The 57,671-nt window shown below is 31.8% G+C and carries 57 protein-coding genes, 1 tRNA gene and 2 pseudogenes (2 of these 60 cut by a window edge); 22 read left to right on the top strand and 38 right to left on the bottom strand.

The features are described 5' to 3' along the window. Window positions 1-116, bottom strand: partial view of a hypothetical protein gene (locus tag O9267_RS03410; RefSeq protein ID WP_298175982.1) — the beginning only. 493 nt of this gene lie to the left of the window's left edge; the window shows 116 of its 609 coding nt (coding positions 1-116); the start codon lies at window positions 114-116; its stop codon lies off the left edge, out of view. An 89-nt stretch (window positions 117-205) separates the two neighbouring features. Here O9267_RS03410 and O9267_RS03415 point away from each other — a divergent pair, with 89 nt between their 5' ends. Both O9267_RS03415 and O9267_RS03420 read left to right on the top strand, forming a co-directional pair. Further along, window positions 206-1,573: a M28 family peptidase gene (locus O9267_RS03415; protein ID WP_298175984.1), complete on the top strand. Its 1,368-nt coding sequence runs from the start codon at window positions 206-208 to the stop codon at window positions 1,571-1,573. Further along, a complete protein-coding gene (locus O9267_RS03420) occupies window positions 1,573-1,920 on the top strand; it encodes a DUF1801 domain-containing protein (protein ID WP_298175986.1) in 348 nt (115 codons plus the stop codon). The genes O9267_RS03415 and O9267_RS03420 overlap by 1 nt, the downstream gene beginning before the upstream one ends. Window positions 1,921-1,935: 15 nt before the next feature. Here O9267_RS03420 and O9267_RS03425 read toward each other — a convergent pair whose 3' ends face one another. The 4 genes from O9267_RS03425 to O9267_RS03440 all read right to left on the bottom strand — a co-directional run bounded on the left by O9267_RS03425 (window position 1,936) and on the right by O9267_RS03440 (window position 4,835). Next, window positions 1,936-2,772 carry a hypothetical protein gene (locus O9267_RS03425; RefSeq protein ID WP_298175989.1) on the bottom strand — a complete coding sequence of 279 codons (837 nt, stop codon included), beginning with the start codon at window positions 2,770-2,772 and terminating at the stop codon, window positions 1,936-1,938. A 95-nt stretch (window positions 2,773-2,867) separates the two neighbouring features. Beyond that, entirely contained in the window at window positions 2,868-3,686 is an 819-nt protein-coding gene (gene kdsA / locus O9267_RS03430) for a 3-deoxy-8-phosphooctulonate synthase (RefSeq protein ID WP_298175990.1), read from the bottom strand. A 212-nt stretch (window positions 3,687-3,898) separates the two neighbouring features. Beyond that, the gene (locus O9267_RS03435) at window positions 3,899-4,351 is read right to left on the bottom strand and encodes a 2-dehydro-3-deoxyphosphooctonate aldolase (RefSeq protein WP_298175992.1); all 453 of its coding nucleotides are present in this window, start codon (window positions 4,349-4,351) and stop codon (window positions 3,899-3,901) included. After that, the gene (locus tag O9267_RS03440) at window positions 4,341-4,835 is read right to left on the bottom strand and encodes a DUF4199 domain-containing protein (protein ID WP_298175995.1); all 495 of its coding nucleotides are present in this window, start codon (window positions 4,833-4,835) and stop codon (window positions 4,341-4,343) included. The genes O9267_RS03435 and O9267_RS03440 overlap by 11 nt, the downstream gene beginning before the upstream one ends. Window positions 4,836-4,940: 105 nt before the next feature. Between O9267_RS03440 and O9267_RS03445 the strand changes: the two genes are divergently transcribed. From O9267_RS03445 to kdsB, 9 genes are all read left to right on the top strand, one after another. Next, a complete protein-coding gene (locus O9267_RS03445; RefSeq protein ID WP_298175997.1) occupies window positions 4,941-5,498 on the top strand; it encodes a YeeE/YedE thiosulfate transporter family protein in 558 nt (185 codons plus the stop codon). Between the two features lie 3 nt (window positions 5,499-5,501). Further along, entirely contained in the window at window positions 5,502-5,915 is a 414-nt protein-coding gene (locus tag O9267_RS03450; RefSeq protein WP_298176000.1) for a DUF6691 family protein, read from the top strand. Between the two features lie 157 nt (window positions 5,916-6,072). Next, window positions 6,073-6,618 carry a bifunctional pyr operon transcriptional regulator/uracil phosphoribosyltransferase PyrR gene (gene pyrR / locus O9267_RS03455; RefSeq protein ID WP_298176002.1) on the top strand — a complete coding sequence of 182 codons (546 nt, stop codon included), beginning with the start codon at window positions 6,073-6,075 and terminating at the stop codon, window positions 6,616-6,618. Window position 6,619: 1 nt separating this feature from the next. Beyond that, a complete protein-coding gene (locus O9267_RS03460) occupies window positions 6,620-7,543 on the top strand; it encodes an aspartate carbamoyltransferase catalytic subunit (RefSeq protein WP_298176004.1) in 924 nt (307 codons plus the stop codon). A gap of 22 nt (window positions 7,544-7,565) precedes the next feature. Then, the gene (locus O9267_RS03465; RefSeq protein ID WP_298176006.1) at window positions 7,566-7,898 is read left to right on the top strand and encodes a ribonuclease Z; all 333 of its coding nucleotides are present in this window, start codon (window positions 7,566-7,568) and stop codon (window positions 7,896-7,898) included. 57 nt (window positions 7,899-7,955) lie between these two features. Next, window positions 7,956-8,192 carry a hypothetical protein gene (locus O9267_RS03470; protein WP_298176008.1) on the top strand — a complete coding sequence of 79 codons (237 nt, stop codon included), beginning with the start codon at window positions 7,956-7,958 and terminating at the stop codon, window positions 8,190-8,192. After that, the gene (locus O9267_RS03475; protein WP_298176011.1) at window positions 8,174-8,473 is read left to right on the top strand and encodes a type II toxin-antitoxin system RelE/ParE family toxin; all 300 of its coding nucleotides are present in this window, start codon (window positions 8,174-8,176) and stop codon (window positions 8,471-8,473) included. Before O9267_RS03470 ends, O9267_RS03475 begins: the two co-directional genes overlap by 19 nt. 44 nt (window positions 8,474-8,517) lie before the next feature. Then, on the top strand, window positions 8,518-9,078 hold the full coding sequence (locus O9267_RS03480) for a DUF4126 domain-containing protein (protein ID WP_298176266.1): 561 nt from the start codon (window positions 8,518-8,520) through the stop codon (window positions 9,076-9,078). 56 nt (window positions 9,079-9,134) lie between these two features. Then, window positions 9,135-9,872: a 3-deoxy-manno-octulosonate cytidylyltransferase gene (gene kdsB / locus O9267_RS03485; protein WP_298176013.1), complete on the top strand. Its 738-nt coding sequence runs from the start codon at window positions 9,135-9,137 to the stop codon at window positions 9,870-9,872. 73 nt (window positions 9,873-9,945) lie between these two features. Here kdsB and O9267_RS03490 read toward each other — a convergent pair whose 3' ends face one another. Further along, window positions 9,946-10,386, bottom strand: a complete 441-nt coding sequence (locus tag O9267_RS03490; RefSeq protein ID WP_298176015.1) for a KTSC domain-containing protein — start codon at window positions 10,384-10,386, stop codon at window positions 9,946-9,948. Between the two features lie 167 nt (window positions 10,387-10,553). Here O9267_RS03490 and O9267_RS03495 point away from each other — a divergent pair, with 167 nt between their 5' ends. Continuing rightward, complete coding sequence (locus tag O9267_RS03495; RefSeq protein WP_298176017.1) at window positions 10,554-12,527, top strand: endonuclease; 1,974 nt, start codon at window positions 10,554-10,556, stop codon at window positions 12,525-12,527. A 166-nt stretch (window positions 12,528-12,693) separates the two neighbouring features. Here the strand turns inward: O9267_RS03495 and hisB are convergent. The 14 genes and pseudogenes from hisB to O9267_RS03565 all read right to left on the bottom strand — a co-directional run. Next, window positions 12,694-13,251, bottom strand: a pseudogene (hisB, locus tag O9267_RS03500) (histidinol-phosphatase); the annotation flags it as partial. 279 nt (window positions 13,252-13,530) lie between these two features. Next, window positions 13,531-13,719, bottom strand: coding sequence for a hypothetical protein (locus O9267_RS03505; protein WP_298176020.1), 189 nt, complete (start codon window positions 13,717-13,719; stop codon window positions 13,531-13,533). 136 nt (window positions 13,720-13,855) lie between these two features. Further along, window positions 13,856-14,743 carry a hypothetical protein gene (locus O9267_RS03510; RefSeq protein WP_298176022.1) on the bottom strand — a complete coding sequence of 296 codons (888 nt, stop codon included), beginning with the start codon at window positions 14,741-14,743 and terminating at the stop codon, window positions 13,856-13,858. Window positions 14,744-15,213: 470 nt separating this feature from the next. Continuing rightward, window positions 15,214-15,870 (bottom strand): annotated as a pseudogene (locus O9267_RS03515) (superoxide dismutase); the annotation flags it as partial. A 103-nt stretch (window positions 15,871-15,973) separates the two neighbouring features. Further along, window positions 15,974-16,474 carry a DUF2231 domain-containing protein gene (locus O9267_RS03520; RefSeq protein ID WP_298176025.1) on the bottom strand — a complete coding sequence of 167 codons (501 nt, stop codon included), beginning with the start codon at window positions 16,472-16,474 and terminating at the stop codon, window positions 15,974-15,976. A gap of 74 nt (window positions 16,475-16,548) precedes the next feature. Next, window positions 16,549-17,277 (bottom strand): VIT family protein, encoded by a 729-nt coding sequence (locus tag O9267_RS03525; RefSeq protein ID WP_298176028.1) that lies wholly within the window; start codon window positions 17,275-17,277, stop codon window positions 16,549-16,551. A 35-nt stretch (window positions 17,278-17,312) separates the two neighbouring features. Continuing rightward, entirely contained in the window at window positions 17,313-18,431 is a 1,119-nt protein-coding gene (locus O9267_RS03530; protein ID WP_298176029.1) for an efflux RND transporter periplasmic adaptor subunit, read from the bottom strand. Window position 18,432: 1 nt separating this feature from the next. After that, window positions 18,433-22,767, bottom strand: coding sequence for a CusA/CzcA family heavy metal efflux RND transporter (locus O9267_RS03535; protein WP_298176030.1), 4,335 nt, complete (start codon window positions 22,765-22,767; stop codon window positions 18,433-18,435). Window positions 22,768-22,839: 72 nt separating this feature from the next. Beyond that, complete coding sequence (locus O9267_RS03540) at window positions 22,840-24,219, bottom strand: HAMP domain-containing sensor histidine kinase (RefSeq protein ID WP_298176032.1); 1,380 nt, start codon at window positions 24,217-24,219, stop codon at window positions 22,840-22,842. Between the two features lie 2 nt (window positions 24,220-24,221). Then, window positions 24,222-24,890, bottom strand: a complete 669-nt coding sequence (locus tag O9267_RS03545; protein WP_298176034.1) for a response regulator transcription factor — start codon at window positions 24,888-24,890, stop codon at window positions 24,222-24,224. Window positions 24,891-24,892: 2 nt separating this feature from the next. After that, complete coding sequence (locus tag O9267_RS03550) at window positions 24,893-26,215, bottom strand: DUF3570 domain-containing protein (protein ID WP_298176037.1); 1,323 nt, start codon at window positions 26,213-26,215, stop codon at window positions 24,893-24,895. A 147-nt stretch (window positions 26,216-26,362) separates the two neighbouring features. Continuing rightward, on the bottom strand, window positions 26,363-26,575 hold the full coding sequence (locus tag O9267_RS03555; protein WP_298176039.1) for a DUF4266 domain-containing protein: 213 nt from the start codon (window positions 26,573-26,575) through the stop codon (window positions 26,363-26,365). Window positions 26,576-26,580: 5 nt separating this feature from the next. Continuing rightward, window positions 26,581-27,567: an FAD:protein FMN transferase gene (locus O9267_RS03560; protein ID WP_298176041.1), complete on the bottom strand. Its 987-nt coding sequence runs from the start codon at window positions 27,565-27,567 to the stop codon at window positions 26,581-26,583. Beyond that, on the bottom strand, window positions 27,567-27,998 hold the full coding sequence (locus tag O9267_RS03565) for a thioredoxin family protein (RefSeq protein ID WP_298176043.1): 432 nt from the start codon (window positions 27,996-27,998) through the stop codon (window positions 27,567-27,569). The genes O9267_RS03560 and O9267_RS03565 overlap by 1 nt, the downstream gene beginning before the upstream one ends. A 206-nt stretch (window positions 27,999-28,204) precedes the next feature. Between O9267_RS03565 and O9267_RS03570 the strand changes: the two genes are divergently transcribed. The 4 genes from O9267_RS03570 to O9267_RS03585 all read left to right on the top strand — a co-directional run bounded on the left by O9267_RS03570 (window position 28,205) and on the right by O9267_RS03585 (window position 33,464). After that, window positions 28,205-30,298, top strand: coding sequence for an LTA synthase family protein (locus O9267_RS03570; protein WP_298176046.1), 2,094 nt, complete (start codon window positions 28,205-28,207; stop codon window positions 30,296-30,298). A 309-nt stretch (window positions 30,299-30,607) separates the two neighbouring features. Next, window positions 30,608-30,979, top strand: coding sequence for a DoxX family protein (locus O9267_RS03575; RefSeq protein WP_298176048.1), 372 nt, complete (start codon window positions 30,608-30,610; stop codon window positions 30,977-30,979). A gap of 51 nt (window positions 30,980-31,030) precedes the next feature. Beyond that, window positions 31,031-31,492, top strand: coding sequence for a hypothetical protein (locus tag O9267_RS03580; RefSeq protein ID WP_298176051.1), 462 nt, complete (start codon window positions 31,031-31,033; stop codon window positions 31,490-31,492). A gap of 220 nt (window positions 31,493-31,712) precedes the next feature. Further along, window positions 31,713-33,464: a DUF4209 domain-containing protein gene (locus O9267_RS03585; protein ID WP_298176053.1), complete on the top strand. Its 1,752-nt coding sequence runs from the start codon at window positions 31,713-31,715 to the stop codon at window positions 33,462-33,464. 136 nt (window positions 33,465-33,600) lie between these two features. On the opposite strand, the gene mnmE is transcribed toward O9267_RS03585, so the two are convergent. After that, window positions 33,601-34,995 carry a tRNA uridine-5-carboxymethylaminomethyl(34) synthesis GTPase MnmE gene (gene mnmE, locus O9267_RS03590; RefSeq protein WP_298176056.1) on the bottom strand — a complete coding sequence of 465 codons (1,395 nt, stop codon included), beginning with the start codon at window positions 34,993-34,995 and terminating at the stop codon, window positions 33,601-33,603. Window positions 34,996-35,363: 368 nt separating this feature from the next. Between mnmE and O9267_RS03595 the strand changes: the two genes are divergently transcribed. Beyond that, window positions 35,364-36,194: a universal stress protein gene (locus O9267_RS03595; RefSeq protein WP_298176059.1), complete on the top strand. Its 831-nt coding sequence runs from the start codon at window positions 35,364-35,366 to the stop codon at window positions 36,192-36,194. A gap of 84 nt (window positions 36,195-36,278) precedes the next feature. Here the strand turns inward: O9267_RS03595 and dnaN are convergent, their stop codons facing one another. The 5 genes from dnaN to O9267_RS03620 form a co-directional block, all read right to left on the bottom strand. Beyond that, window positions 36,279-37,397 (bottom strand): DNA polymerase III subunit beta, encoded by a 1,119-nt coding sequence (gene dnaN / locus O9267_RS03600; protein WP_298176061.1) that lies wholly within the window; start codon window positions 37,395-37,397, stop codon window positions 36,279-36,281. A 105-nt stretch (window positions 37,398-37,502) separates the two neighbouring features. Beyond that, window positions 37,503-39,188 carry a gliding motility-associated ABC transporter substrate-binding protein GldG gene (gene gldG, locus O9267_RS03605; protein ID WP_298176064.1) on the bottom strand — a complete coding sequence of 562 codons (1,686 nt, stop codon included), beginning with the start codon at window positions 39,186-39,188 and terminating at the stop codon, window positions 37,503-37,505. After that, complete coding sequence (gene gldF, locus O9267_RS03610; RefSeq protein WP_298176066.1) at window positions 39,188-39,913, bottom strand: gliding motility-associated ABC transporter permease subunit GldF; 726 nt, start codon at window positions 39,911-39,913, stop codon at window positions 39,188-39,190. Before gldF ends, gldG begins: the two co-directional genes overlap by 1 nt. A gap of 84 nt (window positions 39,914-39,997) precedes the next feature. Continuing rightward, a complete protein-coding gene (locus O9267_RS03615; RefSeq protein WP_298176069.1) occupies window positions 39,998-40,294 on the bottom strand; it encodes an antibiotic biosynthesis monooxygenase family protein in 297 nt (98 codons plus the stop codon). 10 nt (window positions 40,295-40,304) lie between these two features. Beyond that, window positions 40,305-41,153 carry an SAM-dependent chlorinase/fluorinase gene (locus O9267_RS03620; RefSeq protein ID WP_298176072.1) on the bottom strand — a complete coding sequence of 283 codons (849 nt, stop codon included), beginning with the start codon at window positions 41,151-41,153 and terminating at the stop codon, window positions 40,305-40,307. A 118-nt stretch (window positions 41,154-41,271) separates the two neighbouring features. Here O9267_RS03620 and O9267_RS03625 point away from each other — a divergent pair, with 118 nt between their 5' ends. Next, a complete protein-coding gene (locus O9267_RS03625) occupies window positions 41,272-42,222 on the top strand; it encodes a PhoH family protein (protein ID WP_298176075.1) in 951 nt (316 codons plus the stop codon). A gap of 60 nt (window positions 42,223-42,282) precedes the next feature. Here O9267_RS03625 and O9267_RS03630 read toward each other — a convergent pair whose 3' ends face one another. From O9267_RS03630 to O9267_RS03655, 6 genes are all read right to left on the bottom strand, one after another. Beyond that, entirely contained in the window at window positions 42,283-42,996 is a 714-nt protein-coding gene (locus tag O9267_RS03630; protein ID WP_298176078.1) for a YebC/PmpR family DNA-binding transcriptional regulator, read from the bottom strand. An 85-nt stretch (window positions 42,997-43,081) separates the two neighbouring features. Further along, window positions 43,082-45,094, bottom strand: a complete 2,013-nt coding sequence (locus O9267_RS03635) for a S41 family peptidase (RefSeq protein WP_298176081.1) — start codon at window positions 45,092-45,094, stop codon at window positions 43,082-43,084. A gap of 13 nt (window positions 45,095-45,107) precedes the next feature. Next, the gene (locus tag O9267_RS03640) at window positions 45,108-47,054 is read right to left on the bottom strand and encodes a S41 family peptidase (protein WP_298176084.1); all 1,947 of its coding nucleotides are present in this window, start codon (window positions 47,052-47,054) and stop codon (window positions 45,108-45,110) included. A gap of 97 nt (window positions 47,055-47,151) precedes the next feature. Beyond that, the gene (locus tag O9267_RS03645; RefSeq protein WP_298176088.1) at window positions 47,152-47,694 is read right to left on the bottom strand and encodes a DUF3575 domain-containing protein; all 543 of its coding nucleotides are present in this window, start codon (window positions 47,692-47,694) and stop codon (window positions 47,152-47,154) included. 4 nt (window positions 47,695-47,698) lie between these two features. Continuing rightward, window positions 47,699-48,781: a glycine cleavage system aminomethyltransferase GcvT gene (gene gcvT, locus O9267_RS03650; protein ID WP_298176090.1), complete on the bottom strand. Its 1,083-nt coding sequence runs from the start codon at window positions 48,779-48,781 to the stop codon at window positions 47,699-47,701. Between the two features lie 386 nt (window positions 48,782-49,167). Further along, window positions 49,168-49,241: transfer RNA gene (locus O9267_RS03655), tRNA-Arg, on the bottom strand. 69 nt (window positions 49,242-49,310) lie between these two features. Here O9267_RS03655 and O9267_RS03660 point away from each other — a divergent pair. Further along, complete coding sequence (locus O9267_RS03660) at window positions 49,311-49,823, top strand: adenine phosphoribosyltransferase (RefSeq protein WP_298176092.1); 513 nt, start codon at window positions 49,311-49,313, stop codon at window positions 49,821-49,823. On the opposite strand, the gene O9267_RS03665 is transcribed toward O9267_RS03660, so the two are convergent. The 4 genes from O9267_RS03665 to O9267_RS03680 form a co-directional block, all read right to left on the bottom strand. Then, the gene (locus tag O9267_RS03665) at window positions 49,820-49,960 is read right to left on the bottom strand and encodes an SsrA-binding protein (RefSeq protein ID WP_298176095.1); all 141 of its coding nucleotides are present in this window, start codon (window positions 49,958-49,960) and stop codon (window positions 49,820-49,822) included. The genes O9267_RS03660 and O9267_RS03665 overlap by 4 nt on opposite strands. A gap of 282 nt (window positions 49,961-50,242) precedes the next feature. Further along, on the bottom strand, window positions 50,243-51,871 hold the full coding sequence (locus O9267_RS03670) for a M56 family metallopeptidase (RefSeq protein ID WP_298176097.1): 1,629 nt from the start codon (window positions 51,869-51,871) through the stop codon (window positions 50,243-50,245). Window positions 51,872-51,874: 3 nt separating this feature from the next. Then, window positions 51,875-52,231, bottom strand: coding sequence for a BlaI/MecI/CopY family transcriptional regulator (locus tag O9267_RS03675; protein WP_298176100.1), 357 nt, complete (start codon window positions 52,229-52,231; stop codon window positions 51,875-51,877). A 143-nt stretch (window positions 52,232-52,374) separates the two neighbouring features. Beyond that, window positions 52,375-53,307: a hypothetical protein gene (locus O9267_RS03680; RefSeq protein ID WP_298176102.1), complete on the bottom strand. Its 933-nt coding sequence runs from the start codon at window positions 53,305-53,307 to the stop codon at window positions 52,375-52,377. A 140-nt stretch (window positions 53,308-53,447) separates the two neighbouring features. Here O9267_RS03680 and O9267_RS03685 point away from each other — a divergent pair, with 140 nt between their 5' ends. Beyond that, window positions 53,448-54,017 carry a hypothetical protein gene (locus tag O9267_RS03685; protein WP_298176104.1) on the top strand — a complete coding sequence of 190 codons (570 nt, stop codon included), beginning with the start codon at window positions 53,448-53,450 and terminating at the stop codon, window positions 54,015-54,017. Here O9267_RS03685 and O9267_RS03690 read toward each other — a convergent pair. Then, a complete protein-coding gene (locus O9267_RS03690) occupies window positions 54,012-55,247 on the bottom strand; it encodes an MFS transporter (RefSeq protein WP_298176107.1) in 1,236 nt (411 codons plus the stop codon). The two genes, O9267_RS03685 and O9267_RS03690, sit on opposite strands and share 6 nt — an antisense overlap. A gap of 84 nt (window positions 55,248-55,331) precedes the next feature. On the opposite strand from O9267_RS03690, the gene O9267_RS14600 reads away from it, so the two are divergent. After that, on the top strand, window positions 55,332-55,469 hold the full coding sequence (locus O9267_RS14600; protein WP_366521977.1) for a hypothetical protein: 138 nt from the start codon (window positions 55,332-55,334) through the stop codon (window positions 55,467-55,469). Between the two features lie 30 nt (window positions 55,470-55,499). Then, window positions 55,500-55,934 carry a DUF1684 domain-containing protein gene (locus tag O9267_RS03695; protein ID WP_366521979.1) on the top strand — a complete coding sequence of 145 codons (435 nt, stop codon included), beginning with the start codon at window positions 55,500-55,502 and terminating at the stop codon, window positions 55,932-55,934. A 27-nt stretch (window positions 55,935-55,961) separates the two neighbouring features. Here O9267_RS03695 and O9267_RS03700 read toward each other — a convergent pair whose 3' ends face one another. Continuing rightward, window positions 55,962-57,671, bottom strand: the 3' portion of a protein-coding gene (locus O9267_RS03700; protein ID WP_298176109.1) for an SBBP repeat-containing protein. Its footprint extends 1,380 nt past the window's final position; only the last 1,710 of its 3,090 coding nucleotides appear in the window; its start codon lies off the right edge, out of view; the stop codon is at window positions 55,962-55,964.

Below are 57,671 nucleotides of genomic sequence, written 5' to 3' on the forward strand. Positions count from 1 at the left end.
AAGGCATAAACACCTGCAATAATTCCAGAAAAACCGCTCAATGATATGAATTGAGAGGATTGTGCCATCATCGATTTGATGTCCTGAATATCTTTTAAATAATCTTTTGTTTCCATTTTTAAAAGTTCTTTGAATTGCAAAGTTAAAAATATATTTTTGTTCAACCTACTGTTTTTTGAATTATTTTTGAGAAAAATTCATAACAATGAAAAACCTTTTCTTTTTTCTATTACTTTCTTCAACTATTTCTTTCTCCCAAACCGATGAAGAAATGCTAAAGCAAATTCACAAAGTGGCTCTAACAGATAGTAATTGCTATTCATGGCTAGATGATTTGTCTAATGTTATTGGCTCAAGATTATCGGGTTCAGAAGGTGCTGATAAAGCGGTGATTTATACCAAGCATCAAATGGAAAAGTTAGGTTTAGATAAAGTCTATCTTCAAGAAGTAATGGTGCCAAAGTGGGTTAGAGGCGAAAAAGAAATTGCTTATTTAAAAATAGCGGATCAAATTTATAATTTCCCAATTTGTGCCTTAGGATTGTCTGTTGCAACTCCCAAAAAAGGAATTACAGCCAATGTTATTGAAGTAAAATCACTTGAAGAATTAACTTCTCTTGGTACCGAAAAAGTAAAAGGCAAAATCATTTTTTTCAACCGACCTATGAATCCTGAATTTATAGAAACCTTTCACGCTTACGGAAGTTGTGTTGATCAACGTTCATCTGGTGCAAGAGAAGCTGGGAAATTGGGAGCAGTTGGCGTAATTGTGCGTTCAATGAATTTATTACTCGACGATTTACCTCATACAGGAATGACAAATTATGGTGATGTTCCGATAGAAAATAGAATTCCAGCTGCAGCGATTTCTACCAATGGTGCAGAAAAATTGAGTCAATTGTTGAAGTCAAATCCAAATTCGCAACTCTTTTTTAAACAATCTTGTGAAACGCATGACGATGTACTTTCTTATAACGTTATTGGTGAAATTACGGGTTCTGAAAATCCTGATAAAATTTTAGTAGTTGGTGGTCATCTTGATTCATGGGATTTGGGTGACGGTTCACACGATGACGGCGCAGGTTGTGTACAAAGTATGGAAGTTTTAGAAATATTCAAAAAACTGAATTATAAACCCAAAAACACTATCAGAGCAGTACTTTTTATGAACGAAGAAAATGGTGTTCGTGGCGGCAATAAATATGAAGAGATTTCAAATAAAAATAACGAAAATCACATTTTTGCTCTCGAAAGCGATTCTGGTGGATTTTCGCCAAGAGGATTTTCAATTGATGCAAACGATGAAAATTTCACCAAAATTAGTAGTTGGAAAACCTTGTTTGAACCTTATTTAATTCATCTTTTCAGAAAAGGACATTCGGGTGTAGATATTGGACCATTAAAATCGCAAAAAATTGTAAAAGCTGGTTTAACACCCGATTCGCAACGCTATTTTGATTACCATCATGCAGCAAATGATACTTTTGATGCAGTAAACAAAAGAGAATTAGAACTTGGAGCCGCTGCTATGACTTCTCTAGTATATTTAATCGACAAATACGGAATCGACTAATGAAACCTGCTGAAGAATACATCTTAAATCAACCAGAAATCTATCGAGATATTATTCTGAATTTACAAATTGTAATAGAAAATGAATTGCCAGGCGTTGAGTTATTTTTCAAATGGAAAATTCCTTACTATTACCATAACGGAAAACCATTTTGTTTTATAAACGCCAGTCACAAGGGAAAATACGTTGACTTAGCATTCAACAAAGGCTATCAATTGCAAAAGAATCAGGAATTACTAATTGGTGATAAACGCAATACATTCAAGTCGTTACGCTATTTTTCTTTAGAAGAAATAAACACTGAAATTTTGATAGATGTAATCAGAGAAGCAATTAGTTTGTGTTAATCTCAAATCTCTAACTTACAATCTAAAAATTCCACCAAAAGCAATCACCGTTTCCGAAAAGTTAAAATCTTGACTTGCTTTGTCTTCGGTTTCTCTGTACGTTGTTTGTATGCTATTCATATTGATATAACCACCTTTTATTTCTGTTTGAATAAAAAAGTATTTATAAAAAGTAAAATTTAAACCAGCTTTTGCCGAAATTCCATAACCAGCCACATGAAAATCATCATGCCTTTCTTGTTGCATTAGTTTAGCATTTGTTTTCGGATATAACAATCCAGCGCCTAAACCTTCTGTTAAGTTAATTTGAAATTTATCGGTATTTCTTATTCCAAATAATTTTGAAATATCATCAAATCTACAAAATTCTGAGTTTATATAATTCAAACCATCCGTGTGTTCAAACGTTAAGAAATCTTCGGTTAACAATAGTTGATTATTTGGTAGTATTTCACCGTAGGAACCTGCATTTTGGTAATTCCCGGTATAATTAACCACTTGATTTTGAGTCATTACATACTTCATGTGGTCTAATCCAAGCGAAATGTTATAATGGTCATTAATAAAATAACCCATTCTAAAATTCGTTTGCGGAATCGTCATTCTCGCCGGATTTACATAATCGACATGGTAACCTTTTGGTTTATCTTGTGCTTCAACATTTTCTAATGTAAACTTGTAATCTTTTCCAGTAAAAGTAATGTCGGAGTTGGTGTAAAAATCTCTATTTCCACCCCAAAATATATAAAATTTTCCTTTGTTGTGAGCAGTGTATTTTTCAGATGAAACTTCTTGAGCATTCATAAATGTTGTAAAAACAACAAGGCAAGTAATAATAAATTTTGTTTTCATTTTTTTAGAAGCTAATCCAGCTATCCGCTCTATCTTTTCCTTTTTAAAGAAAAAAGAAAAAGGATGCCGCTACTATCTGGGCTAGGGCATTGATTTTAAAATTGATTTATTGTTTTTCTAATAGCGACTAACTTGGTCATTAAATCTTCAAAATAATCCAAGTGCAACATATTAGCACCATCACTTTTTGCATTTGCAGGATCAAAATGAGTTTCAATAAAAATTCCGTCAACACCAACAGCAATTCCAGCTTTTGCAACTGTTTCTATCATGTCTGGTCGCCCGCCAGTTACACCAGCCGTTTGGTTGGGTTGTTGTAGAGAATGGGTAACATCAAGCACTGTTGTAGCATATTGTTGCATGGTTGGAATGCCACGATAATCTACAATCATATCTTGGTAACCAAACATCGTTCCTCTATCTGTAACCATCACTTTTGAATTATTACAATCCAAAACTTTTTGAACGGCGTGTTTCATACTTTCCGGACTCATAAATTGTCCTTTTTTCAAGTTAACAACTTTACCAGTATTGGCAGCAGCTACAACCAAATCGGTTTGACGAACCAAAAACGCTGGAATTTGCAACACATCAACATATTCGGCAGCCATCGCAGCATCTTCATTAGTATGAATATCGGTTACAGTCGGAACATCAAATGTTTCAGAAACTTTTCTTAATATTTTCAAAGCTTTTTCGTCGCCAATCCCAGAAAAACTGTCTATTCTCGAACGATTTGCTTTTTTAAAAGAACCTTTAAAAACGTAAGGTATTTGAAGTTTATCGGTTACATTAATCAACTTTTCAGCAATTCTCATTGCCATTTCTTCGCCTTCAATAGCGCAAGGACCAGCTAGTAAGAAAAAGTTGTTGCTATCTAAATGTTTTATTTTTGGAATGTCTTGTAAATTCATAAGTGTTGTTTTGAAGGTGCAAAGATACAAATTTTATTAGTTTCTGTTTGGTAGCCAATGTTACAGAGTTGTTAAATAAAAATAGACACAAATTACACAATTTGCACAAATTGCCCTAGTGATAATTTGATTTCACAAATAAATCATCATAGTTTTTAGTGAAATGAAACACAAAGTAGTTCGTGAAAATTCGTGTAATTCGTGTCGATAACTTACTTTTTCAAAGTCAATCCAACTGGAACAAGCAAAGCACCTTTTTCATAAATATTGAAATAGAGCAAAATTGGTTTTTCTTGACCTTGCCATGTAATTTCATATAAATCTAAAAATGCTGCTCCAACGGTATTATTTTTAGTTGGAAACGGACAACAAGATTCTAATTTTTTATAGTTCAATTTTTCACCATTTGGACCCACTAATGCATTCAAAAAACGCTCTTGGTTTATTGTTTCATTAGACGCATTTCTATAAAAAACATTTATTGGATAATCCTTGTCATAACCATATTTTTTGTCTTTGCTAAACTCGGTAATAACAAATGTATTTTCTTTAGTCAATTTTGGAATAGGAGCATTGTTATCAATATTCTGAATAGTTGATTTTGTACTAACACATCCAGTAAATATAATGCTTAACAGTAATAATAAGATGAAATTATTTTTCATTTGTAATTGTTTTAGTTTTAATAAAATAGGCAACAATTGCGCCAAATGTTACACCCATTGACATACTATTTGAAATTCCTTGAAAAATAAAACTTTTCATATTGTAAAGTGCTGTCACTTGTTCAATTGTTTGCTTTTTTTCGGATACAATTAGGTTAATCATTTTGTCAAAATAACCAGGTGTTATATAAGTGTAAGTTATATAATTTACTAGCGGACTAAAAACAGCAATTATAAACGAAAGTATCATTCCCGAAATGAAACCTTGTTTCCAAGTTATAACACCATTGTAATCTTTTTTCTTTTTTTCTAAAAGAGCAAAAACAAAAATTGCAATCGCTACAAATGCGAAAAGATTGGTATATAGCATTTGTTTTGCTAAATATTGGTCATGCCAACCCAACGTTTTTTCAAGAATCATCCAAAGTAGTGAAGCAATGCTAAAATTTATAGCCCATTTTAGCTCTAATGCGTAGTTTTTCATGTCAATTTTTAAATTTTATTCAAAATTAAAGTAATATTTGAAAGTATAAACGGATTTCCTTGAAAAAATAATTCTTATGCTTATTTTTGTAAAAAAATAATCGGAATGGATATTTTATTTCATACTTGGCATTGGGCAATTTCAGGTTTTATTATCGGGTTGATTATGCTTACATTAACTTATTTTGGCAAAACATTCGGAATGTCATCTAATTTAAGAACAATGTGCTCGATGGCTGGTGCTGGCAAAATGAGTAATTATTTCGATTTTGATTGGCGTGAACAAAAATGGAATTTAGCCGTTGTATTAGGTGCCATTGCAGGTGGTTTTTTTGCGTATTATTTTATGAGTAGTAGCGATATTGTTAACCTAAATCCTAAAACAATTGCTAGTCTAAACGCAATGGGAATTGATGCACCCAATGGTAAAATCGCTCCTGATTTGATTTTTAGTTTAGATGCTGTAAAAACCGTAAAAGGATTTTGCATCTTACTTTTCGGCGGATTCTTAATAGGTTTCGGAACACCGTATGCTGGTGGTTGTACTTCTGGACATGCAATTTCAGGTTTGAGCAACTTTCAATTACCATCATTAATTGCAGTAATCGGATTTTTTCTTGGCGGATTGATAATGGCTCATTTTATTTTACCTTTAATCTTCTAAGAAATGAAATTACTACGATTTTTTATAGTTGGATTTGTTTTTGGGGTGGTTTTAACCAAATCAGAAGCCATTTCTTGGTACAGAATATACGAAATGTTCCACTTTCAATCTTTCCACATGTACGGAATTATTGGAGTTGCAGTTTTGACAGGTTGTATCGGAATTAGAATTATCAAAAAAAGAGAAATCAAAGATTATAAAGGTTTACCAATCGAGATTTTGCCAAAAGATAAATCCATTTCAAGATATTTAATTGGTGGAATTTTATTCGGATTAGGCTGGGCATTAGTAGGTTGTTGTCCTGGTCCAATCTTCATTTTACTCGGAACCGGAATGTTTTCAATCGTAGTAATTTTGGCAGGAGCACTATTAGGAACTTATGTTTATGGAATGGTAAAAGACAAGTTGCCACATTAATTTTAGAAACAAACCACTACAAATTAATTAGTGAAATCAAATAAAAGTTAATTAATTTGTGCTAATTCGTGCAATTTGTGTCAAATCTCTATTGTGTTTATTAGATTATTAGTATTCCAAGAATTTTATTTATATTTACATCCCAAACAACAGCACTATGAGTCAAAAAATATTGCTCACTTCCCAAGAAGTCAATATCATACTTCATCGTTTGGCTTGTCAATTGATAGAGAATCATTTAGATTTTTCTACTACCGTTTTGATAGGAATTCAACCGCGTGGTACTTTTTTAGCAGAACGACTTAAAAAACTTTTGCAAGACGAGTACGGTATTACAAACATTGCGTTAGGCTATCTCGATATTACTTTTTTCAGAGATGATTTTAGACGAAATGACAAACCACTCGACGCCAATAAAACCCAAATAGATTTTCTAGTTGAAGACAAAAAAGTAGTTTTTATTGACGATGTTTTATTTACCGGAAGAAGTATTCGTGCGGCATTGACTGCCATTCAATCATTTGGTCGCCCATCAGAAATAGAATTATTGGTGCTTATTGACAGACGTTTTAGCAGGCATTTGCCAATTCAACCCGATTATCGTGGCAGACAAGTAGATGCTATCAATAACGAAAAAGTAAAAGTGTGTTGGAATGAAAAGGATGGTGAAGACGGCGTTTTTTTAATCAAAACTGAAAATTAAAATGAAGGAATTAAGCGTAAATCATTTATTAGGAATCAAATATCTACAACCTGAAGATATCAACCTCATTTTTGAAACAGCCGACCATTTTAAAGAAGTCATCAATCGTCCCATTAAAAAAGTTCCTTCACTCCGAGATATTACCATTGCCAACATTTTTTTTGAAAATAGCACCCGAACCAAACTTTCTTTTGAATTAGCACAAAAACGATTATCAGCCGATGTTATTAGTTTTTCAGCTGCGCAATCTTCTGTTAAAAAAGGAGAAACGCTTATTGATACGGTCAACAATATCCTTTCAATGAAAGTGGATATGGTGGTGATGCGACATTCAAATCCTGGAGCGGCATATTTTCTGTCACAAAATGTAAAAGCAAGTATCGTAAACGCTGGTGATGGCGCACATGAACATCCAACACAGGCTTTGCTGGATAGTTTTTCAATCAGAGAAAAATTAGGAGAAGTAGGCGGGAAAAAAGTGGTGATCGTTGGAGATATTTTGCATTCACGAGTAGCGTTATCTAATATTTATGCGCTACAAATGCAAGGTGCCGAAGTTAAAGTTTGCGGACCCAAAACATTGATTCCAAAGTATATTGAATCACTTGGCGTAAGTGTCGAACCCAATTTGAGAAAAGCACTAGAGTGGTGCGATGTGGCCAATATGTTACGTGTGCAAAACGAACGAATGGATGTTAATTATTTTCCTTCAACAAGAGAATATGCACAACAATATGGTGTTGACAAAGCCTTATTAGATTCATTGAATAAAGAAATCGTAATCATGCATCCAGGACCAATTAATAGAGGAGTAGAGATTACTTCAGATGTGGCAGATTCTAAACAATCGGTTATTTTGAATCAAGTTGAAAACGGGGTTGCGATAAGAATGGCGGTTATTTATTTATTGGCATCGAAATTGTAGATGTAATCAAAATTTAAACTAAATGAAAGTAGAAACTAAAGGACATATCACAACGATAAGAGAAACACAAAACAATCTTGAAGCTTTTGTACAAAAGTTAGAGTGCGAATACAAAACGTTTGAAAATCAAAATTTAATTCTTGATTTGCTAAAACACGATGATGTAACCGTTGCAAACATTAAATCGTTTATGCCTTTAGCCAAACTTCATAAAAAAAACAAAAAATCATTTGTCTTGGTAGTAAATGATTTTGATTTTAATAAAGTGCCAACAAGTTTGACTATTGTGCCAACCAAATTGGAAGCCCACGACATCATTGAAATGGAAGAAATTGAACGTGATTTAGGATTTTAATTAGTATCAAAAGTCCATAATTAAAATTAAATATTTAATTTTGAAAAAAAGAAAATAATGAGTACAGCTTCACAATTAAAAAAGAATTTAATTTCAAGAATAAAAGATTCTAAAGATTTGAATTTTTTGAACGCGCTTCAAACAATTTTAGATTATTCTGAGCAAGCTTTATTTCAGTTAAGTGAAGAGCAAGAAACCGCAATTGAAAAAGGAAGAAATGAAATTAAAGACGGAAATTTTTTTAAAAATGATGAAGTAATTTCAGAAATGAAGCAATGGTTAAAAAAGAAATAGTTTGGTCTGAGTTTGCTAGACTTCAATTAACCCAAGTACTAGAATATTATGTTCTGAGAAATGGAAACTCAGATTATAGTTTGAAAATTTTAGAAGAAGTTGAGGATTTACTAAAAACTTTATCTACTGCTGAAAATATTGGAAGACTTACTGAGAATAAATTTACTCGAGTAATTTCAATGAAAGTTTATTTACTATTTTATGAAATTAACTTTAATCGAATAGAAATAGTATCTTTTTGCGACAACCGACAAGATTTAAAATACAGAAAAATTAAGTAAAATAGAGTTGCTTAATTAGATTAATATTTCACTACATACTAATGATAACAACCGAAACCATTCTAAGCATATTTCTCGGAATCGGATTGGCTTCGGCTTCTGGTTTTAGAGTTTTTTTACCCTTATTTGCCTTGAGTTTGGCTTCTTATTTTAATATTTGGGAACTAAATGAAAATTGGCTTTGGATTGGAAGCATTCCAGCTTTGATAACCCTCGGAATTGCAACTGTTTCTGAGGTTTTTGGTTATTACATTCCGTTTATTGATAATTTATTAGATACTATTGCAACGCCTTTAGCCGCTATCGCAGGAACCGTTGTTATGGCTTCAACTTTGGTTGATATTAGTCCGATGATGACTTGGGTTTTGGCCTTAATTGCTGGTGGTGGAACAGCTTCTGCCATGCAAGGAATGACAACCGTAACACGATTAGCTTCCTCAGTAAAAACAGCCGGAATCGGTAATCCAGTAGTCTCAACTGCCGAAACAGGAACCGCTATCGGAATGAGTGCGCTATCCATTTTTCTACCAGTTGTAGCAATTGTAGTTGTCGTTTTTTTATTTCTACTAATTTATTGGGTTTATAGAAGATTCAAAAGAAAATAATAATTAAAATTCGTTGTGTGCCTAGTAATTTCTTTGTGCACTTCGTGGTTAAGAATATGAAGATAATCGCCGTAATTCCAGCTCGATATGCCTCTACCAGATTTCCTGCCAAATTAATGCAGGATTTAGGTGGAAAAACTGTTATTTTAAGAACCTATGAAGCTGCAATTGCCACGCAACTTTTTGATGATGTGTTTGTTGTAACAGATTCGTCCATCATTTTTGATGAAATTGTTTCTAATAACGGAAAGGCAATTATGAGTATAAAAGAGCACGAATCGGGTAGTGATAGAATTGCCGAAGCTGTTCAAGATATGAATATTGATATTGTGGTAAATGTTCAAGGTGACGAACCTTTTATCAATAAAAAACCTTTAGAAGAATTAATTACTGTTTTCAAAAACGATACCGAAAACAAAGTGGATTTGGCATCCTTGATGTTTCAAATTACCGATAAAGAAGAAATCAACAATCCTAATAATGTAAAAGTGATTACTGACCAACAAGGTTTTGCGTTGTATTTTTCACGTTCAGTGATTCCGTTTCCAAGAGAAGAAAATGTTGGTGTTCGCTATATGAAACACATCGGAATTTATGCTTTCAGAAAACAAGCTCTGTTAGATTTTTACCGTTTGCCAATGCTGTCTTTAGAAGCTTCTGAAAAACTAGAACAACTTCGCTATTTAGAATACGGAAAAAGAATAAGAATGGTAGAAACCGAACACGGCAGCATCGGAATAGACACGCCAGAAGATTTAGAAAAGGCTAGAAAATTAATTGGAAGTTTAAAGTAAAAAACAAAAAAAAACCAAATTCGTAAAAATAATTTTTTGGAATTTGGTTTTTGTTATTTGGAATTTATAACCTTTATTCTTGATTGCTCACTTTTCTGTATGGGAAAGCATTGAAAATATGTCTTTTAGCAAAACGCGCTGGCGATTCAGCATTTACCATTTTGATATAAGTTGCTTTTGGAACACTAATATATTCATAAACACTTCCGTTAGAAAAGTTTACAATTAACCTAATATTTTCGTATTTATAATCGGTAATTGTACAAGTGGCGATGGTTTCATCATATTCAGGTTTACCATTTTTGATGGTTTCTGGATTGATACTTACCAAAAAGTGATAGGCTTCAATAACTTGTTGACTTTTTAATTCGGCAGCTTTTAGTCCTTCAGGATCATTACCAAACTTGTCAGGATGGCATTCTTTCATGAAGTTTCTATAAATGGTCTTCAATTCTTTCAATTCTACGTTTCTTTCTACTTCAAATAAAGAACGATATTCGTTAATTTTTTTCATACCTAAAGGGAACTATTGTCTTTTTTAATTTTTTTGCAAAAGTACATATTATTTTTAATTATTACTAAAATGATTTTCAACCTTTAATATAACCAAATTGTGATGGTAATTTAAAGTATGAAATGAATAAAAAAGTTATATTTGTATCTTAATAACCTACATTTATAATGAAAAAACTACTCTTTGCCCTTATAATTTCGTTTTTTTCAATCAACTCTTTCTCTCAAGTGGTGATTAATGAAATTGATGCTGATACCTTTTCATCAGACTTATTAGAGTTTATTGAACTTAAATCGAATACACCAACTTTCTCTTTGAACGGTTATGTTTTGGTTTTTTATAATGGAACATCAACAGGTTTGTCATCGGTAAGTTATTTTGCTATCGATTTAGATGGTTTGACAACTGATGTAAACGGAATAATTCACCTTGGTAATACGCAAGTTTCTCCAACACCAGCATACGATTTTCCTGAAGCAACGCTGCAAAATGGGCCAGACGCAGTTGCTTTATATATTGGAAACGCTATAGATTTCCCATTAAACACATTAGCACATTCAACGGGTTTGATAGATGCTGTTGCTTATACAAGTTCAACAACATTGCCAACAGCTCTAATGACAGCACTTGGTGAAACCGATGTTCCAAATGAAAATTTAGGAGGAACAGGTCCTTCCAAATCTATTCAGCGTAAAACGGATGGTACTTATGAAATAAAAGCGCCAACTCCTGGAATGAATAACGACGGTTCTGGAATTATTTTTAACTACATCAACTGTATTCCAACAGTTTTAGAAGTTTCGGAAGGACAATCGTTTTCTTTAAATTTTTCGACTTCGCAAACCGTTGCAACTTCTCCGCTGGTTATTAATTTTAGTTTAAATAACTTTGGGTTTACTACTTCCGATTTTACAGGAAACCTCTCTGTTACTATTCCAGTTGGTTCTACAACAGGTTCAACTACTATTACTTTGTTGAATGACGGAAATATTGAAGGCGATGAAGAATTAAATATTTCTGTAATTTCTCCTGCAATTCCTTATTATCTTCAAACTAATAATATAATTGTTAGGGTTTTAGATGCTAATTTCAATGTTTCTACTTATGGAACGCCAGCAACACCAACCTATTCTTTGGCTAGTACACAACCAATGGGTTACTATAATTCTATTGAAAATTTATCAGGTGCAACTTTAAAACAAGCTATTCAAAATATTATTGCAAATCCTGCTGAAGTGCGAGTGCATACCTATTCAGAAGTGTACGATATTATTACAGTTGCCGATCAAAATCCGGCGAATAATAATCAAGTTTGGTTGATTTATACAGAAGCGTCTCGTTCTAAATTAGATAGACAAGTAGGAAGTAGTATTGTTGGAAAATGGAATAGAGAGCATATTTATCCGCAATCACGTGGTAATTATGGTTCTGGAATTGATTATGATTTGCCACCTGATGGTTTTAATAATTGGTTTACAACAAGTGCTGACGATATTGGAGCAGGATTAAGCGATGCTCACCATATTAGAGTTGCTGATGGACAAGAAAACTCTTCTCGAAATAACAAAGATTATGGACCATTAGATTACAACGGTCCAAGCGGTTCGACAGCCAATTCATGGAAAGGTGATGTGGCTCGTGCCTTGTTTTATATGGCGGTTCGCTATAACGGATTGAGTTTGGTAAACGGAAATCCAGCCGATTCTACTATTGGACAATTGGGTGATTTGGCAACGCTTTTGGCATGGAATCAGTTAGATCCTGCCGATGATTTTGAAATGAATCGCAACAATTACATTTATACTTGGCAGCACAACCGAAATCCGTTTATTGATTATCCTAATTTGGCTGATTATATTTGGGGAGCAAACGCTGGCCAAGTGTGGAATTCTTCTCTAAAAAAGAATGATTTGGACAAATTACAGGTAGTAATGTATCCAAATCCTGCTAACGATTTTGTTGATTTCTTTGGAATTGATGGAGTAGGAGTTGTTGAAATTTACAACACGCTTGGCGAAAAAGTTTTGACTAAAGAATTTGCAAACGAAACAAGAATTCAATTGAATTTAGCTTCGGGTGTTTATTTGACCAAAATTACTTCGGGTTCAAAATCGGTTACTAAAAAGTTGGTTATTCAGTAATTATTTTTGGCTATAGTCTATATAATATATTTGTTTTCAATTTATTTCGCCACAGATTTCAGGGATTTAAAAGATTTTCTTCATTATATTGATAAAAATCTGTGCTAATCTGTATAATCAGTGGCTTAAAAATGCATACGGTTATTAGATTAAAGCCTTATTTTTTCTTTAGAAATTGGTAGATTTCTTTCCAACTTGTGGTTTGTAACGCTATATGTTTATCTAATTCTTCTCTTTTTGAATTGATTTCGGTGGCACCTAATGCTTCATCGTTATTGATGAAAATGCCTTTTGCGCCTAGGTTTTTGGCAAATTCTATGTCGGTTAGTCTATCGCCAATCATGAAGGAGTTTTTTAAATCATAATTTGGGTTGTCGATGTATTCGGTGACCATTCCGATTCCGGGTTTGCGGGTTGGTTTTTTATCTTCAGGATAGGAATCATCTATAAAGACTTTGCTAAAAACGATGCCTTCGTTTTCAAACGCTTTCATTATTTTGTTGTGAATTGTCCAGAATGTTGCTGTTGGCAATGCTTTGGTTCCTAATCCATCTTGGTTGGTCACCATTACTAGTTCATAATCCATCTTACGAGCGATTTTACCTAAATAGCGAAATACTTCGGGATAAAACTCAAGTTCTTCAAAAGTGTCTAAAACGTAGTCGGGTGCTTTGGCTTCTTGCACAATGGTTCCGTCACGGTCGATGAAAAGGATTTTCTTCATGGGGTTATAATTTTAGTCAAAGCTAGGGAAAATAGGTTTAGGAATTTGTATTGTTTCAAATAAATATCAAGCTTTGCTATTAGCTGAAAAAACTGTTGGTGTTAATTTTTATTGAGTTGTAAATCCCAAAATATCAAACTTCTTTTTGGTTGAATTATATTTTAATCTCACATTTATTTTTTGGATTCCATTGCTCAATAGTAGAATATTTTCTGCTTTGGAATTTCCAAATGGATAATTTAAGTCATTATTTTGAACTTTTAATTTGAAATAAGAGTTTTACTTTTTTAATTCTATTATTTTTCCCTTTAAGCCTTGTCCAATAAATGTAATATTTTCAGTTGAATTTGTTTTTGATAAATCTTTTGTTGTTAGTTCTTTTCCAACATTCAAAATTTCATTTATGTCAGTTTCATTTCCACAAGAAACAAAAAAGAGTAAAAGAATAAAGCTAAAATATTTTTTCACGGTTAGAGGTAAAATCACTAATACTATAACATTTGGAGGGGTTATTTCACTTTTATACTTTTTAAGTATATAATTAAATAAATATACGAAAAGTATTTATATAAAATAATATTTGTTTGCATTTGAAATAGTTAAGCTAATCTCTTTTGCTTTTGATAACTTCTTCTAATCCAGGTTTGCAAGTAAGGAGATGCCAACCGCCAAAGACAACAAAAACTTTGTTGTTACTATCGAGTAATTGGTCTATGGTTTTGAGTAGAAATTGGTCTCTTATGTTTTTAGATTTTCTACCAATTTCTTGAAACTTGCCATTGTCATCGAATGGGTTTGTGGGCTTTAAGTCTTTTAGGCTAAACTCTCGTTTTACTAATTGGCGGTAATTGGTTTTGTAAAAAGCAAAGGTTTTTTCTTGTGGCGACAAGGTTATTTTTCCTTTTTGGATTATATATTTTTCGATGAATGTGGTATATCTTTTTTCAATTTCTTTTTCTGGCAAATTTTGTTCTCCAACTAATCCCCACATCAATCTTTCGGTTACAATGTAGGCTAAGAATTCTCCTTTGGTATAGTTTTTCAGTAATTGGCTAAATTCATAATCGACAGAAGGATCGCCGTTTATTGTTTTAATTTTTAAACTATCAGCCATAATTTTTGCTAAACCTATTTCGCCATCTTTTTGCAAAGCATCTTTTTTAGACAGGTATTTGTTTTTGCTAATATCTCCGCCTTCATTCACAATTATAGTAGGTTGAAATGCATAAAACTTGTTTTCGATAGTAGTAAACATTTTATTTTCGACGTCTGAATTATCTGTTAGGTGTTCGACTCCACAAAAAACAATTTCTTTTTTCCCTTTTTTAAATTCAAGAATATAAGGATTTGATGGTAAATGACCGTTTGGGTCGAGTTTTATATCTAAATAGCTAACGGTAGTATATTCTTTTTCAGTTTTATGTTGTTTTACTTTTTGGTGACAGCTTGTAATTATAAGAATTGTAAAAAGTAGAGCGGCTATATTTTTCATATTTTATTTTAATATTTGTTCCCAAATGTAAGAAAGAAATTTTATAGAATAAAAAAAGCGAACCTTATTAGTGTTCGCTTTTATAGAATTAATAAAATAAAAAAGCCCTAAATAAATCTTCAGGGCTTCTTATTCTAATGCTCTTCGGTTGTACAAAGACCAATTATTTCGTGAAATACATCGTGTAGTTTTGTCAAAGCATTGGTTAGTTCTTTATCCGATTTTTTGCTTTTTACTAATTTATCTAACTTTTTGCTGTCGGCAGCCAATTTTTGTACCGCAGTTACCACTTCTTTTTTGTTAAACTCAGCAGGAATAGTTGATTTGGCTAACAAAGCGGCTTTTTCAACCATTTCGCCAGAACGTTTTTTGATAGGTTCTAAATTGCCTTCTTCACTTGGGTGAAACGTTTGCGACATTACTTTGTGAAAATCTTTCAAAGCTGGCCAATCGTCAAATGTACCTTTGGTTGCTGCTTTGTAATTGTTACTAACTTCATTCCAATTGATTACATTCCAAATAGCGCTTAAATAATCGGCGCGTTTGTTTTGGTATTTCAAATAGTATGCGTGTTCCCAAACGTCGATTCCTAAAATTGGCGTTCCTTTATTTTCGGCAATATCCATCAAAGGATTGTCTTGGTTAGGCGTTGAAGAAATAGCTAACTTTTTAGCACTATCCACATACAACCAAGCCCAACCAGAACCAAATCGAGTTGCGGCTGCAGCATTTAGCTTTTCTTTTAAAACATCCATACTGCCAAATGTTTCATTGATAGCTTTCTCTAATTCAGGAGATGGTTTGGTGTTTTTTTCGGGTGTTAAGATTGACCAAAACAATTCGTGGTTGTAATGTCCGCCTGCATTATTTCTGATAGCTGGTGAAAACTTTGAAACATTGGTAAAAATCTCTTTAATAGACATTTTTTCAGCATCAGTGCCAATAACAGCGGCATTTAGATTTTTTACATAAGCAGCGTGATGCTTGCTATAATGTATTTCCATAGTTTGCGCATCTATAAACGGCTCCAAAGCAGTATAAGAATAAGGCAATGGTTTTTGAGAAAACTGCGCTGTAACAGAAACGCCCACAAATAGGAGTAGCGATAGAATTTGATATTTTTTCATATGTAGAAATTATTTATTTGTAAACAAGAATGATAAACAAAGTTAAACCTTTTAGCGTTTTCATCTTACTACATTTTACTTTTTAATATGTTTTTAACAAATGCTATTCTTCGTGTTCCTCGTTTTCTTCAGCAGTTGGTAACGCATCAGAAGTAGCTCCAGTATTTTCTCTAATTTCGGTATGACGAACCTCGCCACCAGTTGTACCTGTTTGTTTTCCTAAAAAGATTCCAACAGCTGCAATTGTTAATGCTAAAAACGAAACTAATTTTGCTTGAGCATGTTTCTTAATGTTGGTATATAATCCAGCAATAGAAACCAACCCTAAAACATAAAGTACAATAGCTAACTTTTCAGCCATTTCTTCGTGTTCGTGAATAATTTGTTTTCCAACTGTTGGCATATCCTCAACCATTTCTTCAGCGCCTTCTCCAGTTGCCATACTAGCAAAAGCAAAAATGGCTCCCACAATAAATAAACAATAAGCTGTATTTTTAACCGAATTATTTTTTAATAGCATTCCTGCAATTAAAACTCCAAATCCAAGAATTATCCCAATAATTGGAAAGTGGTTTACTACCATGTGCAAATGTGCGTCGTTCATAATTTTAAGTTTAAAAGTTTAAATGTTTAAGAGTTTAAAAGTTAATTGTTTATAGTTAATATTTTTTTTGTCATTTACACTCTAACACCAAAGATGTAGCCTACTATTGCAGATAATACCATTGCAATTGTTCCCCAAATGGTTATTCTTAAAATTGCTTTTTTAACACTAGAACCACCAGTTTTTGCAGCCATATTTCCTAGAATGATAAGAAATAGTAAGGTAAAAGCATACAGCCAATATTCCATGTTTTTTATTGGAGCAAAAAGAACAACTAATAAGGGTAGCAAACCACCAACTGTAAAGGCAGCACCTGAAGAAAAAGCGGCTTGTATTGGGTTTGCTTGACTTATTTCGTTTATTCCTAATTCGTCTCTAACATGAGCGGCTAGGGCATCTTTTTCGGTTAATTCGAGAGCAACTTGCATCGCAGTTTCGCTTTTCAGTCCTCTTTTTTCATATATTTGAGCTAATATTTTTAACTCTTCTTCGGGCATTTCTGCCAATTCTTTTATTTCTCTTTCTATATCTGCTTTTTCAGTATCTGTTTGTGAGCTTACCGATACATATTCACCAGCCGCCATAGATAATGCACCTGCTACAAGTCCAGCAACGGTTGCTAAAACAATTGGTTCTCTTGTTGAACTTGCCGCAGCAACTCCAATAGCAAGACTGGAAATAGATATGATTCCGTCGTTTGCTCCCAAAACGGCAGCTCGCAACCAATTGCTTCTATGTATATAATGGCTGTCTAAATAATTGTCTATTGTTATCTGAGCATCTTCTTTGTTCGATTTATCCATCTTTTTAAAAATTTATGTAATTGAATAATTGTCTTTTAATTAATGATATCAAAAACGCCTTTGATTAATATTTTTGATGTTGAATTAACTTCTTTATTTGGTATAATTTCAACAAATTCATCTGTACTTGTTCCTGTTTCAACTTGCACTTTTTGAAAATGATAACTTTTGATATCTTCAGATTTCAATAAAAGTACGAAATTTTTATCATTTTCAACGCCTAAAGCATCTTTTGGTACTGCAAATCCTTTTTTTCTGTTAGTCACAATTCCTGCTTCAATAAACATTCCTGTTAGTAATTTTTGTTTGACATTATCATCTAAGTGTCCGTGAACATTAGCGGTTCGGTCATTTCCTTCAATTGATTTTCCTATCAAATGTACTTTTCCTTGAAAGACTTCTTTTGAAGCTTCAGGAACTGTAAACTTGATAATTTGATTTTCCTTTATATTCAAAATATCTTTTTCAAAAACACTTAATTCGATGTGCAAATCAGCATTGTTTACAATTTCCAAAATTACATCTGATCGAGAAACAGCCATTCCAACTGATGCATTCATTACAGTAATATCTCCCGAAATTGGAGCAAAAAGAGTAATGGTTGAAGCAATTTTGCCACGTTCAACTTGACTTAGATTAATATTAAACATCACCAATTTTTGACGTAACGAATTGTATCTTCCTTTGGCACTTTTATAATCACTTTCGGCTTTTAAATAATTTTTTTGTGAAGTAATTTTTTCGTCAAATAGGGTTTTTTGTCTTTCAAATTCTGATTTCAAGTAACTAATTTGCTCGGCAACTTCTATGTATTCTTTTTGAATATCAACTACTTCAGTGCTTTCAATAGTAACCAACGCTTGCCTTTTGGAAATTTTGTCACCAATTAGAAGTTTAGAAGTTTTGATAAATCCACCAACAAAAGTGGTAATTTTTGCTCTATTTTGTGGCGGAACATCAATTTTTCCTGAAGCTTTTACTGTCACATCAAAATCTTGCTCAATTGGCGTTGCAATTTGCATTTCCATGTTAGTAAACAGAGATTTTGTTACTGTAATTAGTCCGTTGTCGGTAGTTTCAGCCACTTCTTTTTTTTCTTCTTTGCAAGAAAAAAGGACTAGTGATAAAGTTAAAGTATAAAGTATCTTTTTCATATTAATTTAGTGTAAGGTATTGTAAATCAAATTGAGTTCTGTTGTAATTGTAAACGTTTTCAAGATAATCAACCTGAATAGTTGTGGCATTTTCTAAAGAGGTTATGTATTGAAAAAAGTCAATTTCGCCATGTTTGTAACTCATGTTTGCAACTTTAATGATTTCATTGGCTAACTTTTCGCCATATTCGTTGTAATATTTTATGGCTTCGTTGTATTTCAATAGTTCTTCATTTTTTTGAGCGATGTATTTGTCGATTTTAGTCAACTCATTTTGCTTTTGTTGCTCCCAACTTTGCGATTCAATTTTGGCAACTTGTGTTTTTGTTTTAGTACCGCCAAATAAAATAGGAACCGATAAGCCAACCTGAAAACCATTCAAGCTATTGGATAATCCGCTATTATTTCCTTGAAAATATTCTAAATTAATATCAGGTAAATACTGTTGTTTTTGGAGTTTTTCATTTGATTTATTTGATTTTGTAATTGCTTCAAAATAGGAATTATAAATTGCTTTATTTGAATTTTTTTCCAAAGAAAGAATTGGAACAAGTTTATTTGTTTTTATCTCAGTTTTCTCTTCTGATTGAAGTAAAGCTTGCAACTGTTCGTAATTGGATGCCTTTTCTTTTTCTATTTGAGAAAGCTTGGTTCTTATTTGTCTAAATTTACTTTGAGCCGTAATTTTTTCTAAATAATTAGTTTCTCCTAATTCAAATCGTCTGTCGCTTGCTTTAGAGAAATTTTGGTACAAACTATCTAAATAACCAAATAATTTTTCTTGATGTTGCAGGTAAACAATTTGATTATAAACTTGGGCAACACTATTTGAGAGTTGATTTTTAGTAATTTCAAAACCTGCTTTTTCCTTTTCGTATTCAGCAGAATAGAAGTTTTTCTGTGAACCATAAACCGTTGGAAAATTGAATCGTTGCTGAACTCCAAAAACTTTTAAAGGTTCATTATTTAAAGCCAAATTGTTTTGATCGTAACTGTAATAGACATTGGTTTTATCAAATGAATAAGCACTTTTTATATTGGTTTTATATTTATCAACTTGCAATTGTGCTGCTTTTATTCCTTTATTGTTAGCATGTGCTTTTGTAAGTAAGCTATCCAATTCTGCATTTTTATTTTGTGAAAACGCTAACGATGAAAATAGGAAAAGAGCAATGATAGTAACATTTTGATGAATTTTGAACTTGGCTTTTTTGCCTTCTTTTTTATCTAAAAGTTTGAATAAAACAGGAAGAACTATCATCGTTAAAATTGTTGCCGTAAATAATCCGCCAATTACTACTGTTGCCAATGGTCGTTGCACTTCGGCACCTGCTGATGAAGAAATTGCCATTGGTAAAAATCCTAAAGCTGCAGCAGCTGCTGTTAGCAAAACAGGTCGTAATCTATCGGTTGTTCCTTTTAAAATTAGCTCGTTTATGTCTTTCATTCCTTGATGTTTGAGTTCTTTAAAATGTTCGATTAATACAATTCCGTTTAGTACTGCAATTCCGAATAGCGCAATGAATCCAACGCCTGCCGAAATACTAAATGGTAAATCACGAATCCAAAGAAACAATATACCACCAACTGCCGAAAGTGGAATTGCTGAATACACCATCAAAGCTTCTTTTACCGAACCAAAAGCAAAATACAATAAAATAAAAATCAAGAATAAAGCAATTGGAACAGCTATCATCAAACGAGCTTTTGCACTTTGAAGGTTTTCAAATTGACCGCCATAAGTAACATAATAACCCGATGGTAGTTTGATTTTGGTTTCAATTATGTTTCTAACATCGTCAACAACACTTTGTAAATCGCGATTTCTTACGTTGATTCCAACAACAATTCGGCGTCGTGTATTGTCTCTAGAAATTTTCGCTGGACCTTCGGTATATTCTATTTCAGCCAATTCTTGCAACGGAATTTGTTCACCATTTGGAGTTGGAACATATAGATTTCTCAAATTATCAATATCCTGGCGATTGCTTTTGTCTAAACGAATCACTAAATCAAAACGTTTTTCGCCTTCAAATACGGTTCCAACTGTTTTTCCTGCAAAACCTAACGCTATAGTTTCATTCAAGTCGGCTATATTCAAACCATAACGAGCAATTTTGGAACGATTATAAACCACGCTCATTTGAGGCAATCCTTCCGTCTTTTCAATAATTATGTCAGAAGCTCCTTCAACTCCTTCGATAGCGTATTTAATTTGTTCGGCTCTTTTGGCTAAAACATTCAAATCCTCACCAAATATTTTCACGGCTACGTCACTTCTTGTTCCTGAAATTAATTCGTTAAAACGCATTTCTATAGGTTGTGTAAACTCAATTTCCATGTTTGGAATTTGTTCCACAATTGCAGCTTTAATTTTATCGGCCAACTCATCTTTAGAATCGGCTGAAACCCATTCTGATTTTGGTTTTAGTTTTACAATAATATCACTTTCTTCCATGCTCATTGGATCGGTTGGTACTTCGGCAGCACCAATTCTACTTACAACTTGCTCCACTTCGGGAAAGTTTTTTAGGATTATTTTTTCGATTTTGGTCGTAACTCCTATCGTTTTGGTTAAAGATGTTCCAGTTTTTAAAACAGGTTGAATCACAAAATCGCCTTCATCAAGTGTTGGAATAAATTCGCCACCCATAGTTGAAAATAAAAAGATAGCACCAACTAAAAGTCCGAGTGCGCCATAAATAACTTTTTTAGAGTTTCCAATTGCCCAAGTAATTACTGGTAAATACCACGAATTCATTTTGTTAATTAATTTAGCCGAAAATGAATTTGGGTTTTCTTCTTTTGGTTTTAAAAACAAGGAAGAAACTACAGGAACATAAGTAAAACAGAATAACATCGCTCCAACTAATGCAAAGCTAAAAGTCATCGCCATTGGTTTAAACATTTTACCTTCAACGCCTGAAAGTGTGAGAATTGGAATAAAAACAATCAAAATAATTAACTGTCCAAAAACGGCAGAATTCATCATTTTGGAAGCACTTTTATAGGTGATTTCGTCAATTTGAATTTGTTGATCTTCTTTAGAAAGATGAACTAAATGTCTTGACTTATGCGCTATTTGAAAAGCAATAAATTCTACTATAATAACGGCTCCATCGATGATTATTCCAAAATCTATTGCGCCTAAACTCATTAGGTTAGCATCAATTCCGAAAATATTCATAAATGAAATGGCAAATAGTAAACATAACGGAATTACTGATGCGACAACCAATCCTGAACGCCAATTTCCTAGTAAAAGGACAACGACAAAAATTACGATTAGACAACCAAGAATTAAGTTTTCTGCAACTGTAAAAGTCGTTTTGCCAACCAATTCACTTCTTTCTAAAAACGCATTGATGTAAACGCCTTTTGGTAATGTTTTTTGAATTTCGGCAACTCTATCTTTTACGTCACTTATAACTTGTTTTGAATTTCCGCCTTTTAGCATCATTACTTGACCTAGCACTTTTTCGCCTTCACCATTTCCAGTGATTGCACCAAAACGATTGGCACTACCAAATTGTACTTGAGCAACATCTTTTATGTAAATAGGTAAACCATTGGAATTGGTGACAACTATATTTTCAATGTCTTGCAATGATTTTACTTTTCCTTCACCACGAATAAAATAACTTTGATTTACTTTTTCAATATAAGCACCACCAGCAATACTATTGTTATTTTCTAAAGCAGAAAAAACATCAGAAGTATTTATATTCATTGCCTTAAGCTTGGTTGAATTAATAGCAACTTCGTATTGTTTTAGATAGCCACCCCAAGTATTGATTTCTACAACACCTTTTATTCCTGATAGTTGGCGTTTTACAACCCAATCTTGAATGGTTCTTAAATCGGTAACAGTATATTGGTCTTTATAAGCTGGTTTTACGTCTAAAACATATTGATAAATTTCACCTAAGCCAGTTGTAATTGGTCCCATTTCTGGAGTTCCAAAACCTAGTGGAATTTTTTCGGAAGCCGTTTTAATTTTTTCTGCAATAAGTTGTCTTGGCAAGTAAGTTCCAATTTCATCATCAAAAACGATGGTTACAACTGAAAGTCCAAATTTAGAAATAGAACGTATTTCTTTGACATTCGGCAAGTTAGCCATTTCAATTTCAACAGGATAGGTTATGTATTGTTCAATATCTTGAGTGGAAAGATTGCGAGAAGTTGTAATAACTTGTACTTGATTATTGGTAACATCAGGAACGGCACCAATTGAGATTTGAAATACAGAAAAAATTCCAAATGCAAAAATGGTTAAGGTAAATAGTAAAACAATTAGTTTGTTTTTTAAACTAAAGGCAATTATTTTCTCAAGCATAGTGTTGAATTTTCTTTTGACAAAGATATTTCAACCACTTTCTTTTTGTCTTAAGAACGGCTTAAGCTATCCTTAATGGAAACTTAAAAATACCGAAGTTCCACTATTTTCTTTACTTTCAATTGCGACATCAATAGTCAACAATTCGCATAGTCTTTTTACAATTGATAAACCAAGTCCAGTGCCTTTGATTTCAGGATGATTAATCGCTTCGGAACGATAAAAAGAATTGAAAATTTTATTCAAATCTTCAGGAATTATCCCGATGCCAGTATCAGAAATGCAACAATTTATGGTTTCATTTTCTTTAGAAAGCGAGATGTTAATCGTTCCATTTTCTTTAGAATATTTTATGGCATTCGAAATAATATTACTCAAAATTATGGAAACCAAATAACTGTCTGATTTGATATAAAAATCTTCATTTAATTTGGCTTCCACTTGAACATTTTTGGATTTAATTTTAGTAGAAAAACGAGCAATGTTATCTAAAAGTAAAGAATTCAAATGCACAGATTCATTCTGAATGTTTTTCTTTTGATTTTCAAATCTTGCTAGTAATAGTAATTGATCAACCAAATTATTCACGCGATTAACTTCTGAAATACAGAAATTTATTTTTTCTTCATATTCTTGTTTTTCGCGTGGCTTGCGAATTAATACTTCAAGTGTTCCTTTGATAACTGCTAATGGTGTTCGTAACTCATGAGAAGCATCAGAAGTGAATTGTTTTTCCCTTTCTATAGTATTTTCAATTCGGTCTAAAAGATGATTGATAGTTTCAGAAAGTTTATGAAGTTCGTCTTTATTTTGGGGAAGTTCAATACGTGATTTTAGATTGTCTTTGGTAATTCTACTAGCCGTATCTATTATTGAAGTTACGGGTTTTATACTTCTACCAGCAATTAATCGTGCAATTAAAAAAAGAACAACTAAAATTAGCGGATAGGTAATAAGCAAGGTTTTAGATAAATTATGAAGCACCATTTGCGAATCTTCAAGCGACATGGCCACTACTAAATAGCCTTTTTTTACCGCTTGATGGTAAATTGGAACTTGAATTTGACGAATCGTTTTGTTGACAAATCTGGTGTCAAATAATTCGTGATCATGTCGATTTTTATAAAAGTGAAGACTGTGAATTTTTAAATTGGGTGACTTCTCGTTGATGTTTCCTTCTGAATCATAAAATTGAACAAAAACTGGATTTACAGCAACCGTATTATGTTCTCTTTCTTTCCATTCGTCATCATGATTTAGCCCGATACGGTCGCCTTTTACTTCTATTTCTGTTAGATGTTTATCGACTTCACTTTTTATATCGCTGTTAATATGGCTATAAACACTGTATTTTACAATAGTAAATATGGCAAAAAACACAACAAAAATAAGTAATGCTGTGCTAATGATATAATTGAAAGCAATTCTATTTCTGAATGAAAAATTTAGCATTTTTAGTTTAAATCATTGGCAATATAGCCAACACCACGAATGGTTTTTATAAGTTCTTCGTCTTTATTTATATTTAGTTTTTTTCTGATGGCGTTCATAAAAACGTCAATTACGCCTGTATCGTATTCAAAATGAATATCCCAAACGTCTTCTATAATTTGTGTTCTAGAGCAAACTTTGCCCTTGTTTTTGATTAAATAAAGTAATAATTCATATTCTCTTTGAGTAAAAGAAATTTCCTTATCATCTACATAAATCTGAAAAGTTAGGGTATTAATTTTGATATTTCCCAGCGTATAAACATCGGATTTATTTTCTTCTTTTAGATGAATTCTAATTCTTAAAAGTAATTCTTCAAATGAAAAAGGTTTTTTGATGTAGTCATTCGCGCCAGCTTTCAAACCTTCAATAGTTTCTTGAATGGTATCTTTGGCAGTAAGAAATAGGATAGGCGTTTTGGTATCGGTTTGTCTAATAGCTTTGCAAACTTCTAAACCAAACATTTTGGGTAACATCCAATCTAGCAAAATCAAATCTGGTTTTACCGAATTGGCTAAATCCAAACCCATTTTGCCATCTTCGGCAAGATATATTTCATAACCTTCTTCTTCCAAACCTTGTTTTAGAAAATTTGAAATTCCTTTTTCGTCTTCTACTAGTAAAATTTTCATTTTTATTGCATTACAAACTTAAATCCGATAGTGGCAATATTTGCTTTTAGACCATCCGTTCTTTCATAACGATTAAATCGGAAATCAATATTTTTTATACCAAATTTCCAAATTTTTGCACTTGTAAAAATATCGGTATAGGTCAACCCAAATCCGTATTGATTGGCATCAAAAGTGGATAAATCATAGTCAGAAGTATAAAACTCTTCGGTTGAAACATGCTTTTCAAATGGAGCAAAATATTTAGATTGAGTTTGTGTATAATAACGATACATAGGTGACAACGTAAATTTATCAGACAATTTTATTGGTAATTCAATTGAAGCTGTGTGTGCTTTCAAATCCCAATCATCCGAATAATAACGATAATAAGTTCTAACAACTACTTTTTCACTTATAAAATAGTTCCAACGTAAGCCAATTGGTAATTTGAAACGTGTTTTTGGTAAACGTTCAATATCATCTGCTAACCTGTAAACACTTAGGTTATTTGGACTTTCATAATTAGGAATAGCATTTGCATCTCCAAAATAATAATTGGCTTTATCTGCAAAATAAATTCGGTGATACGGAGTTGACAACATTCCTTCTTGTCTTAAAACATCAAAGAAAACCGAAACTTGTGATTTTTTTGTCAATACCTGAGAAAAACCAACAGAAGCAGAGTAGGAGTTACGCGCTGTTGAATCCCATTTTTTAAACATAGGAGTGTAAGAAGCACCACCATAACTACTATAATTTCCATCAGTCAATTCTTTTGGATAAATAGGTCTCCATTGATCTAAATAAGCATTTACTTTAAAAGAAATTTCAGAATTTTTATTGTTTAATAATTTTGTAACACCGCCTCCAAATCCGAATGAAGTATAATCATATTCATTAGAAAAGGAAACGTCGGCATTCCATAAAAAGTTTCTGTCATCACTGCTATGGCTGTAATTTAAGACCAAAGAAGCCAATGCATCTTGCTCAGAAGCACCAGATGAACTTTGCCATGGAGTAGGGTTTTTAGAATCAAAAGGATTGATGTTGCTAGAAGAAGCCGATGTATAAGCCGAAAGTCCAACATCAACAGTTAGAACATCATCATCATTTAACGGCATTGCAACTATAATATTAGAAGCAATGTCTGACAATTTTTCCGAACCCATACCACCAGAAACAGAAGAATGAACCCCTTTTTGATTGTAATAACTGGCCAAAAAGTCAACTTCTGTACTTTCAAGAACTCTTTTCTTGAATACTAGTGTTGTGTCTTTTTCCTTCTCTTGAGAAAATCCAAAACTTGTAATAATTAATGCTAGTATTAATAAGCTGTATCGCATTTTATGTATGTTGTATTACTGTAAACTGTATATTGTATTGTTGTATATTGTAAATTCTATATTGTTAGATGTGATTAATTTTTAATTCCAACTTCTAACTTCTAACATCTAACCTCCATCTTCCAACTTCCATCTTCCAACTCCCATCTAATTACATCCACAACCACCGCCAGATTTTCCGCCGTTGGCACCAGCAGCAGCTTCTCTATAGACTTGAAATGTAGTTTCATATCTTTCGGCTGTTCTAGCAGATAGTTTCATGTCAGGATCGTTTATTTTTTCTTTTTCGTATTCTTTTACCGAACTACAGGATTGTAATCCAATAATTAGCGTAATTAGTAAGGCTATCTTCTTTATCATGGCAATTATGATTTATATTTTTTACTATTTATTCCTTTTGAACTGTGAATTTTTCCTTTATCATCTACAATTATGCATTCAATTCCTTTTAGTTGATTTACCAAATCCAAACCAACTTCTACACCCAAAACAAAAATACCTGTAGCCAATGCATCTGCAATTTCTGTTTGTTTGGCAAAAACCGAAACACTTACAATACCTTGAGCAGGATAACCTGTTCTAGGGTCGATAATATGTGAATATCTAATATTGTTAAAGATAACGAATTTTTCGTAACTTCCTGATGTTTCCACGGCACTATCTTCTAGCGGAAAAGTGGCAAAAACTTTATTCTTATTCATCGGATTTACAATTCCGACTGTCCAAGGTTTTCCGTCTAATTGTTTTCCCCAAGTATTGATGTCACCCGAAACATTTACAATTCCAGAAGTACAACCTTTACTTTGTAACAATGCTTTTATTTTATCAGCGATATAACCTTGACCAATTCCGCCCAAGCCGAGTTTCATGCCTTCATTTTTTAGGAAAATTGTTTTTTCATTTTCATCTAAAACAATGTTTTGATAACCAACTTTTGCAACCGATTTTTTGATGGCTTCCTCAGTTGGCATTACTTTCATACTTCCGTCAAATTTCCAAATTTTATCCATCGAAGCATACGAAATATCAAAAGCGCCATTGGTTAATTTTGAAACCTTGATAGCTCTTTCTACCAATTCATAAACTTCATCGTCTACTTTTATGGGTTTGATACCCGCATTTTGATTGACCTGTGATATTTGTGTGGTCGGAATCCAATCTGAAATTAAATTTTCTATTCTTTTCACTTCATTTACAGCCATTTCTGCAAATTGATTTCCTTGAATAGAATCTTTGGCAACAACCGTTATTTCAAACGGACTTCCTAGCATGGCTAATTTTTTCTTATAAACAATTTGTCCATTAGAAAAAACAGAAGTTAGTATAAAAGCTATAAATAGAAAGTGTTTCATTATTTTTGAAATGAATTTATAATAGCAATATAATCTTCAGCAGAAATATTTTTGAAGCCTTCCATTCCAATGGCTTTTCCTTCTGGATTTAATAAAATAACTAATGGGAAATTACCATTTTTATTATATTTTTCAGCTAATTTTTTATTGCTTTCTGCCAATTCTGGTGCAAGTGCATTTCCTTTTTTCTTCGGAAAATCGGCTTTATACAGAACCCATTTTTCTGATTCTTTTTTGAAAGCGTCCGATTGCCATACGTTTTTATCTAACTTGATGCAAGGCGCACACCAATCGGAACCTGAAAAAACTAGTAGAATGTTTTTATTTTCTTTGGCAGCAATAGATTTAACTTCATTAAAATCAGATTTCCAATCTTGAGAATAAACACACGCCGAAAGCAGTAATAAAGTAGATAGAATTATTTTTTTCATTTTTTTTGAGTTGAGTTTTTTTATAAAACAGTTTCATTCGAAATTACCCTACTAAACTAAATGTTGTTTTTAATAGAATTAATTCATAACAATTTAACGCAAATCTCGTGCAAATATTTCAATGATAATAGTTCTTAAGCAAATATTAAGTTACTATGATAGTTGGTATCTTAATTTGTAAGTTACATTTGTGTTAAATTAACATTATGCAATTTTTTAAAAAACATTCACCTTTCTATAATTTAGGAATTCTATATATAGTTTCAAGTTTATTTCTACGTTTAATTTTACTATTTCATCCAATTACGCAATCTAGTTTTTCTTTTGGCGAAATAGTAAAAGTATTTCTAACAGGTTTTATATCTGATTTATTGGTTTTTATTGTTGCAAGTGCTTTTTTGTGGTTGTATTTACTGTTTTTATCTGATTCAAAATACAACAAACCTTGGGGTTATATCATTTTTGCATTGCTAGTTGGATTATTGCTATATACACTTTCAGGAAAATCTATTTTGCATGAATACGGCGGTTCGTTACCCGAAATCGGAATCGCATTTATCGGTCTAAAAACCGTTTTATTCGGATTTTTATTGTTCTTGCCTAAATGGAGAAAACAACTGCGTTTGGTTTTGTTTTCAATAGCGGTTTTCATTTTTGCTTTGGTAATTATTCAAAATGCAATTAGTGAATTCTTTTTTTGGAATGAATTTGGTGTTCGTTACAATTTTATAGCTGTTGATTACTTGGTTTACACCAACGAAGTTATCAAAAATATTATGGAGTCTTATCCAGTTGTTCCTTTGTTTACAAGTGTTGTAGTTGTTACATTGATAGTATCGTATTTCATTGTAAAACGCTCAAAACCATTTTTAGATAATTTACCTTCATTTACCGAAAAAATAAAATCACTTGGAGTTTACATTGTGCTCTTTATTGCTGCCACTTTTTTAATTCCAGTTTTGGCTAAACAAGAAACGTCGCATAATGTTTTTGCTAACGAATTGCAAGCCAACGGAATGTATCGTTTTTACTTGGCGTTTATGAACAGCGAATTAGATTATGACAAATTCTACAAAACCTTACCAGAAACGGAAGCTTTTGCGTTGTTACAAAAACAAATTCCAGCAATTACACCTAATTTTTCAGCTAGAACTATTCAAAGCACCAATCCAGAAATTCGTAAAAATGTGGTGCTTATAACCATTGAAAGTTTGAGTGCCGATTTTCTAAAAGCCTACGGAAATGAACAAAACATAACACCTTTTTTAGACAGTTTGGCTTTGCAAAGCCTACAGTTTTCCAATTTATATGCTGTTGGAAATAGAACCATTAGAGGTTTAGAGTCGGTTGTGCTGTGTTTGCCACCAACAGCTGGCGAAAGTGTAGTGAAACGCAAAGACAATAAAAACAAATTTTCAACAGGATATGTTTTTAAAACAAAAGGGTATAGCGTTAATTTTCTTTATGGTGGCGATGCTTATTTCGACAATATGGAAGACTTTTTCAGTGGAAATGGTTACGGAATTGTGGACAAGAAAACATTGAAACCAGACGAAATTACTTTTTCTAATGTTTGGGGCGTTTGCGATGAAGACATGGCTAAAAAAGCGATTGCGATTATGAACGAAGAAGCCAAAACTGGAAAACCTTTTTTTAATCATTGGATGACGGTTAGCAACCACCGACCATTTACGTATCCTGAAGGTAAAATAGATATCGATTCGCATGCCAAAATGCGTGAAGGTGGCGTTAAATACACTGATTATGCTTTGAAACAATTTTTTGCAATGGCGCAAAAACAAACTTGGTTCAAAAATACTGTTTTCCTTATAGTTGCCGATCATTGCGCTTCAAGTTCGGGGCATGTTCAATTGCCACTTGATAAATACCGTATTCCAGCTATGATTTATGCACCAGGATTTATTCAGCCGTCTGTTTGCAACAAAATGATATCACAAATTGACTTGATGCCAACCTTATTTGGACTTTTGAATTTCAACTACCAAACTAAATTTTTTGGGCAAGATGTTTTGAAAGATGATTACAAACCAAGAGCGTTTATGGCAACCTACCAAGATTTAGGATTATTAAAAGACAATGTTTTAACGATACTTTCTCCAAAGCAAAAAGTAAAACAATTCCAATTGAAGTTACAGCCAAAAGGAACTATTTCAACCGATTTTCAAATTTACTTTGAGCAAACGCCTTTAGATAAGCAACGTGATGATTTAGTAAACGAAACGGTTTCTTATTACCAAACAGCGAGTAATTTGTTGAAAAACAAGAAGTTTGATAAGTAGTTGTTTTTGGAAGTAAAGCTAAGTAACGAGAGTTCGATATAAAAGCCAAAAAAAACATTGACCTTTTTACACGAATTACACTAATTAACACGAATTGAAGAAGGAAAATTACACCAATAGAATCTGATAAATCAGATTTTAATTCGTGAAATTTAATTATTAAAATTATAATTTGTGTAAATTCGTGCAATTCGTGTCTTTACCTATAAAAATCTTATAGAACTCACGTTAAATACTTATATCATTTATCCAAAACTATTTTTTTTATATTTGTAATAGTTAACGAATCTAACCAATAACTTAACAACTATGAAAAAAGAAAAAATACTATTTTGGACAGCTACAACGCTTATCGCTTTATTTGAAGGCGTAATGCCAGCTTTGACTTCGCAAACAGAATTGGCTAAAGAAGGAATAAGACATTTAGGATATCCCGAATATTTCGGAAACGTATTGGTGGTTTTCAAAATTTTAGGTGTTTTGATATTAGTTATTCCACAAGTTCCCAAACGACTAAAGGAATGGGCTTATGCAGGTTTTACTTTCAATTTTCTTTTTGCAGCCATTAGCCACGGAGCAGTTGATGGCGTAAACGGACAAACATTTTTCCCATTTGTTGTATTAGGGATTTTAGCGGTTTCTTATGTTTATTATCACAAGTTGAATGCCAGCAAGAATTAATAATTCATGTTGTTTCTAGATTAACCACAATAGCTCTAAAATAGACAGAAAATGAAATTTTTTAAAATCATATTTGTAGTTCTTATTGTGGTTCCATTGCTATTTGTGTTGTTCAACAAATCAGATGAACCTAATCTTGACGGAGATTGGACAGCCAAACAGATTATTCTAAACCAAAAACAAATTTATCCTGCCGAAATAGACAACTATTATGATGTAAAATACCAAGTTAGCATCAATAGTATGTCTGATTCAATTTTTTTACACCGTGATACTATAAGTGCAAGTTTCAAAAGGATTAAAGAAAATGATACTAAAGAATATGTTATACTATCTTCCAAAGAAAGTGCATTGAATGGAAAATTTTCTATCGATATTGATACAATCCACACGGGTGCACGTTCTTATAAAGTCAATTTGAAGTTACAATCAAATAAAACATTAATACACATTCAAAGAATAATTAATATTGGACCATGGAAACCCGAGTTTCCCAGAAAAGGGCAAGTGTAAAAGAAATAAATCCAAATTCGCAAATTACAAATCTCAAACCTCGTATTTACTACAAAACCTATTTTAAGTAAATAAATCTTACAAGAAATGTGGTTGGTAATAGTTTTTTTGGTAATTTTGAGAAATATGCTACAATAGACATTTATTAACTTCTGTGAATATTTGTTTTAGTTCTGTTTATTTATAAGTTAGCAGCAAGCTTTAGAACCAACAACAAAAAATGACATCATCTTCAAATCCTGAATTTTATAACTCATTAGAAAATTTTAAATCTTTGAGTATTTGGAATATTCAAAAAGAACTACAAGAGGTTTTACCAAAAGAGGGTAATTGGGATGATAATATCATTACTGAAAGAAAAGTACTTTTTCTTAATTTAAACAATGGAAAATTAATTTCAAATGCCTTAGTGACTGATATAAAAGGGAATGTATCTGATGAATTGAATTTTAATGCAAAAGAATATGAATACTTAAAAATTCGTTTAGAAGAATCAAATAATAGTTGGTTAAAATCAAGATATGCTCATATTCTTTGGAAGAAAACTAAGCATAAAAAATTTGCTGAAAGTGCTCTTGAAAATTATTCTAAAATCATTAACGAAATTAAAGCCGAAGAAAGTCGAGAATTTACAATTCTTATTTCGGCAATTTTATATATTTCCAAAACAACCAAATTAGACATTGAAAAAGTTAGGGAGTTTATTACGGAATTATTAAAAGAAATGCCGATTTGGATAAAAGGAGAAATATTAGCTCAAGCTCTTCATCATAATATAATTGAGAAAAGTGAATTAACCCAAATAGCTAATAGTCTTGAAACTTACGTTGAGTTAAAGAATCCTGTATCATATTCTATGAATCAAAATAACTTAAATACTTTTTTACATTTATATAGAAAAATTAGAAAATCTCCCGAGGAAATTTATTCGCTTTTCGCGAAAAATGAAGATTTAATCCTAGAGCAACATCCAAACGACGAAGACTTCATCAAAATAACATACTTGGGAAACAAAGCTATGTATTTAAAACAAGCTAAAGAACTTGTAGAATATGACAAAGCAATGTGTGAGTATAATCGCTTGAAAACAAAAGTTAAGTTAAATAAAATTAGTATTCCTCTTAATGATGAAAGTGCTCAAAAATTTAATGAATATTTAAATCTAAAAACTAAATATTTACTTCAACTTTCTACTGAGGAAATCCTTTCATATTTTTCAATTAATGAAGATATTTTAGTTGATTCTGAAGTTATTAAAAAAACTGTTGAAGGACGAATAAAAAACTCTTTAATGTATCTTTTTAGTACAACAACATTTGATATTAATACAAATTTTAAAGTTTTAAGTGATAAAGAAAAAGTTGACAAGCAATTTCTTCAAAGTTATATTATTGCACATAACATACAATGCTATCCATTATTTTTGAAAGTTTTCACTCAAGGTATAATTTCGGGAAAATTGAATTACTATAAAGTTTTTTCTTTTTTAGAAGCACATAGCTGGTATGGACAAAAAACAAAAAGAAGTATTTCCGCAAATGAAATAGATGAAAATTCTTCTTGGCTAAGTCTGTTAGCACCAGGTTTACATAATCTATTTGCTCAACATGAATTATCAGTTCTTTTAAACACAAATAGAGTTAATAACTTTATACTATCTATCGATTCATTAACGCTTAAGTTTGAAGGTGCAATGCGAGATTTTATTAAACTTTCAGGTGGTAACACTAGTAAAGATCATAAAGGGGAAATAAAAGAACAACTTTTAGAAGAATTATTGGAAAATGAAATCATACAAAAGTATTTTTCTAAAAAAGACATTGAGTTATTTAAAATGACTTTTACCTCAAGAGGAAAAAATATTCGAAACAATGTAGCGCATTGTTTTATGGAATATTCTGATTATAGCTTACAAGTTGCATCTTTAATTTTTTTATGTATTCTAAGATTAGGTAAATATACTCTTGAGTAAACTAGATAGTGAGCAATAGCAATCAGTGCCCACAATAAAGATTACTTGCCAGCCAACATGAAAGAAACCAACTTTATCATCAACAGAAGCCTTACCGATAATGCTCCGCGAGAGCTAATTATCAACAAAGACTTTCTTATTTACCAATGCAAAAGTTAGCAAAGATATTCCCAAGCAACTCATCATTAGTGACTTCGCCTGTAATTTCGCCAAAATAATAAAGTGCTTGCTTAATATCAATTGCCATCAAGTCAGACGAAAGATTAGACTGTATGCCAAACTGCACTTTTTGTATTTCCTCCAAAGCCTTCAACAACGAATCATAATGACGCGTATTGGTCACAATAGTCTCGTTATTGCGCAATGCACCAGTGTTCACAAAAGAAAGCAAAGTGTTTTTAAGTTCGTCAATACCTGTTTTTTCCTTAGCACTTAAGAATTGTATATTGTCAATTGTATATTGTATACTGTTTTTGTCTTCAGTAGAAAGTAAATCTGCCTTATTAATTAGAACTACAATAGGTTTTAAAGGAAATTTGTTCTTAATTTTCTCAAACTCAATTTTCACCGATTCCAAACTTCCAGCTTCCATCATCCAGCTTCCATCCAAAATATACAAAACCACCTGCGCTTGCTCAATCTTCTCAAAAGTCTTCTTAATTCCGATACTTTCCACCACATCTTTAGTCTCACGAATACCGGCTGTGTCTATAAATCTAAAACCAATGCCGTTTATAACCAATTCATCTTCAATAGTATCACGCGTTGTGCCTGCAATATCCGAAACAATAGCGCGTTCCTCGTTGAGCAATGCATTCAACAAAGTTGATTTACCAACATTAGGTTCACCAACAATCGCCACTGGTATCCCATTTTTGATAACATTTCCAACCGCAAAAGAGTCGATAAGACGTTTTAGTACAAATTCAATACGGTTTAAAAGCTCTTTAAATTGGGTTCTATCGGCAAATTCAACATCTTCTTCGGCAAAGTCCAATTCGAGTTCTATAAGCGAGGCAAAGTTTAGCAATTCGCCACGTAATTTGGCAATTTCGTTACTAAAACCACCACGCATTTGCTGCATAGCAATTTGGTGAGAAGCTTCATTATCACTCGAAATCAAATCGGCCACCGCTTCTGCCTGCGATAAATCCATTTTCCCGTTCAAAAAAGAACGCAAGGTAAATTCACCAGCCTGTGCCATTTTGCAACCCTTACGAAGCAATAATTGAATAATCTGCTGCTGTATAAAAGTAGAACCGTGACACGAAATCTCAATTACATCTTCACCCGTATAAGAATTAGGACCTTTAAAAATAGAAAGCAAAACCTGATCATACACTTTGCCATCTTCTACAATATGCCCAAGATGAATAGTATGCGTTAGCTGCTTAGTAATATCCTTACCCGAAACCGATTGAAAAACCTGAGAGGCAATAGCCAACGCCTTTTCTCCAGAGATTCTAATAACAGCAATAGCACCAGCTCCAGATGGAGAAGCCAAAGCAACAATCGTTTCGTGTGAAATCATAATCCTAATTTTTGACAAAGATACTAATTTAGAAAAGAATTTATTCCACAAGAATTCCACTCGAATTTCACATGAGTTTCACACGAATTACAAATGGATTTCACACGAATTTCACCAATTTACACGAATTATGCTGCATAAAAATTTCACGAATTTTCTCCATCTTAAATACCTTATATGCTTTATATGGTTCAAAAATAATAGCATAAGTAATTCTAATTTGTGCTAATTAGTGTAATTGGTGTCTATAACTTCAATTCGCTTCTAACATCAAATCAATGTTAAATTATTGTGAATATGATGGTTATCATGTTTTTTGGATCAGAGATAGACTAACTTTATAGTATTAAATCCAATACTTACTAATTATGAAAAAGATTCTATTTCCAACCGATTTTTCTAAAGTAGCCAACAACGCTTTTGTGCACGCTTTAGAATTGGCAAAAATTGTTCATGGCGAAGTTATATTGCTACACACATTTGAGTTGCCAATTGTTGATAATCAATTTTTTCCAGAGAATTATCAAACTCTTTTCGATACTATAGAGCTTTCTAAATTTGAGAAATTTAAAGACGAATTGCCAGCCTTGAGAGCCATTGCCGAAGAGAGAAACCTAGGACATATAAAACTATCACACCGATTGATGGATGGAAGTTTGATATACAACATCAAAGAATGTATTAAATTAGATAAAATCGACTTTGTTGTAATGGGAACTTCAGGAGCAACAGGCTGGAAAGAAATGTTTATGGGAACCAACACTGGCGAAGTCATTACTTCAATAGGTGTTCCAGTTTTGAGTGTACCATTAGAAGCAAAATTTACTAAAATAGAAACAATTGGTTTCACCACAAGATTCAGAGAAAAAGATAGAGATGCATTGAAACAAGTTATTGCTATTGCTAAAAAAACCAATGCTAAAGTAAAATGTTTGTACGTAAACACAAAAGAAAGCGACAATACAGAAGCCACTTTTGATGACTGGAAAGATTATTTTAAAAATGAACCAGTTCAATTCTTCATCTTACCGAGCGATGAGGTAAAAGAAACTATATTAGAATTTATAGCCAGCCAAGAAATAGATATTCTAGCTATGCTAACCTACAAACGAAGCTTCTTTGAGTCACTTTTCAGCTCAAGTTTTACGGAAAAATTGTCTTATACAAGTGATATACCAATTTTAGCACTTCACGAATAAAATCAATAACTTCATTACTAAAAACTGAAAAACCTTCCTGAATAAATCGGGAAGGTTTTTGCTATGGTTGGGTTAGTTAAGATACTAGTTATTCAACATTACTGGCATTACCAACATGGTTACGGTTTCGCCATCATCCAATCCGTCAACTGGTGTTAAAATACCAGCACGGTTTGGCATTGACATTTCCAACATAATCATGTCTGATTGTAAGTTGGTTAACATCTCAGTCAAGAAACGAGAATTGAAACCAATTTGCATATCATCACCTTGGTAATCGCAAGTCAATCTTTCTTCTGCTTTGTTAGAGTAGTCAATATCTTCGGCAGAAATATTCAATTCTGTTCCTGCAATTTTCAAACGAATTTGGTGGGTAGTTTTATTAGAGAAAATAGCCACACGACGAACAGAATTCAAGAATTGAACTCTATCAATCATCAATTTGTTAGGGTTTTCTTTTGGAATAACCGCTTCATAATTAGGATATTTACCATCAATCAATCGACACATTAATACATAATTTTCAAAAGAGAAGGTAGCATTTGCATCGTTATATTCTATTTTAACTTCCGCTTCAGAAGCACCTAGAATGCTTTTTAGAATATTCAAAGGTTTTTTAGGCATAATAAAATCAGCTACTTGAGACGCTTTTACATCAGTACGAGCATATTTTACCAATTTGTGAGCATCTGTTGCTACAAAAATCAATCCTTCTGGAGAAAATTGAAAGAACACACCCGACATTACTGGACGTAAATCATCGTTTCCAGCAGCAAAAATAGTTTTGCTAACAGCAGTTGCTAACACTTCGGCAGGCACTAGAGTAGTGGAAGGATCATCTAAACTAACAGATTTAGGAAATTCTTCACCTGGTGCATAAGCCAATGCATATTTACCTGAATTAGAACTAATTTCGATAGTGCTATTTTCCTCAACTGTAAAAGTTAACGGTTGTTCAGGAAATGTTTTTAAGATTTCTAATAAAAGTTTGGCAGGTACAGCAACGCTTCCTTTGCTTTTAGATTCAATTTCTAAAGTTGCTGACATGGTTGTTTCTAAATCAGAAGCTGAAACAGTTAAGGTTTTGCTGTCTAATTCAAACAAAAAATTATCTAAAATAGGTAAGGTATTACTACTGTTAATAACGCTTCCTAATACTTGAAGTTGTTTTAATAAGTACGAACTCGATACTATAAATTTCATCTTTCTTGTTTTTTATATTTTAAAAAAAGTAAAAACGGGTTTACTTTTTTTGATAGCTACAAATATATTCTAATCTTGCTTATATTAAAAAGAATTTTATCAACATTAATTAGCATATTTTCTTTTTCTCAAAAATGTAAATAGAAGTCCAAATAGTGCCAAAATTACAATTGGAAGTCCGACTGTTAGGATTTGGGAGCTTGTATAATTTTCTTGTACTTTTTCTACATCAAGCATTGGCAGGCTTACATCTTTGCTTCGAATGTTAATAAGTCCGTTATCGTCTAAAAGATAATTTACACAATTCATCATAAAATCTTTGTTTCCATACAACACACTTGTCCATTTATCATAACCAAGCTCTAAAGGTTGGAAATTTTTATCCAATTGATTTTTGGCAACATCAGCATCGGAAATCACAATCATTTTGGAAGCTTTACCAGTCGTGGCAAATGTTTTATCATCAAAAGGCAACACACGGTTTTCATACATCGAATGAAATTTTCCTTCCAAAAGAACGGCAACTGGCATCATACCTTTGTTGGCATATTCACCCGGATTTGGTTCTTCGGTTACACTTGTCAGACTTATTTCAACAGGCGTTCCAACTGGTCTTGAAAGTTTAGACGATGACAACAAAACCGTTTTAGAAATATCATTTTTCAGAATTTCAATTGGATTTGCAAATTCAAATTTGATTCCGTCAATATTTTTTACAATCGGATGATTTAGAGTTGGGTAAATAAGCGGCGAATATTTCCAAAAATACTGCGTATATTGAGTCGAACTTCCTTGTTGTCCAGTAGCTAATTTTATAGGTGTTGCATATTCATCTTTAATCAAATCTGGACGAATACGAATACCATATTTGAAGAACATATCATTCAAGCCTAAATCGTTAGGAAATGCCAAAGAAGTTCCTGAATCGTTGTATAAACTATCCATTTCCATATTGACTTGATCTACTAACCAAAGCGTTTTTCCACCATTTACAATATATTGGTCTAAAACTTGTTTTTCTTCATCAGAAAACTTTTCTGTTGGTTTTGCAATAATTGCCAAGTCATATTTTTTGAGGTAAGCCAAACTTTCTTGTGGTTTTTTAGCAACAGAATCTAAAGTAAAAGTTCCAATGTAATAATTCTCTCGTACTTGTTTGATAAAATCAGCCATTAGCAAGTCATGCATTTCGCCATTTCCTTTGATAACGGCTACTTTTTTCTGTTTGTCTTTTACAACAGTGTTAAAAGCATTCGCAAAAGCGTATTCCAAATGTTGCACTGAACTATTAACTTTCTCAGCAGTAGAAGCACCCATAAGGTTTTTTAGCAACGGCACTTTGGTGCTTTTGCCTTTGTAAGTAACAATAGCCCACGGAAAAACCATAGCTTGCGATTGTTTACCTTTCTCGTTTACTGAAACATTAATTGGCGTCAAACCACGCTCCATAAACGATTGCATGATAGCTTCTTGTTCGGTTTCGTCTTCTATAGGATTTACAAACTGAAATGTAATATCGCGATTATAAGCCTTGAATTCTTCTAACAACTGCTGCGTTTCGGTTTGCAATTTTTTGAACTCACCAGGAAAATCACCTTTAAGAAAAACATCAACAATAAGCGGTTCTTTCACTTCTTCTAGAATTGATAATGAAGTTTTAGAAAGTGTATATCGTTTATCTTGCGTCAAGTCAAGACGAAAGAAAAAGAAGTTTCCAATGATATTTGCTGCTAGTAAGCCGACAACAATAAGTCCTAATTTCTTTAAATTATTTTGAGTAGTTACTTTCATTACGATTTCAAAGATTTAAGTTTAAAAACAGTGAACGAAAGAAACAAAGCCGTGATGGATACAAAGTAGATAACATCTCTAGTATCAATAACACCGCGACCCATACTTTGAAAGTGATTTTTCATTCCAAGAGAAGCGATTAAGTCTTCAAATCCGGCAATAAGTGTTGAAATTCCATCAAAACCAAAATAGAAAAAGAAGCACAAGAAAACAGCAATAATAAAAGCAACAATCTGGTTTTCAGATATAGTTGAAGTAAAAATCCCGATAGCAGAATAAGCTGCAATTAGGAATAACAATCCAAAGTACGAACCTAAGGTGCTTCCCAAGTCGATATTTCCTTCGGGTAAACCCAATCCGTAAAGAATGTAAGCATACACCAATGTTGGAATTATCGCAATTACGATTAATAGAAAGGCACCTAAAAATTTACCATTTACAATTTGCCAAATAGACAAAGGTTTTGTTAGTAAAAGCTCGATTGTACCTTGTTTCTTTTCATCAGAAAAACTGCGCATTGTCACGGCTGGAATCAGGAAAATAAGAATCCAAGGTGCAATGGTAAAAAACGGTGTCATATCGGCAAATCCTGAATTCAAAATATTGTATTCACCTTGAAAAACCCAAAGGAATAATCCGTTGAGCAACAGGAAAATGGCAATAACCAAATAACCTATCGGCGAACCAAAAAAGGATTTAATTTCTCTTAAAACTATTGATTTCATATATTTTTATTTGTTTAAAAGTTTAAGTGTTTAAAAGTTTAAAATGGTTTGATTCGAAACAACTTTAAACTAAGTTAAACAATTTTAAACTAGCGAAACTAACTTATCTACGCTCCACGCTTCTGGTTTGTCGTTGAATAACTTTTTGGTAAAAGTCCAAACTTCGTCAAAAAGCGCTGATTTTCTATAATTTTCCAAATCATTTTCGGTTTCCCAATAACTATAGGTAAAGAAAATACAAGGATTGTTTTTATCTTGATACAACTCAAGAAAACGGTTCCCTGGTGAATTTCGTATGTGATCTTTCATTATTTCAAAATTCTCCAAAAAAGCGGGAATATTTTCTTCATGAAAAGACATTTTTACTATTCGTATGAGCATAATTTATTTTTTATTTAAACACTACTGAAATAAAATCTCTATATCCAATTCCTAATAAACTAGAGGCAGTTCCAACGGTTGACGCATTACTTCTAAAAATAGCTATTTCAAGAAAACCAGCCTCGTTGAAAACAGCTAACTTTTCACCTTCATAATTTTTCACACCATAATTTCCAGCATTGGCAATATCGGAATATTTTGCAAAAATAGTTTTTAAAGTTATTTTTTTGGCGTAAGCGTATTTTTCATTCAAAATTATTTCATAAGGTCTGTTTTTTCCAACTTCCAAAAACAATTGTTTGGTGATATTTGTAACGATATTTCCGAAGTTATCTATATAAATAACAGAACCTTTTATAGTATTCTTATCGTCAGACACAACAGGTTTTAGGTCGGTTATATCTTTTATTTCGTTGATTTCTTTGCCAATAACATTCAGTAAACCACCTTTTGCTAGGTGACAAGCAACTTTTACAAAAACATCCATATCAGTCGCTTGTGGCAATAATCTATCGTGAATATTAATCGCTACTATCTTTTGAGGTACAATTTTTTGAATTAGCATGCTCAATATTCCGTTGTCGGCGCAAACAAAATAATGGTCGTTCCACTGCATGGCAATATGTTGATTTTCCTTGCTTCTTTCGATATCAACACCAACTAAATGCACCGTTCCTTTTGGAAAGCTTGTATAGGCTGAACTTAATATATAGCTTGCTTCAGTAATGTTGAAGGCGTCAATGTCATGAGAAATATCAACTATTTTTGCATCCCAAAATTCAGATAAGATTTTCCCTTTTAAAGCACCAACAAAATGGTCTTTAAGTCCGTAATCGGTTGTAAGGGTAATTATTGACATAAATTTGTTTATAACTATATGAATAGCCTACTTATCTGGCTAACTAATATCATTAAATTTGAAATGATTGCAAAGCTACTAATAATTAGTAAAAAAAATAATTAAAAACCACTTCCATTTGAACGAACGTATCATTGAATTACACGACATCGCTCCAAAAGAATTTTGGGGTGCACAAGACGCTCATCTTGAAACAATTAAAAAATATTATCCCAAGCTAAAAATAGTGGCGCGAGGAACGACACTAAAAGCTTTTGGTGAAAAAGAAGAATTAGATGAGTTTGAAAACCGTTTTAACCGATTAATGTTACATTTTACTCGTTATAATAATATTGATACCAATGTTATTGATAGAGTAATTCAAAGCAATTCACACGAAGAACATCGTATGCCAGACCACGACAAGATTTTGGTTCATGGAATAGGAGGAAAGCTCATAAAAGCGTTGACACCTAATCAGCAAAAATTGGTTGATTATGTGTATAAAAACGATATGGTTTTTGCTATTGGTCCAGCTGGAACAGGAAAAACGTATACAGGTGTTGCTTTAGCAGTCAAAGCATTAAAAGAAAAGCAAGTTAAGCGAATTATTTTAACAAGACCAGCTGTTGAAGCTGGAGAAAATCTTGGTTTCTTGCCTGGTGATATGAAAGAAAAGTTAGATCCATACATGCAACCATTATATGATGCTTTGCGCGATATGTTGCCACCGCAAACTCTCGAAGATTACATATTGAAAGGAATAATTCAGATTGCACCGTTGGCTTTTATGCGTGGAAGAACGTTAGACAATGCTTTTGTAATTTTGGACGAAGCACAAAACACAACGCATTCTCAAATGAAAATGTTCTTAACTCGTATGGGTAAAAATGCCAAGTTTATGATAACGGGCGATCCAGGACAAGTTGATTTGCCAAGAAGAACTATTTCGGGATTAAAAGAAGCCATTTTAATTCTAAAAGATGTAGAAGGAATTGGAATTATTTATCTTGACGACAAAGACATTGTCCGTCACAGATTGGTTAAGAAAGTCATTGATGCTTATAAGAGCATTGAAAATCATGATTAACTAAAAATATAAAAAAACTCTCAAGAAATTGAGAGTTTTTTTATATGTTGATTTTGAATTTTATTCTTCTTCCATTGTGTGATATACGTTTTGTACATCATCGTCTTCTTCAATTTTTTCTAATAGTTTTTCTACATCTGCAACTTGTTCAGCAGTTAGTTTTTTCAAAACTTGTGGTATTCTTTCAAAACCAGAAGACAAAATTTCGATATTTCTATTTTCTAATTCTTTTTGAATAGCGCCAAAACTTCCAAATGGCGCATAAATTAAGATTCCATCTTCGTCTTCAAAAACTTCTTCTGCACCAAAATCGATTAATTCTAATTCTAATTCTTCAGGATCTAATTCACCTTTAGGAATTCTGAAATTGCAAGTATGGTCAAACATAAATTCTACAGAACCTTGTGTTCCCATTGTTCCGTTGCATTTGTTGAAATAACTTCTAATATTAGCAACTGTTCTGTTATTGTTATCAGTGGCTGTTTCTATCAAAAGTGCAATTCCGTGTGGAGCATAACCTTCAAATAAAACTTCTTTGTAGTTAGCGGTATCTTTATCGGTAGCTTTTTTGATAGCGCGTTCTACGTTTTCTTTGGGCATATTAGCCGACTTGGCATTTTGAATAACAGCTCTTAATCTAGAATTTGCTTCCGGATTCGGACCGCCTTCTTTTACTGCCATTACAATATCTTTTCCAATGCGAGTAAATGCTTTAGCCATTGCTGACCAACGCTTCATTTTTCTACCTTTTCTAAATTCGAACGCTCTTCCCATTTCTATGAGTATTTTTTTATTATATAATTTTGAGACTGCAAAAATAGAATATTTACATTGTTATAAAATAAATTCTGTAAAAATCTTATTTCAAATCGCCAATAATTTTTGTGGCTTCAAAAATCGTAAAGTTTGTTTGGATATTTTTGATGTTAACATTGTTAATATTTGAAAAATAGTCACTGTTTTTATTCTTTTCTAAATCAAAACTAGTATTTGAAATAGTAAAATCATACTCATTTTCGCTTAAAATTTTTATTTCTTTCCAAAGTGATGCATAATTGTTTAAATAATCAAAAACAGATTTGAAATTTAGTTTAACAGGCTCTAAATTATCACCAAAAATCGTATTTATTTTAGTCTTTAGTTTTGTTATTTTCTGAATACTTGCATCGGTTTTGTACTTAGTAGTATAGGTTTTAATAATTTCCTTTTGTTTTTCGCTTAAAGGATAACTTTTATTATCAAGATAGCCGGCAATACTTTCGTTTTTTAGTGCTGTTTTAGCGTTTTTTTCTCTTGTAAACTGATCATCAAAAACCGAAGGAATATTGATAGTCGGATTATTACCAGAATATTGACTACTTTTTCCGTTGACTCTATAAAATTTTCCAATTGTTATTTTAATAAAATCGTTTGATTCATTTTTTAGTTCAAAAATATCTTGAATACTAGTTTTTCCATGCGATTTTGTTCCAACAACCAATGCCAAGTTGTAATCTTGCATTGCATTGGTAAAAAGTTCACTTGCTGAAGCAGAATAGCCATTAGTAATGATTACAATTGAGCCATTAAAAATTGCTTTTGATTTCTCATTTGGAATTAGCACAGGTTCATTTTTTGCATACCTAATTATTCCTAAAACAGGTGCATTGATAAATAGATTACATAGCTTAAATGCTTCTTGCATCGAACCACCTGTATTGTTTTCGAGATCAATTATTAGACTGTTTATCTTATCTTCTTTTAGTTTTAAAATTTCTTTTTTTACATCATCACTTACATTGGTTTTTCCATTTTCAAATTTGGAATAAAAACTTGGAATTTTTATATAACCAGTTTTATTGCCTTTATAATCAATAATATAACTGTAAACACTATTTTGATAATCACGCATTAATTGCTTGAACAATTCTACCGAATAGATAGAGCCACTTTTTTTTCTTAGAGTGAAAATAGCATTTTTTGTTTCAGATGATTTTAGTTTTTCATCTATAATTTTATTATTGCTACAATTAACGGCATATTCAACATTGTCAATTTTAATTTTTTGAATGATATCGCCAACTTCAATTTTATCTGAAAAATAGGCAGCACCGTTGGGAATAATTTCAACTACTGATAATTCATTTTTTTCACTAAGATTGGCATTAAATCCGAATGAATAATTGGAAGAACTTAATGATGATAAGAAATCTGACTTTTCACTATTAGAAAAAAACATAGTATGCGGATCAAAATAGGAGCAAAAGACATTGTAAAAAATAGAGTTGAATTCGGTTTTTTCAATTAACATATTTTTTGCTTCGCAATCGTAATTTTCAAGCACTTTTACTTTTGTTGAATCGGCAATTTGCTTAAAAACAGTGAGTAACGAATCTTTGTTTGTACTAGTTTGAGATATATCGGTTAACAAATTAAAAAGAATTCTTTTTTTGTACAATAATTTTAGTTCATTTTCACTTTTGCGGTAAGGAAGTCTTTTTTTGCTAAACGAGATTACTTCATTGCTTGAATAAGGAATTGATTCTTTCGTAATCCATTCAATAATAGATTGATGTCTAGCTATGGCTTTACTATAGGTTTTGTAAATGAGCTCCAAAAAAGAGCAATTTCCATCTTTTATATAATTGTCAATTTTGAATTTGTGTTTTTTCAATTCAACAATTTCGGAACTAATAAATAAGGAGTTGTTTGGGTCTAATTTTTCTAGAAAAGTATCAAAAACATAAACCGATAAACTATCATCAATTGGTTTTGGTTTAAAATGATTTTCTTTAATTAGTTTTGAAATTAATGATAACGTTTCACATGGATTTTTATCGCTTTGGGCAATACTAAAAATAGGGAATAAGAGTAAAAGTAGTATTTTTTTCAAACCTTTAATTCGTTTATTTTGAATTAGTTGTTAGAATATCAAACAAAATATTGGACGCTTCAATAATTTGTATATTTTGTTTGATTGCTTTTATTTTTTCTTTGTTCAAATTCAATAAAAATTCATCTTTTTGTATAAGATTATTGTCATAAGCTGTCGGTTGAATTGCAATTTCAACTTCTTTTTTTGAAAAATCTTCCACTTGTTTCCATAATGAATTTATTTTTTGAACTTGATTGAAAACAGTATCCAAATTCAATTTCAAATTCGGAAATTTATCATCGTACAACTTATTAATTTCAACATTTAGATTAGAAATTTCTTTGATGTATGAATTGCTATTTAATCTTTCTTGGCTTTTATCTAAAATACTTTGTTTGTTGCTAAAATCGAATTTTTTGAACTTCGCATTTTTCTTGATAAAATCATTTTCAATTGCTGTTATATTGGTTTTTTCTCTTGGAACTTGCTTGTCAAAAAGTGTAGGAATAGCAACATCTGGCACAATACCAATATTTTGATTAGTTTGCCCTGTAATTCTATAAAATTCTTCGATAGTTAATTTTACAAACGACTCATTATCATACGTTATAGGATAAATTCGTTGCATGCTTGCTTTACCATAAGTTGTGCTACCAACAATGATTGCACGGTCATAATCTTGAATGGCATTGGTGAAAAATTCGCTTGCAGAAGCTGAAAAACCATTTACCAAAACAACAATTGGTTCGTTATAATAAACACCAACTGGAGCTGTTTTTACCACTTCAAATTTTCGTTCTCTATCCGCCATAATGGCAATTGGTCCTTTTTTGATAAAAGTTTGTGTTAGACGAATAGCTTCACCCATAGAACCACCACCATTATTTTGTAAATCGAGTACCAAACCAGTAACCTTGTCATTTTTTAATTTCGAAATTTCTTCCAAAACATCGTCCGTTACGTTAGAAAGCCCATCTTCAAAAGTGGAATAGAAACTTGGGATTTTGATATAACCCATTTTTGTTCCATCTTTTTCGATGATCATGCTGTAAACATTGTTTTCAAAGTCTTTTAGCAATTCTTTAGACAATTCAATTGTATAAACTTCACCACTTTTTTTACGAAAAGTAAATTCCGCTTTTTTGATTTCGCCCGATGTAAAAACTTCTTCAATTTTCTTTATTGATGAACATGCAATTGTAAATTCATCTTCTTTAACCTTAACTTTTACAACCGTATCTCCATTGCTGATTTTTTCCAATTTGTAAGCTTCACTTCCTGTAATAACTTCATCTACAGTTAATACATTATCATCTGACAGCGAAATTTGAATACCAAAACTATAATTGTCGGAACTTACAGTCGATAAAAATTGGGATTTTTCAGAAGGCGAAAAATAATCGGTATGTGGATCAAAATAGGTGCAAAATGTTGAGAAAAATAACGATTCAAATTCTTTTTCAGAAAGCGTATAGTCAGAAGTTTTGCATTCGTACGATTCTATGATTTTATTTTTTGAATTGGTTGCAATTTTATCAAAATTGGCAATAATGGAATCTTTATTGGTGCTAACTTCTGAAATGTCTCTTAAAACATTGAACAGCACTCTTTTTTGATAAACATATTTTAAATCTTTTTCATCTTTAGAATAAGGAAAAGTTTTATTCGAAAAAATAATGGAATCTTTGCTAGAAAAAGCAAATGGTTCAGCTTTAATTTCGGCAATTATTTTACTAAATCGATCAATACTTTTAGAATAGCAAGTATAGAATTCTTTCAGAAAACCGCAATTTAACTTTTTGATGTTATCATCAATGTTTTGCCTGTTTTTCTTTAGTTCCTCAACTTCAGGAGCAAGAAATAAAATGGTGTTTTCGTCTAATTTTTCTAAAAAAGTGTCGAAAACATAAACCGATAAACTATCATCTATCGGTTTAGGTTTATAATGATTTTCTTGAATGAGTTTATTAATCTGCAATAAAGTTCTACACGCATTTTTATCGCTTTGTGCATATGAAATATATGAGCATGTAAATAATATAATAAGTGCGATATGCTGTTTAAAAAAAATAGAATTAAAATGCATAGCCAATTCCTAAATTGAATCTTAGAAATTTAGGTAGCAATACCAAGCCAGAATTTTCATTATCAAATTCATTAATTTCATTTATTGGTAAAATTATATTGCCTCCAATGGCTATATCTAAAGTTAAATTTGTTTTCTCATTTTCTAATAAAAAAAACTGATAGCCACCTAATCCTCCAATTCCAACAACCTCTATTTTATTATCAATGTTATAAACTTGGCGATCAAATTTTATATAATTTAAAACAGGAGCAGCAATGTAAAATCCATTTAATTTTCTTTGGTTAAAAATATAGTTACGCATCCTATATTCTATTCCTAATTGATTGTATTTTTGGTGACTGTCAAAAGAAGGCGCTTTGCCTGTTAAGATTACAAATTCATGACCAGTATTCCCTTTTTTATTTGAAAATTCAGCGCTAATTTCAATTCCGTTTAAAGGAATCATGAGGGCGTTGATTTTTAAAACTTTATTTTGAGAGTAGGAAGTTAAATAAAACAGAGTTAGTATAGTTGATAAATAGCTTTTCATGTAATTACTTTTTATAGAATGGCATTTTTACAACCTTAGCTGCAATTTTTTTATCTCTGATGAGAATGTAAATTTCAGAATCTACAGCTGAAAATTCAGTTTTTACATAACCCATTCCAATTGCTTTTCCAAGACTTGGTGCTTGCGTTCCCGAAGTTACGATTCCGATGTTATTTCCGTTTTCATCTACAATTTCGTAGTCATGACGAGGAATTCCTCTATCAACCATCTCAAAACCAACTAATTTACGAGAAACACCAGCTTCTTTTTGAGCTTTTAAGTTAGCAGAATTAGTAAATTCTTTATTGAATTTGGTAATCCAACCCAAACCAGCTTCTAATGGAGAAGTTGTATCGTTGATGTCATTTCCGTACAAACAGAATCCCATTTCTAAACGCAAAGTATCACGAGCAGCAAGACCAATTGGCTTGATTCCGAAAGCTGCACCAGCTTCAAAAACTTTGTTCCAAACTTGTTCAACTTCTGAATTTTTGCAATAAATTTCAAATCCACCAGAACCTGTATAACCAGTTGCCGAAATAATTACATGCTCAATTCCAGCAAAATCAGCTACTTCAAAATGATAATATTTGATAGCAGACAAATCAATTGATGTCAATGATTGCATAGCTTCAACTGCTTTTGGTCCTTGAATAGCTAGTAATGAATAATCGTCAGAAAGGTTTTTCATTTCAACACCCAAATCGTTGTGTTTTGAAATCCAATTCCAATCTTTCTCAATATTTGAAGCATTTACGACAAGTAAATATTGCTCTTCTTTTATTTTATAAACAATTAAATCATCTACAATTCCGCCATCAGCATTAGGAAGACAAGAATATTGTGCTTTTCCAATTTCAAGTACTGCAGCATCATTAGAAGTTACTTTTTGTATCAAAGCAAGCGCATTTTCGCCAGTCAAAAGAAATTCTCCCATGTGCGAAACATCAAAAACGCCTACTGCATTACGAACGGTTTCGTGTTCTGCGTTTACGCCTTCATATTGAACAGGCATATTGTAACCTGCAAACGGAACCATTTTTGCTCCTAAACCTTCGTGAATGTGTGCTAATGCTGTATTTTTCATTGTTTGTTTGTGTATAGTGTTTGTGTGGCTAAATTATTGAATATTTATGAAATAAAAAAACCAGTGTTTATATTGAATTTAATAGACTGAATTAACTTCGTTTTTCCAGAATGAGCTCCGTAGTGGTAATGAAAAGTCTTTTTCTATCAGAGTTTTTTATTTTTAAGTTTTTTACGAATTGGATTTTGTATTCAATTTATTTGTTATTTTGACTGGATTAACTTCGTTATTCCAGAATAAGCACCGTAGTGGTAATGAAAAGTCTTTTTCAATCAGAGATTGAAAAACTTTTTTTGTGACTATTTTTTTTTTTTTTGAGTAAACTCAATATTAAAAAATAGCCACAAAAAAAGCTCTGATGGGAATCAGAGCTTTTCATTCTTAAGTGACCTCGACTGGATTCAAACCAGTAACCTTCTGAGCCGTAATCAGATGCGCTATTCAGTTGCGCCACGAGGCCTTTTTGTGGGTGCAAATATAGTTATAATTGCTTAACTTGCAAACCAAAATTAATTTTAAAGTAAAAAAAATGCCACTTAAAAAATACATCCGTGATATTCAGGATTTTCCGAAGCCTGGAATAGGTTTTAAAGACATAACTCCATTGCTAATTGACCCAATTGCGCGTAAAGAAACGTTAGATTTATTACTTTCAACAATCAAAAATCAGAAAATAGACAAGGTAAAAGGAGTAGAGAGCAGAGGTTTTTTCTTCGGAATTTTATTAGCTGAAGCTTTAAATGCTGGTTTTATTCCAGTAAGAAAGCCAAATAAATTGCCATACGAAACCATTTCTGCCGATTATGATTTAGAATATGGTACCGATACTTTAGAAATTCACATTGACGCCATTAAAAAAGGCGAAAGAGTTTTAATTCATGATGATGTTTTAGCAACTGGTGGAACTGCAAAAGCGGTTTGCGAATTGGTGGAACGATTAGGTGGTGAAATTGTTCAATGCAATTTCTTGATGGAATTAAGTTTCTTAAACGGAAGAGAAAAATTAGGAAGCAAAAATATTTTCGCAGCCATAACGTACTAATTGATTGCTCGGCACGTTACATAATAACGCCAACCAATAATAGCCATTTGCCATTTTTTTGCTTTGGCTAGATCCAATTGTTGTTTGGTAAAACTAGGCAGAATTAGTTTGTTTAGTTTTGCTAAAAGTTTAAACATTGTAAAGTTTTTTACAAAAATAGAAAAGACTACTCAATTTAAGTAGTCTTTTTTAGTTATTAACGTGAGTTAGATATAAAACCAAAAAAATATTCACCTTTTTACAAGAATTGCACAAATTGACACGAATTGAAGATGAAATAATTACACCAATTGAATCTGATAAATCAGATTTTAATTCGTGAAATTTAAAAATTAAAATATATTTCGTGTAAATTCGAGCAATTCGTGTTTAATTTTAAATAGCTTATATCGAACTCACGTTTATTAACAAATCAGAGATTAATTATTGTTCTTTTTATCTCGTAAAGCTTCTCTCTCCGCATCTTGTTTGTCTCTTAAAGCTTCTTGGTAATTCTCCATTTTTTCGTTGAAAACTTCCATTTCAGCTTCAAATTTTCTCATTTTTGCTTCAAATGCTGACATATCTGGTTGCATAGCTGCCATTTTTTTGGAGTAAGCTTCCATTTGTGCTTCATATTTTTTTATTTCATCACTATTTTCCCATGCCTTAGCAAATTTTTCCATTTCTAACTCATATCGTTTCCAAGCTTTGGTATCGTTTGGATCAGTTGGAATTTTAACATTTGGTGTTTCAGGAAATTCAGGTGCTTCTGGAGCTTCTGGCATTTCAGCCATTTCAGGAGCCTCTGGTGCTTCAGGTGCTTCGGGCATTTCAGGAAAATCTGCGTATGCAACAGCATCAAAATAACTTTCGCCATCATTTGAACTAAAGTTTAGTGTGGAAACTCCATTTTTTTCTTTTCTAGCTATGAATTTAAATGGTTCAATCGGTTCGTCACTTTCAACGATATGATTTCCGTTCGTGTCTTTATGATTGTTCCAAATGGCAGTAATACTTGTAATTTCGCTTTTTGAATTACGTTTTACATTTTTAAATTCCATTTGGATACCATACTGTTTCTTTAATGTTTTTGAAATTTCTTTCAATTCTTTGTCGCCAGTATTTTTGTCAATAATAGCTTCAGTTGTAACTTCATAAGTAGTTTTTTCAACTGTCGATTTATTTTCTTTTTCTTGTGCTTGTACTTTTATTTGAAATAAAAATACAAATCCGACCAATGCTGGAATGATTAAGAAATACTTCCAAGAATTTACTTTTTTTGATTGATTTTTGTTTAACATAACAATTCGTTTTTTGATTAATGATTGATAAAAATTATTGGTAATCGGAAAGCAATGTTGATCAGTCACTACTTTCAAAAGCGTAAGCTGGTACACTTTTTTGTCTTCTATATTTTGAATTGCTTTTTGGTCAGCAATGAATTCTAAATTTTGTAAAATCGCTTTTTTGTATAACCAAACAAACGGATTGAACCAAAAAACGGAGCAAAATAATTTTGCAAGTAAAACATCAATTGAATGCTTCTCACGACTGTGCACTTTTTCATGATTTAAAATAGTGTTTAGTTCAGTTTCCGAATATTTATTTGAATTAAAAACAATGTATTTGAAAAATGAAAATGGATTAATTTCTTCTTTTACATCAACTAGCGCAAATGGTTTATTTACAATAACTTGCTTCTTATTTAAAAACTGAAATAAAGAAAGCAAATGTGTCAAAATTCGGAAGACTAAAAACAAACCAATTATGCCGTAAACTATCCAACCAATTTGCATCCAATCAATCGTTTCAGTAGGAGTAATGGCTTGAATTGGAGATTTTAAATTCGTATTTATTGGATGAAAAGTTGCAATAGGTTTTGGTTCGACAAAAATGATTTTGGTTATAAAAAATAAAGGTAAGACAGCAGATGTTAGTAATCCACTTACTAGAAACCAACGATTACTTGTAAAAAAAGTTTCTTTTTGCATAAACAAAATATACGCCAAGTAGAACATTGCAAGCAAACCACTTGATTTCAATAAGTAAATTAGTAGTGCGTCCATAACTTATTTCTTTTCGATTATTGCTATAATTTCTCTTAATTCTTCTGCCGATATTTTTTGTTCTTCGGCAAAGAATGACACCATATTTTTATATGAATTATCAAAATAGTTCTCGATTGCTGTATTCATGAAACGTTTTCTGTATTCTTCCATTTTTACAATCGGATAATATTGATGTGTATTTCCGAAGGCATTATAACTTACAAATCCTTTTTCTTCTAAATTTCTTATAATGGTTGAAAGTGTGTTGTAATGCGGTTGATCTTCTTTGATTTCTGCCATGACTTCTTTTACAAACGCTTTTCTAAGACGCCATAAAATTTGCATGATTTCTTCTTCTTTATTTGTTAACTTTTGCATGATTAAAATTTTACTGTGACAAACATACAACTATATTTTTAGTTACAAAACTATTTTTATAGTTATTTAACTATTTTTTAAGTTTAGTAATGTTTTGGTAATAAAAAAACCATTCTGAATTTGAATGGTTTCTTTTGATTTTATTATGCTTTCTGCGTTTTGAGGGAGGATTTTGCTTTCTCCAATTCTTTTTTGGCTTTTTGCATTTCTTCTTTAGCTTTTAACATTTCCTCTTTGGCTTTGAGCATTTCGTCTTTTGTTTTTTCTAAATCGTCATCATTTGATTTAAAATCTCTTTCAATTTTAATTTTGTCACCTTTTGAATTAGGAAACATATTTTGCATTCGTTCCATTTGTTCTTTGATGTTATCCATCGAATCTGAATCGAAATTGAAATTGAAACTTTGTCCGTTTCCTAAACCTTCAATACGATTATTTTTTTTGATTTCTTCAATTTCTTCTTGTGTATAATCTTCTGCTCCTTCAGTTACTTCGCCATCTTCAATAACAAGTGGTTTTTTTCCGTCTTTTTTGATAATAATTTTCGATTTTGATTGTCCAAATGATTGTCCGTCAGGAAAACTAAAGTTGAATTTTTGAGGTTGTAAACTATCATTATCAAAGTTAAAATTGAATTGTTTCATTCTATCACCACCAAAATTATTGAAGAAATCATTGCTTGCAATCATATCATTTCCAGATGGTTGTCCAAATCCAACTTCGTTACCTTGTTTGTAAAATTTAATTGTATTTATCGGGTTGAGATTATCCAATTGCATTGAACCTTTGTTTCCATGCTTGTCAAAATACTCCATTTTTATGGCAGTAATTTCACCTTTTGAATTTCTTTTAACATTAGAATATTTAATTGTTACACCATGCTCAGCAAGCGCTTTGATATCGTCTTTCATTTCGCTTTCTGGTGTGTTTTTGTTCCAAGTCATATAAATATTGTCTTTGGAAGCATTGTCATTATTCCAGGAAAATTTATTTCCTTGAGCTAGCAAATTTGACTGAAATAAAAAGGCAAAAGCCACTAGTAAAGTCAGTTTTAAACTATTTTTTCTGAGTAACATAACCTGATGATTTAATTATTGATTGATTTTATTTAAAATTTATAACAAACTTAAAATTATATTTTTTTTGACAAAAAGGGTTTTACAATTTTTTAACTTATTTAAGTGAAATTTATGATTTTATAAAAATTGATTTACCTTTGAAAAAATACTTTAAACGATTGAAAACCTATAATAGAACCAATTTTCACAAGCATACTTTTTGTATTTTCAAAGAAGTTGATTTCAATGAAATACAAGAATTAAAATGTAATTATCAAAGCAAATCGGGTAGTAGTTACTATTTTACTGAAGATGGTGTTTATCGTTATTCAAATCATTGGGGACGAGCTGCCAATTGTAAATGGAGATTAGATTCGAATCCTAAATTACAAGCCACAAATTCCAATAGAACAAGATTAGGTTTTGCAAAATGGACTGGTTTTTATCCCGAAAATGATTTTGAAAAATTATATTTTATCGAAGTTGATTATCAAAATAAAACGGCTAATTTTTATCACAAACAAAGTGAGAATTTCAACAAAGATAAAGTTGTAAGAACTTCAGTTGAAACTACCAAATTGCTTAAACAAATAAGAACTTTATTAGAAGAAACCGCTTGGGCAAAACATTTGAATGTCGAAAATATTGAAAGTGCAAGAAAAGAAATAATAGAACAACTAATAACTACCAATCAATCATTCCAGGAAATTAGACGAAACTATCTATAAATCGGATTTTAGTAATTTTTCTTTTTCAACTAATTGCATAACCCAATATCCTGCAGATGTTCCAATCAAGCCTAAAATCCCCATGAAAAGCCAGTTCATTTGGTAGCCAAAAGCATTAACAAATCCCATACCAATTATAGCACTTAAAATATGTGCTGCGCTAAAACACATTGTGAAAATTGCCATATATCTTCCTTCATGACCTTTGGGAGCACGACTCATTGCAAACGAATTGGAGAATGGAAAGGCTAACATTTCGGCAAAAGTCATAAACAACATCATGATGATCAATATTCCAGCCCAAAAGTTTAGCATCATTAAGAACATACTGATTGCCATCAAGAAACATCCAATTGAAACTATTTTTACTTTATCTAATTTATTGCGTTCTATATAGCTAACAATTGGCATTTCTAAGAAAAAAATCAATACACCATTTAAGGTAAGCAGTAAACCAGTTTGAAGTTCGTTTAAATCAAATTGTATTTTGTGATACAATGGAATTGTTGTGAATAATTGAAAAAATAATATGCCCGTAATCACGCACATAAATAGGAAAATCCAAAACGGTTTGTCTTTAAAAACAGATTCTCTACTAGCTTCAAAAAGTGCTTTTTCTTCTTTGGATTCGGCTGGTTTCTTTTTTTCTTTAACTAATAGCCAAAAGATTAAAATAGCAGCAATACAAGTTGCACCATCCGCCCAGAAAAGACCTTTATAACCAATATTCATGATAATCAATCCACCTAAAGCTGGTCCAGCTGCAAATCCGAGATTGATTGCCAGCCTAACTAAAGTTAATGCTCGCGTTCTATTTTCAGGTTTGGCATACACATTTAGCGATACAAACATGGCGGGACGAAACATATCAGCAACTACCATTATTAGAAAAATGCCAATGCAAAGACCAATATAGCTCGTAATATATTGCAAACCAAAGAACATCAAACCGCTAACAAACAAACTGAAAATCATTATTTTATAAAATCCAATTTTGTCTGATAATTTACCACCAAGCCATGATCCAACCATTGAACCAAATCCAAAACATATCAATACATCTCTAATTTGAGGTAAAGAAAAATGCAAATCATCGTTTAAATATTTCGACAAAAACGGAAGTACCATTGTTCCTGCTCGATTTATAAAAGTCACGAGCGTAAGAATCCAGATTTCTCTTCTGAAACCTCTGAAATTGTTGATATACTTACGAAAAGCGTTTTTAAACATGGTTAGATTTGTTGTTTTGCAAATGTAGAATTTATTACGTTGTGGCTTTACAACTTTTAAACTATTTTTGTAAAAATTAATAGCATGAAAAAACTTCTTTTTATAATTAATTTTCTTTTCCTTTTTGGAGCAAACGCACAAGAAAAATGGACAGAAGAATCAGCCAAACTTTCACAGGAACAATTAAATAAGGAATACGCAACTGTTGGCGAAAGTCCATAGACGGATGAAGATTTGGCAGTTTTTAAAGGTTTGGATTTCTTTCCTATAAATTCAAAATTTGCAGTTGAAGCTACATTTGTTAGAACTGAAAACGAAAAGGTTTTTAAAATGAAAACTTCTACCAATAGACTTCCAGAGTATGTAAAATATGGCGAATTTCATTTTACAATTGATAATGTTGACTATAAATTGAATGTTTATCAAAATATTGATTTAACTAAGAAAGAAGGCTACGAAGATTATCTATTTCTGCCATTTTCAGATTTAACTTGCGGAAAAGAAAGCTACATTGGCGGAAGATATATTGATATTAGAATTCCAAAATCTGAAACTATTATTATTGATTTTAATACAGCTTACAATCCATATTGTGCTTATAATCACAAATATTCTTGTCCGATTGTTCCATTAGAAAACGATTTGAATATCGAAATTAGAGCTGGTGTAAAAAAGTTTCATGACTAAACTTTAAAGCTTATATCAATTTTCAAATTATTTTTTCATTGTAAAATGACTTTTAAATATCTTAGAAATTCCATTTTCTAAATATTCAATTGAAAACCAGTAATCGTCTGATGGTAATTCGTGTCCTTCAAATTTTCCGTCCCAACCATTTTCGTTTGAATTAAATTGTTTTATTAACTTTCCGTATCTATCAAAAATAGTTACAAGCATTGGGTCAAAATTGTTTGCACAAGAAATATTCCAATAGTCGTTATAAGTATCATTGTTTGGAGTAAAAAATTTTGGATAGCCATAAATAAAGATGTTTATTGGGTCAGAAACACTACAGCCATCTATGCTTTTCACTTTTATTTCATGGTTACAGCTTTGTACATTTTTAAAAATATTTTCTAATTGAAAATTTGAATTATCTAAACTATATAAATAGGTTCCTTTGGGTAATACATTTATTTCAAGGTCATTTATTTCATCACTAAATGGATATAATTGATTGGTAATTGTTAATGTTTCAACAGGATTTACTTTAACAGTAATTGTTTGTCCAATATCGCAACTATTTGAGGGAGTAAAAATATAGCTACCACTTGATATATTACTAATAATTGGCGGAGACCATGTTCCAGTAACACCATTTGGAGAAGTGTTAAGTAATGTTGGTGCTGTTTCACCTGAACATAAATCTGGTATTGCAGCAAAATTTGATGTTAGTGATGGGTTAACAGATAGTATTCCATTTGAAGTTATTGGACTGCATCCATCTCTTAGGCTAACAGTATAATTGAATAATGATGATGCTGAAGGAATTCCACTGATAGTAATAACATTTGCAGACCAACTTCCTGTTACACCTGATGGCAAGCCACTAAAATCTGCTCCTGTTGCTCCAGTTGTAGAGTAGGTAATAGTTTCAATTGGTGAATTGACACACAAAGTTTGATTTATAGTGTTTGCATTAGAAGTCAAAATTATTGAGGGAATTTCATTCATACATATTTTGGTAACAAATGCATCTGTAGAAGAACCAAATTTAGTTGTTTGAAAAACTCCAGCAGTTATATCAAAATTTGATGATGCTGTATAACCTGTAATATAGGCATTGTTTGTTGAGTCAATGACTATTGAATTACCGCCATCGTCTCCATTTCCACCAATGTAAGTAGAGTACGAAAGTGAAGTTCCATTATTGTTTATTTTTGTTGCAAAAACTTCTTTTCTTATCCCAGTAATAGTTGTTTGTATAGCGCCAGGAGTAACATCAAAGTCATTTGAATTTGTTACACCTGTTATATATGCATTTTCCATCTGATCAAGAATTATTGAAATTCCATTTTCATCATTATTCCCACCAATAAGTGTAGAATAAATCAAAGAAGTCCCTATGTTATTGATTTTAGTTACAAACACATCATTTTTACCTCCAATGTTTGCTGTTTGAAAAGCTCCAGAAGTAACATCATAATCTACAGAGTTAGTATTTCCAGTGATATATGCATTTTTTAAAGAATCAATTGCTATTGAACTTCCTATATCATTACCCAATCCTCCTATTAAAGTAGAAAAAATCAAATTACTTCCAGAAGTATTTAGTTTGCATACAAAAGCATCTTTGCCACCATTATTTACTGTTTGATAAGCTCCGTTTGTTATGTCAAAATCTATTGAATCGGTTGATCCAGTAACATAAACATTATTTGAAGAATCAAGTGCTAAAGTAGTGCCACCTTCACTACCTTGTCC

The sequence above is a fragment of the Flavobacterium sp. genome (assembly GCF_027531705.1).
GTDB lineage: Bacteria > Bacteroidota > Bacteroidia > Flavobacteriales > Flavobacteriaceae > Flavobacterium.

Excerpts from the sequence above, each read along its gene's own strand:
- O9267_RS03555 (WP_298176039.1), bottom strand. The coding sequence starts at position 26,575 with ATGATAAAGAAGATAGCCTTACTAATTACGCTAATTATTGGATTACAA.
- O9267_RS03450 (WP_298176000.1), top strand. The coding sequence starts at position 5,502 with ATGAAATTACTACGATTTTTTATAGTTGGATTTGTTTTTGGGGTGGTT.
- O9267_RS03435 (WP_298175992.1), bottom strand. The coding sequence starts at position 4,351 with ATGAAAAATAATTTCATCTTATTATTACTGTTAAGCATTATATTTACT.
- O9267_RS03525 (WP_298176028.1), bottom strand. The coding sequence starts at position 17,277 with ATGGATAAATCGAACAAAGAAGATGCTCAGATAACAATAGACAATTAT.
- O9267_RS03495 (WP_298176017.1), top strand. The coding sequence starts at position 10,554 with ATGAAAAAACTACTCTTTGCCCTTATAATTTCGTTTTTTTCAATCAAC.
- kdsB (WP_298176013.1), top strand. The coding sequence starts at position 9,135 with ATGAAGATAATCGCCGTAATTCCAGCTCGATATGCCTCTACCAGATTT.
- O9267_RS03675 (WP_298176100.1), bottom strand. The coding sequence starts at position 52,231 with ATGCAAAAGTTAACAAATAAAGAAGAAGAAATCATGCAAATTTTATGG.
- O9267_RS03620 (WP_298176072.1), bottom strand. The coding sequence starts at position 41,153 with ATGTCAATAATTACCCTTACAACCGATTACGGACTTAAAGACCATTTT.
- O9267_RS03570 (WP_298176046.1), top strand. The coding sequence starts at position 28,205 with ATGCAATTTTTTAAAAAACATTCACCTTTCTATAATTTAGGAATTCTA.
- O9267_RS14600 (WP_366521977.1), top strand. The coding sequence starts at position 55,332 with ATGAAAAAACTTCTTTTTATAATTAATTTTCTTTTCCTTTTTGGAGCA.
- O9267_RS03645 (WP_298176088.1), bottom strand. The coding sequence starts at position 47,694 with ATGAAAAGCTATTTATCAACTATACTAACTCTGTTTTATTTAACTTCC.
- O9267_RS03445 (WP_298175997.1), top strand. The coding sequence starts at position 4,941 with ATGGATATTTTATTTCATACTTGGCATTGGGCAATTTCAGGTTTTATT.
- O9267_RS03465 (WP_298176006.1), top strand. The coding sequence starts at position 7,566 with ATGAAAGTAGAAACTAAAGGACATATCACAACGATAAGAGAAACACAA.
- O9267_RS03550 (WP_298176037.1), bottom strand. The coding sequence starts at position 26,215 with ATGCGATACAGCTTATTAATACTAGCATTAATTATTACAAGTTTTGGA.
- O9267_RS03535 (WP_298176030.1), bottom strand. The coding sequence starts at position 22,767 with ATGCTTGAGAAAATAATTGCCTTTAGTTTAAAAAACAAACTAATTGTT.
- O9267_RS03580 (WP_298176051.1), top strand. The coding sequence starts at position 31,031 with ATGAAATTTTTTAAAATCATATTTGTAGTTCTTATTGTGGTTCCATTG.
- O9267_RS03490 (WP_298176015.1), bottom strand. The coding sequence starts at position 10,386 with ATGAAAAAAATTAACGAATATCGTTCTTTATTTGAAGTAGAAAGAAAC.
- O9267_RS03595 (WP_298176059.1), top strand. The coding sequence starts at position 35,364 with ATGAAAAAGATTCTATTTCCAACCGATTTTTCTAAAGTAGCCAACAAC.
- O9267_RS03475 (WP_298176011.1), top strand. The coding sequence starts at position 8,174 with ATGGTTAAAAAAGAAATAGTTTGGTCTGAGTTTGCTAGACTTCAATTA.
- O9267_RS03560 (WP_298176041.1), bottom strand. The coding sequence starts at position 27,567 with ATGAAACACTTTCTATTTATAGCTTTTATACTAACTTCTGTTTTTTCT.
- O9267_RS03540 (WP_298176032.1), bottom strand. The coding sequence starts at position 24,219 with ATGCTAAATTTTTCATTCAGAAATAGAATTGCTTTCAATTATATCATT.
- O9267_RS03420 (WP_298175986.1), top strand. The coding sequence starts at position 1,573 with ATGAAACCTGCTGAAGAATACATCTTAAATCAACCAGAAATCTATCGA.
- O9267_RS03575 (WP_298176048.1), top strand. The coding sequence starts at position 30,608 with ATGAAAAAAGAAAAAATACTATTTTGGACAGCTACAACGCTTATCGCT.
- O9267_RS03615 (WP_298176069.1), bottom strand. The coding sequence starts at position 40,294 with ATGCTCATACGAATAGTAAAAATGTCTTTTCATGAAGAAAATATTCCC.
- pyrR (WP_298176002.1), top strand. The coding sequence starts at position 6,073 with ATGAGTCAAAAAATATTGCTCACTTCCCAAGAAGTCAATATCATACTT.
- O9267_RS03510 (WP_298176022.1), bottom strand. The coding sequence starts at position 14,743 with ATGAAAAATATAGCCGCTCTACTTTTTACAATTCTTATAATTACAAGC.
- O9267_RS03520 (WP_298176025.1), bottom strand. The coding sequence starts at position 16,474 with ATGAACGACGCACATTTGCACATGGTAGTAAACCACTTTCCAATTATT.
- O9267_RS03690 (WP_298176107.1), bottom strand. The coding sequence starts at position 55,247 with ATGTTTAAAAACGCTTTTCGTAAGTATATCAACAATTTCAGAGGTTTC.
- O9267_RS03530 (WP_298176029.1), bottom strand. The coding sequence starts at position 18,431 with ATGAAAAAGATACTTTATACTTTAACTTTATCACTAGTCCTTTTTTCT.
- dnaN (WP_298176061.1), bottom strand. The coding sequence starts at position 37,397 with ATGAAATTTATAGTATCGAGTTCGTACTTATTAAAACAACTTCAAGTA.
- O9267_RS03545 (WP_298176034.1), bottom strand. The coding sequence starts at position 24,890 with ATGAAAATTTTACTAGTAGAAGACGAAAAAGGAATTTCAAATTTTCTA.
- kdsA (WP_298175990.1), bottom strand. The coding sequence starts at position 3,686 with ATGAATTTACAAGACATTCCAAAAATAAAACATTTAGATAGCAACAAC.
- O9267_RS03660 (WP_298176092.1), top strand. The coding sequence starts at position 49,311 with ATGCCACTTAAAAAATACATCCGTGATATTCAGGATTTTCCGAAGCCT.
- gldF (WP_298176066.1), bottom strand. The coding sequence starts at position 39,913 with ATGAAATCAATAGTTTTAAGAGAAATTAAATCCTTTTTTGGTTCGCCG.
- O9267_RS03565 (WP_298176043.1), bottom strand. The coding sequence starts at position 27,998 with ATGAAAAAAATAATTCTATCTACTTTATTACTGCTTTCGGCGTGTGTT.
- O9267_RS03470 (WP_298176008.1), top strand. The coding sequence starts at position 7,956 with ATGAGTACAGCTTCACAATTAAAAAAGAATTTAATTTCAAGAATAAAA.
- O9267_RS03670 (WP_298176097.1), bottom strand. The coding sequence starts at position 51,871 with ATGGACGCACTACTAATTTACTTATTGAAATCAAGTGGTTTGCTTGCA.
- O9267_RS03680 (WP_298176102.1), bottom strand. The coding sequence starts at position 53,307 with ATGTTACTCAGAAAAAATAGTTTAAAACTGACTTTACTAGTGGCTTTT.
- O9267_RS03585 (WP_298176053.1), top strand. The coding sequence starts at position 31,713 with ATGACATCATCTTCAAATCCTGAATTTTATAACTCATTAGAAAATTTT.
- O9267_RS03440 (WP_298175995.1), bottom strand. The coding sequence starts at position 4,835 with ATGAAAAACTACGCATTAGAGCTAAAATGGGCTATAAATTTTAGCATT.
- gldG (WP_298176064.1), bottom strand. The coding sequence starts at position 39,188 with ATGAAAGTAACTACTCAAAATAATTTAAAGAAATTAGGACTTATTGTT.
- O9267_RS03630 (WP_298176078.1), bottom strand. The coding sequence starts at position 42,996 with ATGGGAAGAGCGTTCGAATTTAGAAAAGGTAGAAAAATGAAGCGTTGG.
- gcvT (WP_298176090.1), bottom strand. The coding sequence starts at position 48,781 with ATGAAAAATACAGCATTAGCACACATTCACGAAGGTTTAGGAGCAAAA.
- O9267_RS03460 (WP_298176004.1), top strand. The coding sequence starts at position 6,620 with ATGAAGGAATTAAGCGTAAATCATTTATTAGGAATCAAATATCTACAA.
- O9267_RS03665 (WP_298176095.1), bottom strand. The coding sequence starts at position 49,960 with ATGTTTAAACTTTTAGCAAAACTAAACAAACTAATTCTGCCTAGTTTT.
- mnmE (WP_298176056.1), bottom strand. The coding sequence starts at position 34,995 with ATGATTTCACACGAAACGATTGTTGCTTTGGCTTCTCCATCTGGAGCT.
- O9267_RS03425 (WP_298175989.1), bottom strand. The coding sequence starts at position 2,772 with ATGAAAACAAAATTTATTATTACTTGCCTTGTTGTTTTTACAACATTT.
- O9267_RS03415 (WP_298175984.1), top strand. The coding sequence starts at position 206 with ATGAAAAACCTTTTCTTTTTTCTATTACTTTCTTCAACTATTTCTTTC.